This is a genomic window from Pseudomonas sp. 3296 (assembly GCF_031456615.1).
Taxonomy (GTDB): Bacteria; Pseudomonadota; Gammaproteobacteria; order Pseudomonadales; family Pseudomonadaceae; genus Aquipseudomonas; species Aquipseudomonas mucoides.
Genome location: NZ_JAVDUY010000002.1, coordinates 1 through 57443 on the forward strand (window position 1 = coordinate 1; position 57443 = coordinate 57443).

Consider the following 57443-nt stretch of genomic DNA (forward strand, 5'->3'; position numbering starts at 1 on the left):
AAAACTGCGTAACTCTTTGTTTACCAAGGAGTTTTCCGTTTCGACTGCGCCGGAAGTGGGGCGAATTATAGACATCCAGAATCTGCCGTCAAGCACTGTTTGCAGCTTTACTCGGATTTCAGCGTAATACGCGCAAATGACTTCTTACCGGCCTGGCAAACGTGCGTCGCGCCCAGTACGTATATAAAGGTGCGATCAACCACCTCACCATCTATACGTACACCGCCAGCATTTAACAGGTCACGCGCCACCGCCGAATTCTTCACCAGGCCTGCTTTATTAAGAACAGCCGCAATCGGCATATCTTCAGCAGCCGTCAATTCGATCTCAGGCAGATCATCCGGCAGCTCACCCTCCTTCATACGATTGCCTGCCCCACGGTGAGCGTTGGCCGCAGCCTCCTCGCCATGGAAACGCGCAACAATCTCTTCAGCCAGCCTGATCTTGATGTCACGCGGGTTCGCACCAGCCTCGACATCGGCACGGAATGCATTGATCTCTTCCATGGAGCGGAAGCTGAGCAATTCGAAGTAACGCCACATCAGCGCATCCGGAATGGAAACCAGCTTGCTGTACATGACACCCGGCGCTTCCTGGATACCGACGTAATTGCCCAGGGACTTGGACATCTTCTTCACGCCATCCAGGCCTTCGAGCAACGGCATGGTCAGAATGCACTGCGGCTCTTGACCGTACCCTCGCTGAAGCTCGCGTCCCATCAACAGGTTGAACTTCTGATCGGTACCGCCCAACTCGACATCTGCACGCAGCGCGACCGAGTCATAACCCTGAACCAGCGGATAGAGGAACTCATGAATGGCGATGGGCTGATTGGTGGTATAGCGCTTGTCGAAATCGTCGCGCTCGAGCATGCGCGCAACCGTGTACTGCGAAGTCAGGCGAATGAAGTCGGCCGGCCCCATCTGGTCCATCCAGGTGGAGTTGAACGCAACCTCGGTTTTAGCCGGATCAAGAATCTTGAAGACCTGGGTCTTGTAGGTCTCGGCATTCTCGAGGACCTGCTCACGAGTAAGCGGCGGACGAGTCGCACTCTTCCCGCTCGGATCACCAATCATTCCGGTGAAGTCACCGATAAGGAAGATCACCTGATGCCCCAGTTCCTGGAACTGACGCAGCTTATTAATAAGCACGGTGTGACCCAGGTGCAAATCCGGCGCAGTCGGATCGAAGCCAGCCTTAATACGTAGCGGTTGGCCACGTTTGAGCTTCTCGATCAGCTCGGACTCGACCAACAGTTCTTCCGCACCACGTTTAATCAGCGCTAGCTGCTCTTCAACCGACTTCATAACAGACCCGCAAGGCTCGAATTCAAAGGGGACCAACCATACAAGATCACGCGTCAAATACAAAGTTTGGCCGGCGCAATGACGCCAATCCGCCGGCAGAGTGTCCGCGGACTTGCTTCAGAGATGATTTGGTTATATTTTATACAGTTATTTCATCTTCATCATGTCATTCATCTTTTCCAATTCATCTTTTTTCAAAGTCAAAAAATCACTTATGACCAAAGAATCGTCTAAAGCGCCACCGCTTTACCCGAAGACCCACCTGCTCGCAGCAAGTGGCATCGCCGCTCTGCTGAGCTTGGCGCTTCTGGTATTCCCTTCCAGCGATGTTGAAGCCAAAAAGACCACCCTGAGTCTTGAACTGGAAAGCCCTGCTGATCAACTGTCACAAGAACAAGACGCTGCTGAGGCCGCTCAAGCCACAAATGAACCAGTGGCCTCCCCTTTCGCGCAGATCGAAAACGCCGCCGAAGAACCGCAGGAAACCGCTGAAGTCGCGCCTGTGGTCGAAGAAAAGAAAGCTCCAAACCACAGGGAAGTGATCGTCTCCAAAGGCGATACGCTCTCCACCCTGTTTGAGAAAGTTGGACTCCCGGCCGCTTCGGTGCATGAAATCCTCGCCAGCGACAAGCAAGCCAAGCAGTTCAGCCAGCTTAAACATGGGCAGAAGCTCGAATTCGAACTGAACCCTGAAGGCCAGCTGACCAACTTGCACAGCAAGATCAGCGACGTCGAAAGCATTACCCTGACCAAGAATGACAAGGGTTATACGTTCAACCGCATCACTGCCAAGCCCACCGTACGTTCCGCCTACGTTCATGGCGTCATCAACAGCTCGTTGTCGCAATCCGCCGCTCGCGCCGGACTGTCCCACAGCCTGACCATGGATATGGCCAGCGTGTTTGGCTACGACGTCGACTTCGCCCAGGATATTCGCCAGGGTGACGAGTTCGATGTTATCTACGAGCAAAAAGTCGTCAACGGCAAGCCTGTCGGCAACGGCCCGATCCTTTCCGCACGTTTCACCAACCGCGGCAAGACCTACACCGCCGTGCGTTACATCAACAAGCAAGGCAACAGCAGCTACTACACGGCCGACGGCAACAGCATGCGCAAAGCGTTCATCCGTACCCCGGTTGATTTCGCCCGCATCAGTTCGAAATTCTCCATGGGCCGCAAGCACCCGATCCTGAACAAAATTCGCGCCCACAAAGGCGTTGACTATGCAGCACCACGGGGCACGCCAATCAAGGCTGCCGGCGACGGTAAAGTATTGTTGGCCGGTCGCCGCGGCGGCTATGGCAACACCGTGATCATCCAGCACGGCGCCACCTACACCACGCTGTATGGCCACATGCAAGGCTTCGCCAAAGGCGTTAAGACTGGAGGCACGGTTAAACAGGGCCAGGTCATCGGCTTCATCGGCACCACCGGGCTCTCCACCGGCCCGCACTTGCACTATGAGTTCCAGGTCAACGGCGTTCACGTCGATCCACTGGGCCAGAAGTTGCCAATGGCCGATCCGATCGCCAAGGCTGAACGCTCGCGCTTCCTCGCGCAGAGCCAGCCGCTGATGGCGCGCATGGATCAAGAGAAGGCCACCCTGCTGGCTTCGAGCAAGCGCTAAGCCATGACGCTCTATATTGGTGTGATGTCCGGAACCAGTCTCGATGGCCTGGACATCGCGCTGGTTGAGCTCTCCCCGGCGATCAAACTGATCGCCACGCACTACATTCCCATGCCGGTGTCCCTGCGCACCGAGCTGCTTGGCTTGTGCGCCAGCGGCCCGGACGAGATTGCCCGCTCTGCCATCGCCCAACAACACTGGGTAAAACTGGCAGCCAAGGGTATCCACTCCCTGCTTGATCAAAAAAACCTGAAACCCGAAGACATTCGCGCAATTGGCAGCCACGGCCAGACCATTCGCCACGAACCGGCGCGCGGCTTTACCGTGCAGATCGGCAACCCTGCCCTGCTGACCGAACTGACCGGTATCACCGTGGTCAGTGACTTCCGCAGCCGCGATGTGGCCGCAGGCGGGCAAGGTGCTCCGCTGGTTCCGGCCTTCCACGAAGCCTTGTTTGATGAACGCGCAGGTCATCGCGCGGTGTTGAATGTGGGTGGATTCAGCAACCTCAGCCTGATTGAACCCGGTCAACCCGTTGCAGGTTTCGACTGCGGCCCGGGCAACGTTTTGCTGGATGCCTGGATTCATCAGCAGCGCGGCGAAAACTTCGATCGCGACGGCCAATGGGCTGCCAGCGGCAACGTCGAACCGGATTTGCTCAATCAATTGCTCAGCGATCCCTTCTTCGTGACCAAAGGCCCAAAAAGTACCGGCCGTGAAGTGTTCAACCTGCCTTGGTTGACGCAACATCTGTCGAAACTGCCGACCTACGCCGCCGAAGACGTGCAAGCCACCCTGCTCGAGCTCACCGCGCTGACCATCGTTGAGTCACTGCAACACGCCCAGCCGAACACTCAAGAACTGCTGGTCTGCGGCGGCGGTGCGCACAACGCCACGCTGATGGAGCGCTTGGCCGGCTTGCTGCCGAATACGAAAGTCAGCAGCACCGCCACTCACGGTGTAGACCCCGACTGGGTTGAAGCCATGGCTTTCGCCTGGCTGGCCCATTGCTGCCTCGAAGGCATCGCCGCCAACCGCCCAAGCGTCACCGGCGCCCGCGGCCAGCGCGTACTCGGTGCGATCTACCCCGCATAAACCCCAGACAGCAAAACGCCGCATAACCCGTAAGGTCCTGCGGCGTTTTACAGTGTGCTGAAGGTGCGATCAGATCGAGAATGAAGAACCGCAGCCACAGGTAGTGCTGGCGTTCGGGTTCTTGATCACGAAACGCGAACCTTCCAGACCTTCCTGATAATCCACCTCGGCGCCTGCCAGGTACTGGAAGCTCATCGGGTCCACGACCAGGCTCACGCCCTCGCGCTCGACGATGGTGTCGTCATCGGCCACTTCTTCATCGAAGGTGAAGCCGTACTGAAAACCTGAACAACCGCCGCCCGTAACGAATACGCGCAACTTCAAGCGATCATTCCCCTCTTCATCGACCAGGCTCTTCACCTTGTGCGCGGCACCGTGGGTGAATTGCAAAGCCGTGGGGGTGAAGGATTCGACGCTCATGCTGACTATCTCCCGGCGTTACGCCGCCATAATGCGTGATGACGCGCATTATCCGCTTCTCCTAGAAAATCGGTCAACTATTGTTACGGTATATCAATCAAGCAAACTGTCCGACCAGAATGCAAAAAGGCCCATTCAATGGGCCTTTTTGCTCTCCGCGATTGCGCCTTACGGCAGCATGCCGGCGTGGGACAAGCCGAAGCGCTCGTCCAGGCCGAACAGAATGTTCATGTTCTGCACCGCCTGACCCGACGCGCCTTTGACCAGGTTGTCGATCACAGACAGCACGACGACCAGGTCGCCATCTTGCGGACGATGCACGGCAATACGGCACACATTGGCCCCGCGCACGCTGCGGGTTTCCGGGTGGCTGCCGGCTGGCATTACATCGACGAACGGTTCATTGGCGTAGCGCTTTTCAAACAACGCTTGCAGATCGACCGAGCGATCCACAACGGTTGCGTAAAGCGTCGAGTGAATGCCGCGAATCATTGGCGTCAGGTGCGGAACGAAGGTCAGGCCGACGTCCTTGCCTGCTGCGCGACGCAGCCCTTGGCGGATTTCCGGCAAGTGACGGTGACCTTTCACCGAATAAGCCTTCATGCTTTCCGAGGTTTCGGAGTACAGCGATCCTACAGAGGCGCCACGACCCGCTCCGCTGACACCGGATTTGCAGTCAGCGATCAAGCGCGTGGTATCCGCCAGGCCCGCTTCGAGCAGTGGCAGGAAACCCAATTGCGTAGCGGTCGGGTAGCAACCTGGCACCGCGATCAGGCGAGCCTCCTTGATCTGTTCACGATTGACTTCCGGCAAACCGTAAACCGCCTCTTCCAGCAGTTCCGGAGCGCCGTGCGGCTGGCCGTACCACTTGGCCCACTCAACAGAGTCCTGCAGACGAAAGTCCGCTGACAGGTCGATGACCTTGGTCCCGGCTGCCAGCAGTTCGCCCGCCAACGCATGGGCAACGCCGTGTGGTGTGGCAAAAAACACTACGTCACAAGCACCCAATGTCTTGATGTCCGGAACGCTGAACGCCAGGCCGTCGTAATGGCCTCGCAGGTTCGGGTACATGTCGGCCACGGCCAGGCCAGCCTCGGATCGGGAAGTGATCACTACCACTTCAGCTTGCGGATGCTGTGCCAACAGACGCAGCAGTTCGACACCGGTGTAACCCGTGCCGCCGACGATACCGACCTTGACCATAAACCTGCCCTCAACGAACCCACTGGAAAGCCGTCGATAATAGGGTGCGTATCGCCCTGCGACAACCGGCAAGGTGACGTGCGGCCGCTCAAGCCTCTACTATCCGGGCTACCGTGAACCTGGGAATAACTAAAAATGCTCTATTTGTGGCTCAAAGCGTTTCATATCGTCAGCATGGTCTGCTGGTTTGCCGGCCTGTTCTACCTGCCGCGCCTGTTCGTTTATCACGCACAAAGTGAAGACTCGGTCAGCAAGGAACGCTTCAGCGTCATGGAGCGAAAGTTGTACCGAGGCATCATGGGCCCCGCGATGATAGCGACCCTGATCTTCGGCATTGCGCTGATCGCCCTCAATCCGAGCATCTTCAGTCAAGGCGCATGGATTCACGCCAAACTGACCCTGGTGGTGATCCTGATCGGCTACCACCACATGTGCGGTGCGCAGGTGAAGCGCTTTGCCCGTGGCGAAAACACCCGCAGCCATGTCTTTTATCGCTGGTTCAATGAAGTCCCGGTTCTGATATTGCTGGCTATCGTCATTCTGGTCGTCGTTCGGCCGTTCTAACTTCAATACGCACCACTTACCGGGGTACTTCCAATGTCGCTGCCCGCACTGCTCGAACAATATTTGCGTCTGCCGGTCGTGGCCGCGCCGATGTTCCTGATTTCCAACCCGCAACTGGTGCTCGCCTGCTGCCGCAATGGCGTGGTGGGCAGCTTCCCCGCGCTCAACCAGCGCGAGAGCAGCGGGTTCAAGGCCTGGCTGGAAGAGATCGAGGCAGGCCTGGCGACACTGGAGAACCCGGCCCCTTACGCGGTCAACCTGATCGTCCACAACAGCAACCCACGACTGCAAGCAGACCTGGCAATCTGCATCGAGCACAAAGTGCCGATTGTGATTACCAGCCTCGGCGCGGTGAAAGAAGTGGTCGACGCCGTGCACAGCTACGGTGGCCTGGTGTTCCACGACGTGACAACTCGCCGCCACGCGGAAAAAGCCGCGGAGGCCGGTGTGGATGGGTTGATCGCCGTGGCTGCGGGCGCCGGCGGCCACGCTGGCACCTGGAGTCCGTTCTCGCTAATTGCAGAAATTCGTCAGTTCTTCGACAAGACCCTGCTTCTGGCTGGCTGCCTGAACCATGGCCACGAGATTCTCGCAGCACAATTGCTCGGTGCGGATTTGGCCTACTTCGGTACACGATTTATCGGCACCACTGAAAGTCATGCGCCTGACGCATACAAAGAGATGTTGCTGACTTCCAGGGCGGCGGACATCGTCCATACTCCTGCGGTGTCCGGCATACCGGCGAGTTTCATGCGCCAAAGCCTGGAAGCCGCCGGTTTCGATATGGCGGCCTTGCAAAACAAGGGTGAGGTCAACTTCGGTTCCAAACTGAAACCGGTCAGCGACGAAGCCAAAGCCTGGAAAACCGTGTGGTCTGCGGGTCAGGGTGTTGGGGAAATCGATGATTTGCCGAGTGTCGATCAATTGGTCGCACGTCTGGACGCGGAATACCGAAAGGCACTGGATCTGGCGGCACAGCTGCCAAAACGCTGGCCGCGCTGAGAGGAAAATTTTGGCCAGCACAACCTGGCTGGCCTTACACTCTGTCGCTGTAACACTTTCTAACTTAAACACTCGCGACAAGGATGCCTCGCAATGAGCGAAAACCGTTTCAAGATCGTATTCGACGGCGCTCTGCTGCCTGGCGTCGACCTCACGACCGCCAAGCACAATCTCGCCGCGCTGTTCAAAAGCGAAGTCGCTGCGGTTGAACGGCTGTTCACCGGCAAGACCGTCACGCTCAAGCAGGATCTGTCGCACGCCGACGCACAAATCTACCTGCAGGCGCTGACGAAAACCGGCATCAATGCACGGATCGAAAGTGAATCGTCTATCGAGCTGAACCTGGCCGACGTGCACGAGCACGCTCCCGCCAGGCCCCAGCCTGTCTTCGCCGAACCATCCTCCCCCTACGCTCCGCCTCAGGCCAGCGTCGGCGAAAGCCTGCCAGCGTTCGCCACACTTAAGCCGTTCAGTGTCGAAGGTCGCATCGGGCGCTTGCGTTATCTGGCGTGGACGATGGCCCTGACCCTTGTCTTGCTCGGCGTCGGTTCGGTTCTGGCCATCCTGGCATTTGCCATCATCAGTGCCGATTCAACGGCAGGCTTGATCATCGGCGGCCTGGTCGCGTTCATTCTGTTCATCGCGATCGCGGTCGTCAGTATCCAGTTCAGTGTTCAACGCTTGCACGACATCGGCTGGTCCGGCTGGCTATGGCTGTTGAACCTCGTCCCGTTCGTAGGCAGTTTCTTCCCGCTGGTGATTATGGTCGTCCCTGGCACCAACATCGCCAATCGCTACGGCCCGCCACCTCCGCCCAATACCACTGCGGTCAAAGTGCTTTCTTCGTTGTGGGTTGTGTTTATCGCCATCGTCATCGTGGGAGCTCTGGCCGGCGGTTACAGTGCAATTCAGGAAGAGTATGAAAGCACCACGACAAGCAGCTACGACAGCGGTTCGGTGACAACTGAAGACGTTGAAGTCGAACCGGTCGAAGCAGCCGAACCCGCACCGGATTCTGCAGACGATGAAGCCGAAGAAGCCCCGGCACCTGTAGACTCTGCGAAAGAATAAACAGCGCTCCCCGCCCGTGACACCTGCGTCGCGGCGCGGAGCTGTTGCGATGGAGAACTGCATGACCCGTTACGCTCTGATCACTGGCGCTTCCAGCGGCATCGGCCTGGCGATGGCCGAAGCGCTGGCCCGCCGTGGCCGCAGCCTGATTCTGGTGGCCCGTCAGCGTGATCAGCTGGAAAGTATTGCGATTGAACTGACTCAACGTTTTGGCGTGGAAGTGCTGTTCCGTGCCTGCGACCTTGGCGAGCCGCTACGCCTGTCGGGCTTTCTGCTGGAGTTGGAGGAAGGTGACCGGCAGATTGATCTACTGGTCAACTGCGCCGGCATGGGCACCTGTGGTCCGTTTCTCGCTCAAGACTGGATGACCGAGCAGGACCTGATCGAAGTGAACATCCTGGCGCTCACCCGCCTCTGCCACGCCATCGGAAACTCCATGGCCTTGCAGGGTGGCGGGCAGATCCTCAATGTCGCCTCGGTCGCCGCGTTCCTTCCCGGCCCGTGGATGAGTACCTACTACGCGAGCAAGGCGTACGTGCTGCATTTTTCCGAGGGCTTGCGCGTCGAACTGAAGAAATGCGCGGTCAAGGTCTCGGTGCTGTGCCCCGGCCCGACGCGCACCGGTTTCTTCCGTACCGCACAATTGGACACTGGCAAACTGACCAACAGCAAAATGCTCATGAGTCCTGAAGAAGTGGCGCTCTATACCGTACGCGCCCTGGAGAAAAATCGCGCAATCATCATCCCCGGCCGACGCAACCGCTGGCGCGCCTTCCTGCCACGGCTCGGCTCGCGCTGGCTGAATCGGACAATCGCCGGCATGGTCAACAAGGTTTACTGCCCACGCTGAATGGTCCTTCGGTAAAACCATGGGTACACTCAGGCCAGCCAAAACAACGGAGAAAACAGCTGTGGATACTCTGTTCACCAAGATCATCAACCGGGAAATCCCGGCCAAGATCATTTACGAGGACGACCAGGTACTGGCCTTCCACGATATCGCCCCACAGGCACCGGTGCATTTTCTGGTGATCCCGAAAAAGCCTGTGCGCACCCTTAACGACCTCACCGAGGACGACAAAGCGCTGGCCGGGCATATTCTGTTCACCGCGCAGCGTCTGGCGCTGGAACTGGGTTGCGAAAAAGGTTTTCGCGTTGTCATGAACTGCAATGAAGAAGGTGGGCAGACTGTCTATCACATTCATATGCACGTGCTGGGTCAGCGCCAGATGCACTGGCCGCCGGGCTGATTGCCGGTTGTTCCGGGGGAGTGGCCAGCCACTCCCGCATGACCCAGCTCAAACCTTCCCCGGCCGATTGGGTTAAACTGGCCGCCGAGATTTTTCCCGGAGGTCAGCATGACTACCCAACGTCACTACTCGCCGATTGACCGTCTTCTGCTGCAAGCCGATGCCGCCATGCGCACCCTGCTGCCCTCCAGTGGCCAGCCTTACCGCCCGTCGCCGGCCATCGTCCAGCCCGATGCAAAATTGAGCGATGAGGACACCCGGCACGTTGCCGGGCTGATGCGCATCAACCATACCGGTGAAGTCTGCGCCCAGGCGTTGTATCAGGGGCAAGCCCTGACCGCCAAGCTCCCGCATGTACGCGCCGCCATGGAACATGCTGCCGAAGAAGAAATCGACCATCTGGTCTGGTGCGAGCAACGCATTCATCAGTTGGGCAGCCATACCAGCATTCTTAACCCGCTGTTCTACGGCATGTCCTTCGGGATTGGTGCAGTGGCCGGGTTGATCAGCGACAAAGTCAGCCTCGGTTTTGTTGCGGCTACTGAACATCAAGTGTGCAAGCACTTGAATGAACACCTGGAGCAATTGCCGGCGGAGGACGAAAAGTCCCGGGCGATTCTTGAGCAGATGCGTATTGATGAAGAACATCACGCTGAAAGTGCGCTGGATGCGGGCGGGTTCCGCTTTCCGGCACCGGTGAAGTTCGGGATGAGTTTGTTGGCCAAGGTGATGACCAAGAGTACTTATCGGATCTGACCGTAGGAGCATGGCTTGCCCGCGATGGCGATCTCTCGCGGGCAAGCCATGCTCCTGCAAAGGTTGCGACACAGACATAAAAAAGGCGACTGCCGTGACGGAGTCGCCTTTTTTGTGTTCGAAAAATCTTACGCCATGTTGCGTGCGTAGAAGATTTCGAGCATTTCGTGCTTCACACGCTCAGTCACCTGGGCACGTTGCTCAGAGGACAGGCTGCTGGTGGCATCGCCGAACAGGTAGTTATCCAGTTCGAAGTTCTTCAGCAGCATTTTGGTGTGGAACAGGTTTTCCTGGTACACGTTCACGTCGGTCATCTGGTACGCGTCGCGAGTGTCGTCGGACAGGTAGTTCTGGATCGAATTGATCTCGTGGTCGATGAAGTGCTTTTTGCCTTCAACGTCACGGGTGAAGCCGCGCACACGATAATCCACGGTCACGATGTCCGAATCGAACTGGTGAATCAGGAAGTTGAGTGCTTTCAACGGTGAGATGACACCACAGGTCGACACGTCAATGTCCACACGGAAAGTCGCAATACCGTCCACCGGATGGATTTCCGGGTAGGTGTGCACCGTGATGTGGCTCTTGTCGAGGTGGGCCAGGATAATTTCAGGCAGCGGGCCCGGGGACTCTTCGATCTGGCTGTCGGTCGGGGTTACCGGCTCTTCAGAGATCAGAATCGTGACGCTGGCGCCCTGTGGTTCGTAGTCCTGACTGGCAATGTTCAGGATGTTGGCACCAATGATATCGACAACTTCCGTGAGGATCTGCGTCAGGCGTTTCGCGTTGTACTCTTTATTGATGTACTCAACGTAAGCCTGTTGGTCTTGCGGGGTTTCCGCGTAGCAGATGTCATAGATGTTGAAGCTCAAGGTCTTTGTCAGGTTATTGAACCCGTGGAGCTTGAGTTTGCTTTTCACCGTTAAAAACTCTCTATGTATTGCGGCCCGGCCGCGTGATCAAGCATGCCCGTCAAATGCGAACAACGCACCTGCGTAGGACGGTTAACACCTCTTCGCGATGGCGATTTTGGTTGTCAGTTCGGGGGCGCGGCCTGTCGGTTGACGGACCACTACCCTGAAAAAAGTGGCGCATTATGCAGACGTCAGCTTGGGTTCGCCAGAGTCTGCACCGCTTTTATGATAGTTGAATGTCGGCTCAACCGAGTTCGATGATCTCGTAGTCGTGAGTAATCGCCACGCCAGCGGCGCCCAACATGATCGAGGCCGAGCAATACTTCTCCGCCGACAGTTCGATGGCGCGCTTGACCTGGGCTTCTTTCAGCCCGCGGCCCTTGACCACGAAGTGCATGTGAATCTTGGTGAAGACCTTCGGGTCCTCGCTCGCACGCTCGGCTTCAAGGAAGGCTTCGCAGCTTTCAACGGCCTGACGGGACTTCTTGAGGATGCTGACCACGTCGAAATTGCTGCAACCGCCGACACCCAGCAGGAGCATTTCCATCGGCCGGACACCCAGGTTGCGACCGCCGGCATCGGGCGGACCGTCCATGACCACGACATGACCGCTGCCGGATTCACCGAGGAACATGGCTTCGCCAGCCCATTGGATGCGTGCCTTCATCGCCAAGACTCCACTGTCTAAAAAAGGGACGCCAGCTTAGCACAGGGCCCCGGAATGACAGCGTTTCACCTTCCTAGGGCACAGGTGTCCAAGCCGTAGGTAAATTCTCAAATATTGCAGGAAGTGTCTGTTAAGCTGACGCCAATTCGCTGGCGCATAGCCAGCTTTGCCTCGACCCTAGTCAGCAGCTCATAAGAAAACCAAACACACACCGTGACGTCTTTTCGGGATACAACCATGGTTGCTATTACCCCAATACCCAAAATCAAAAACCTCGACAAGCTGTTGATGCATTGCCAGCGCCGTCGCTATGCGGCCAAGAGCAACATCATTTGCGCGGGTGATCGCTCGGAAACTCTGTTCTTCATCATCAAAGGCTCGGTCACGATCCTGATCGAGGATGACGACGGTCGTGAAATGATCATCGCCTACCTGAACGCCGGGGACTTTTTCGGTGAGTTGGGTCTGTTCGAACAGGCTGGCCTGGAACAGGCACGCAGTGCTTGGGTACGCGCGAAAATCGAATGCGAAGTCGCGGAAATCAGCTACGCGAAATTCCGCGAGCTGTCCCAGCAAGATCCAGACATTCTTTACGTCCTCAGCGGACAAATCGCACAGCGCCTGCGCAACACCACGCGCAAGGTCGGTGACCTGGCGTTCTTCGATGTGACCGGTCGCGTCGCTCGCTGCCTGCTGGAACTGTGCAAGCAGCCGGACGCAATGACCCACCCGGACGGCATGCAGATCAAAGTGACCCGTCAGGAAATAGGCCGGATTGTCGGTTGTTCGCGTGAGATGGTCGGCCGCGTGCTCAAGGATCTGGAAGAGCGCAACCTGGTGGACGTCAAAGGCAAAACGATGGTGGTCTTCGGTACGCGCTAAGCCTTGAACAGGTCTGCCAGCAATTGGCGATAAAGCGCATCGAGCCGCCCGAGCGCATCGGGCGCGGCGAACTTTTCATGCAGGGCGATGTGGCTTTCCGCGCGAACCCGCTGTTCCAGGCCGCAGGCTTCATTGAAACGATTGACCGCCGTAACCATCGATTTCCGCTCGTTATCCAGCAACAACGCACCATGCACCAATCCGACCGGACGCGTGCCGCCCTTGCTCTGGCGCCACCGCTGAGCAGTACCGACCATTTTCCGGCCATCAAGGTTGACGTTGAAACGGCCGTCACAGAACGCACCTTCGATTTCGCCGAGGGACGACACGCCGCCCAGCTCATCCAGCAACTGGCAAATCGGATCGCAGAGTCGGTGATAGGCGGTTTCGATGCGGTTTTGGTCACCTTCGCTGCGTGGCGGTGCGTAGACCAATGCGATATTGATGGTGGATGCCGATTGCGGCACGGGCTCACCGCCGGTTTCACGCAAGAGCACGGGCCAACCCGCAGCGGCCGAGACTTCGCAGGCTGCTTCGAAACCGGGTAGGCGATTCAGGCGGCGGGGCATGACCAGGGCGCGGTCATTGGGTTGCCACAACAGCAAGCCGAATTCCGAATCTCCGGTGCAGACCGCTGCCAACAGATCCTGCTCGGCCTGCAGGCCAGCTTCGACAGTCAAAGAGACGATTGAGGTCATAAGGCATTCCGTTGGACGTGAAGTCTGAGGTGCTATTTATGCCGCCATCGCCAGCGAGGTTCTCCTGTAGGAGCCGAACTTGCTCGCGATGGGGTCGACTCGGTCTAAGCGAAATCAGTCGAGTGTCGAACCACTCACCGCAGTACCGCGCTCCGGAAAGAACAGGCGCTGCAATTCGGTCCCCGGGCTTTCGGCACGCATGAACGCCTCACCGACCAGGAACGCATACACGTCGCTGATTTCCATCAACTCGACATCGGCACGATTGAGGATGCCGCTTTCGGTAATCACCAGGCGATCACGAGGGATGCGCGGCAGCAGATCGAGGGTGGTTTCCAGGCTGACGTCGAAGGTGTGCAGGTTGCGGTTGTTGATGCCGACCAGGGGAGTGTCGAGGGTTTTCAAGGCCCGCTCCAGCTCGTCGCCGTCGTGAACTTCCACCAGCACATCGAGGCCGACACCTTTTGCCACGGCAGCCAGCTCGGCCATTTTCACGTCATCCAGCGCGGAGACGATCAACAACACGCAATCGGCGCCCAACGCACGGGCTTCGACGATCTGGTAAGGATCGATCATGAAATCCTTGCGGATGACCGGCAGTTTGCACGCCGCCCGAGCCTGTTGCAGATACGCATCGGCACCCTGGAAGTAATCGATATCGGTCAGCACCGACAGACATGTCGCCCCGCCCTTCTCGTAGCTTTTGGCGATGTCGGCAGGAACGAAGTTCTCTCGGATCACGCCCTTGCTCGGCGAAGCTTTCTTGATTTCGGCAATCACCGCTGGCTGCTTGAGCTTGGCCTGCGCCAACAATGCCTGGGCAAAGCCACGGGGTGCATCGGCCGCCTTGGCCAGACTTTCCAGCTCGGCCAGGCTCACACGAGCGCTACGCTCGGCGACTTCCTGGACCTTGCGCGCCAGAATGTTTTCCAGAACCGTCGGTACACTCATCCCTCATTCTCCACTCGAAATACCGCGGTAAATGCACCCAACTCCTCGAGTTTCTCCCGAGCAAGACCGGTGTGCAGCGCGTCGTGCGCCAGGGCAACGCCCTCTTTCAAACTGGTGGCATGGTCAGCGGCGTACAACGCGGCACCGGCATTGAGCATAATCATTTCGGCGGCTTTCAGACCGCTTTCGGTTTTGCGTTTGCCCAAGGCATCGCGAATCAATTCCAGCGAGGCCGCCGGGCTTTCCACGGCCAAGCCATGTAGGCTCTGGCTCTTCATGCCCAGGTCTTCAGGCTCGACCCAATACTCGCTGATCTGGTCGTTCTTCAATTCCGCCACGAAGGTCGGCGCGGCCAGGCTGAATTCGTCCAGGCCATCTTTCGAATGCACCACCAGCACGTGCTTGCTGCCCAATCGTTGCAGGACTTCGGCCAGTGGCCGGCACAGCGCCTGGTTGAACACGCCCACCACCTGATGCTTCACACCGGCCGGATTCGTAAGCGGGCCGAGCATGTTGAACAGGGTACGCAGGCCAAGATCCTTGCGCGGACCGGCGGCGTACTTCATGGCGCTGTGGTGAGTCTGGGCGAACATGAAACCGATGCCGACGTTGTCAATGCAGCGCGCGACTTGAACCGGGGTCAGGTTCAGGTAGATCCCCGCCGCCTCCAGCAAATCGGCGCTGCCGCTTTTGCCCGACACCGCACGGTTACCGTGCTTGGCCACGGTGCAACCGGCCGCCGCAACCACGAAAGCAGAAGCGGTCGACACGTTGAAAATGTTGGCGCCGTCACCGCCGGTACCGACCACGTCGACGACGCTGTCGAGGGTCTTGAGTTCGACCTTGTCCGCCAGCTCGCGCATGACCGACACGGCGCCGACGATTTCGTCGATGCTCTCGCTCTTCATGCGCATGGCCATCATGAATGCGCCGATCTGCGCATCCGTGCATTGGCCGGTCATGATTTCGCGCATCACATCGCGCATTTCATCGGTGCTGAGGTCGAGGTGATCGACGATACGGCCCAGGGCTGTCTTGATATTCATGAAAGGTCCTTAGCGCGTGCCGCCGGTTTGTTTGAGGAAGTTAGCGAACAATTCGTGGCCCTGCTCGGTCAGGATTGATTCGGGGTGGAACTGCACGCCTTCGATGTTCAGGGTTTTGTGGCGCAGGCCCATGATCTCGTCGACCGAGCCGTCTTCAAGCTGGGTCCAGGCGGTCAGCTCCAGGCAGTCGGGCAAGGTTTCACGCTTGACGATGAGCGAATGGTAGCGAGTGACCGTCAATGGACGATTCAGGCCTTCAAATACGCCCTTGTCCTCGTGGAATACCGGGCTAGTCTTACCGTGCATCACTTGACGGGCGCGCACCACATCACCGCCAAAGGCCTGGCCGATGGACTGGTGGCCGAGGCAGACGCCAAGAATCGGCAGTTTGCCGGCGAAATGCTTGATCGCTTCAATCGAGATCCCGGCTTCGGTCGGGGTGCAAGGACCGGGGGACACCACGATGCGCTCTGGGTTGAGGGCTTCGATTTCAGCGATGGTCAGTTCATCGTTGCGCACGACTTTGACCTGGGAGCCGAGCTCACCGAGGTACTGCACAACGTTGTAGGTAAAGGAGTCGTAGTTATCGATCATCAGCAACATGGCGTTTTTGAACCTCTTGAATTCACTGACTTTAAAGACAGCCTTCGAATGATTGACCCGCAGAGCGCTGCGCTTTGTCAGGTGCCGGGGTAGCGCCAGCAAAGCGGCATTTCAAACGGGTAAAGAAGGCAAAGCGGTACAGGTCCGGCGGAACCGGCAAAAGAATTCAGGCGCGCCAACGCCAGCGGGCGTGTGCCTTGATGACTTGATCCAGGAGTTTACTGATGATCAACACGGGGAAGGTCTCATTCATACGTCTCGGCACAGTAACTTAGCTGGGCAGAGCGTGCAATATGGCCGGGGCTGCTGCTCGCGAAACTCTCAAAGGCTTCGCGACGGATGGCAAAAGGCCGGAAGTTTTTGGTACTGTCGTTTCGTTCTCCTAAAACAATAAATAAACGGACTTGCTCATGATCAAACAGACGTTGTTTGTACCGCTCGCAGGATGCTTGCTGGCAATGGCCTGCGCTCAAGCGTACGCCGCACCGAATCCTTACACCAATTTCGTCGTCTTCGGCGACAGCCTCAACGATGCCGGTACCTTTGCCGACACCGGCGGGCCTGCCGGAGCGACTCAGCGTTATACCAACCGGACGGGACCGGTTTATCTGGATGGCAGCGGCGAAGTCCGCTCGCTCAACTCCACGCAGATTCTCGGTGGCAAACTGGGGTACACGGCGGACCAGACTGCTTCGTCATCGTCGGCAGTGCGCGCCAGCAATGGCCAACCCGACGGCAACAACTGGGCCGTCGGCGGTTATCGCACCGATCAGATTCTCGATTCGATCACCAGCACGTCCGCCACCGGCGATCGCACCCGTTCCGGATACTTGCCATCGAACAACTTCCGGGCTGACCCGAACGCGCTGTATTACCTGTCGGGTGGCGGCAACGACTTCCTGCAAGGGCGCGTGACCAGCCTGCCCCAGGCTAGTGCCGCCGCCGACCGGCTGGCCGATAGCGTACAGACGCTGCAATCCGCTGGCGCAAAATACGTCATGGTCTGGCTGCTGCCCGATATCGGCTTCACACCGGCGTTCAACGGCTCCCCGCTGCAAGCATTCACCTCCCAGCTCAGCGCCCAGTTCAACACTGAATTGGTCAGTCGACTGCAGAACATCAATGCAGAAATCATCCCGCTCAACATTCCGGTGCTGCTCAAAGAGACGTTCGCCAACCCGGCGCAATTTGGCCTGGCCACCGACCAGAACCTGAGCGCCACCTGCTTCAGCGGCAGCGGCTGCACCGAGAACGCGCGATACGGCATCAACAGCGCCACACCCGACCCGACCAAGCTGATCTACAACGACTCGGTACACCCGACCGAAGCAGGACAACGCCTGATTGCCGATTATGCGTATTCGCTGTTGTCAGCGCCGTGGGAGCTGACACTGCTGCCGCAAATGGCCCAAGGTACCCTGCGCGCGCACCAGGATGAACTGCGTAACCAATGGCTGGCCGATTGGGAAAACTGGCAAGGCGTGGGTCAATGGCGTGCCATTGTTTCCGGCGGTGGCCAACATCAGGACTTTGATGGCCAGGACAGCGTCGTGAGCGCCGACGGCAATGGTGCCAACCTGAACATCGGCGGCAGCTATCGCCTCGACGAGGCCTGGCGCGTGGGTGTAGCGGCCGGTTTCTATAACCAGAAACTCGAAGCCGGAACCAACGATTCCGACTACAAGCTCAACACGTACCTGGGTACCGCATTCGCCCAATACCAACAAAATCGCATTTGGGCTGACATGGCGTTGACGGCCGGACACCTGGATTACGACAGCCTCAAGCGTAAATTCCAGCTGGGCGCCGGCGAACGCAGCGAAAAAGGCGACACCAGTGGCTTCGTCGAAGCCTTCAGCGCGCGCATCGGTTATGACATCGCGCAGCAAGCCAGCAGCCCTTGGCACCTGTCGCCGTTTGTCAGTGCCGACTTCTCCAAGGTCAAAGTCGATGGTTACTCAGAGGACGGCAATAATTCCACGGCGCTGACCTATGGCGATCAGGACAGTATTTCCCGCCGCCTGGGCATCGGTTTGCAGGGCAAATACCAGATCACCCCACAAACCCAGGTCTTCGGTGAAGTGGCTCACGAGCGTGAGTACAACGACGATACCCAGGACGTGGCGATCAACCTCAACACCTTGCCAAACAACCAGTTCACGCTGGAAGGCTACACCCCGCAAACCAACCTGAACCGGGTGAACCTGGGGGTGAGCCACAACCTCACCAAGGAACTGGCACTGCGCGCCAGCTACAACATTCGCAAGGATGATGACTTTACCCAGCAAGGGATTAATTTAGGGGTTGCGTTGGACTTCTAAATCGCGAGGCCATAAAAAACGCGGCGCCTTTGCAGGTGCCGCGTTTTTTTGTGTCCGCAAAATCCAATGCGGGAGCGGGCTTGCTCGCGAAGAGGCCATGTCAGCCGCCATCCACTTCGCTGACACGCGCGAGCAAGCTCGCTCCCACAGGGTTATCGGTGGGCTCAGGTGTCCGGTGTTTGTTCGGCCAGGGCCACGGCGCGGAACATTGCGCGGCGCTTGTTCAGGGTTTCTTCCCATTCCAGCGCCGGTACCGAGTCGGCCACGATGCCGCCACCGGCCTGCACGTGCAGTTCGCCGTTCTTGATCACCGCAGTGCGAATCGCAATCGCGGTGTCCATATTGCCGTTCCAGGCAAAGTAACCGACAGCGCCGCCGTAGACGCCACGTTTTACCGGTTCCAGTTCGTCGATGATTTCCATCGCACGAATCTTCGGTGCACCGGACAACGTGCCCGCAGGCAGGATCGCCCGCAGCGCGTCCATCGCCGTCAGCCCGGCCTTCAAATGCCCGGTGACGTTGGACACGATGTGCATCACGTTGGAATAACGCTCGATGACCATTTTCTCGGTGAGTTTCACCGAACCGATTTCCGAGACCCTACCGGTGTCGTTACGGCCCAGATCGATCAGCATCAAGTGCTCGGCGATTTCCTTGTCGTCGGACAGCAGGTCTTTTTCCAGCGCCAGATCGGCTTCTTCGTTGGCCCCACGTGGACGGGTGCCGGCAATCGGGCGCACGGTGATCAGGTTGTCTTCGACCCGCACCAGCACTTCCGGGGAACTGCCGACGACATGGAAGTCGCCGAAGTTGAAGAAGTACATATAAGGCGTCGGGTTGAAGCAGCGCAGCGCCCGGTACAGATCGATCGGCGCAGCCTTGAAGTCGATCGACATGCGCTGGGACGGTACGACTTGCATGCAGTCGCCGGCCAGGATGTATTCCTTGATGGTGTCGACGGCTTTTTCGTAATCGTCCTGGGTGAAGCTCGAACGGAACACCGGATCAGCCGACTGCTGTTTGCTGAAATCCAGGCCACGACGCGGCGTGATTGGCTGGCGAAGTTTTTCCAGCAGTTCTTCCAGACGTTCCAGGCCTTGTTCGAAAGCACCGGCCTGCGCCGGGTCAGCCAGCACAATCGCGTGCATCTTGCCGGCGAGGTTGTCGAACACCACCACCGCATCGGAAACCATCAGCAGAATGTCCGGCACGCCCAGTGGATCCGGGTTCGGGCATTTGCCCAGACGCTTCTCGACATAGCGCACGCAGTCATAACCGAAGTACCCCACCAGGCCGCCGTTGAAGCGCGGCAGACCGGCGATGGTCGGCACGTTGTAGCGGGCCTTGAAGGTTTCGACGAACGCCAGCGGGTCTTCCACGTCGTGGCTTTCGGTCTCGATGCCGTCGACGGTCACACTGACGTGATGGTCATGCACGCGCAGCACGGTGCGGCATGGCAGACCAATGATCGAATAACGGCCCCACTTCTCCCCGCCCTGAACCGATTCCAGCAGGTAGGAGTTCGGCTCGTCGGCCAGTTTCAGGTAGATCGACAGCGGCGTGTCGAAGTCAGCCAGGGTTTCGCAGGCAAGCGGGATGCGGTTGTAGCCGGCAGCGGCCAAACGCAGGAATTCTTCGCGGATCATGGGGTAGCCTCGTGGCTTGAGGGTCTAACAGTCAGGTATGCAAACGCGCCGGCAGGCCGGCCAGGAACAAGTCAGGCGCGCCAACGCCAGCGGGCCAGGGCCTTGATGACTTTCATCCAGAGTTTGCGAGTGACCACCACGATGGCGTTTCCAGCAGGGGGTTGAACAGCGTCGGGCAACGTTATCTCAGCGGCCGGATCCAGGCAACCGGGAATTAGCTTGCGCAGATCGTCGATCACCAGCGCCGGCGACTCTTCGGCAATCGGCCGGCCATGGTTGTAGCCATAACTGAGCCCCACACACTTGACCCCAGCCGCTTTCGCCGCCAGCACATCGCTGCGCGAATCGCCGACGAACAAGGATTGCGAGGCCGGGATGTTGGCCATTTTCATCACGAAAAACAGCGCGGCCGGGTCAGGTTTCTTCTGCGGCAAGGTATCGCCGCCGATGATCCATTTGAAGTAGCGGCCGATTTTCATCTGATCCAGCAGCGGCGCGACGAAGCGTTCCGGCTTGTTGGTGATCAGCGCCATTTCCACGCCTTGTTTATTCAGCCACTTGAGGGTGTCACGCACACCGGGGTAAACCACGGTCAGCTCATGGTTCGCGCCATAGGCCTGCATGAAAATCTCCAGCGCATGTTCAGCCTCGACGTCGTCGACCGCCGAGTGTTCGATGCCACCCGCCAGCGCACGACGCACCAATACCGGCGCGCCGTTACCGACCCATTCCCGTACCGACTCGAGGCCGGCGGGTTTGCGGCCCAGCTTGAGCAGCATGTGATCCACAGCCGCTGCGAGGTCCGGGACCGAATCGATCAACGTGCCATCCAGATCGAACATCACCAGCCGCGGCAGACGCCCCGGGAACAGCTGCTCAAAACCACTCATGGGCGAGCCAGCGCCAGTTCGGCACGCATCTTCTCAATCACTTCCTGGTAGTTCGGCGCGTTGAAAATCGCCGAGCCTGCGACGAAGGTGTCCGCGCCCGCCGCAGCGATTTCACGAATGTTGTTCACGTTCACACCGCCGTCGATTTCCAGGCGGATGTCACGCCCGGACGCATCGATCAGAGCCCGCGCCTGGCGCAGCTTGTCGAGGGTGCCGGGGATGAATTTCTGCCCGCCGAAGCCCGGGTTGACGCTCATCAACAAGATCATGTCGACCTTGTCCATCACGTATTCGAGCACGCTCAGCGGGGTCGCCGGGTTGAACACCAGGCCCGACTTGCAACCGCCCTCGCGGATCAGTTGCAGGGAACGGTCGACGTGCTGTGAGGCTTCCGGGTGGAAGGTTATGTAGGTCGCGCCGGCTTCAATGAAGTCACCGACGATGCGGTCCACCGGGCTGACCATCAGGTGCGCGTCGATCGGCGCGGTCACGCCGTACTTGCGCAGTGCCGCGCATACCATCGGGCCGATGGTCAGGTTCGGCACGTAGTGATTGTCCATGACATCGAAGTGCACGAAGTCGGCACCGGCGGCCAGGACGTTGTCCACTTCTTCACCCAGGCGGGCGAAGTCGGCGGAGAGAATCGACGGAGCAATGACGAAGGGCTGCATGACGCACCTTTTTTGAGCAGAATCACGATGGCGCGCATTGTATACCTCATAGTTTGGCGCGCGCACTGTGACCACGATGATTGGGGCTGCCTTCGATCAATTTGCGCGGGCAGGCTCTAATACGCCGCCCGGTAGATCTTCTCGATATCGACGGCGCTCAATTTGCGAGGATTGTTGCGCATCAGGCGCTCGATCCCCGCCGCTTCTGCGGCCATGGCCGGGATGGCATCTTCGGGAACACCGAAACTGCGCAAGCCCAGCGGGATTTCTACCGCTGCACACAGAGCGGTCATCGCCTCCACGGCTTTGTCCGCCGCTTCGTTGGCGCTCAAATGAGCGGTCTTCACCCCCATGGCCTCGGCAATATCCTGCATGCGCTCGACGCAGGCCATCTTGTTCCAGGTCATCACATAGGGCAGCAACAAGGCGTTGCTGACACCATGTGCAATGTTGAAACGTCCGCCCAGTGGATACGCCAACGCATGCACCGCGCCGACCCCGGCATTGCCGAACGCCATGCCCGCCATCAGGCTGGCGGTGGCCATGTCTTCGCGGGCTTGCAGGTTGGACGGATTGGCATAGGCCTTGGGCAGCGCCTTGGCAATCAGCTTGATGGCGCCAATGGCCAGGGCGTCGGTAATCGGCGAAGCGTTGACGGACAGGTAGGATTCGATGGCGTGCACCAGCGCGTCGACGCCACTGGCGGCGGTGACACTGCGCGGACAGGTCAGTGTCATTTGCGGACTGACCAGCGCCACGTCTGGCAATAGATAGTCGCTGACGATGCCTTTTTTCAGCTGCGCGACCTTATCGGAAAGGATCGCCACGTTGGTGACTTCCGAACCGGTGCCAGCCGTGGTCGGGATCGCGATCAGCGGCGGTCCCTTGCGCGGTACCTGATCGATGCCGAACAGATCTTCCAGCGCACCGTGGTAACCGGCATACGCCGCCACGCTCTTGGCGATGTCGATGGCACTGCCGCCGCCCAGACCGATCAAGCCGTCATGCCCGCCGTCGCGGTATACCCGCATGCAGTCTTCGACGATGGCAATTTCCGGGTCTGGCAACACCCGGTCGAATATCTCGTAGGACCGGTCCCCCAGCTGTGCCAGCGCCAGTTCAACCGTACCGGACTTGACCAGCGCGGCATCGGTGACGATCAGCGGGTTGTCGACATCCAGACGGGTCAGTTCAGCGGCGAGCTGCTCGATGGCCCCTGCGCCGGTGATCAGTTTATGAGCGATTTTGAAAGAGGAAAGACTCATCGTGCGCAGCCTCTTATAGATAGGGGAGCTGGGCACAATAGTAGCTGGGGATTGGGGTTTGTCTGCTATTCAGGCAATGAATGACCAACGACCCCGAAAACACCTTGAATTCCAGTGGGAGCGAGCAGGCTCGCTCCCACAGTTGACCGGTGTGAAATCTTAAACCTGGGCGGTGCGCAGTTTTTCGCTGCGTCCGCGCAGCCATTCCAGGGTTAGCAGCAGGATCACCGAGAAGGCGATCAGCAATGTCGCGGCGGCGGCGATGGTCGGGCTGAGGTTTTCGCGGATCCCGCTGAACATCTGCCGTGGCAAGGTCGCTTGCTCGGGACCGGCGAGGAACAGCGTCACCACCACTTCATCGAACGACGTCGCGAAGGCAAACAGCGCCCCGGAAATCACGCCCGGCGCAATCAGCGGCAACGTCACCCGGCGAAACGCGGTCAGTGGCGAAGCCCCCAGGCTCGCCGCAGCGCGCACCAGGTTATGGTTAAACCCTTGCAAGGTCGCCGACACCGTGATGATCACAAACGGCACACCCAGCACCGCGTGCACCACGATCAGCGAGAAGAAGCTGTTGCCCAACCCCAACGGGGCAAAGAACAGGTAACTCGCCACACCGATAATCACCACCGGCACCACCATCGGCGAAATCACCAGTGCCATGACCAGCGCCTTGCCGGGAAAATCACCGCGGGTCAGGCCAATCGCCGCCAGCGTCCCGAAGACCATCGCCAGCACCGTCGCCGCCGGGGCGACAATGATGCTGTTCTTCAGGGCACGCATCCATTCGGCCGAGGCGAAGAAGTCCTGGTACCAGTGCAGCGAGAACCCTTGCAGCGGGTACACGAGGAAACTGCCCGAGTTGAACGACAGCGGAATGATCACCAGCACCGGCAGAATCAGGAACAACAGGATCAAGCCGCAGAGAATCCGCAAGCTGTAGAACCACACCCGCTCAACGGGCGACATATAAGGACTCAGCATTTCGTTCTCCCCTTAGCTCAGGCGCAGGCGACTGGCGCCCACCAACCAGCTGTAAATCAGATAAAGCACCACGGTCGCCAGCAACAGCAGCCCACCGAGTGCGGTCGCCATGCCCCAGTTGATGCTGGTGTTGGTGTAGAAGGCGACGAAGTAGCTGACCATCTGATCGTTCGGGCTGCCCAGCAACGCCGGGGTGATGTAGTAGCCGATGGCGAGGATGAACACCAACAGGCAACCCGCGCCGACACCGGCATAGGTCTGCGGGAAGTACACCCGCCAAAAGCTCGCGAACGGGTGGCAGCCGAGGGAAATCGCAGCGCGCATGTACGTCGGCGAGATGCCTTTCATGACGCTGTAGATCGGCAGGATCATGAACGGCAGCAGGATGTGCACCATGGAGATGTAGACGCCGGTGCGGTTGAACACCAGTTCCAGTGGTTTATCGATGATGCCCATGGCCATCAGGCCGCTGTTGATCAGCCCGCCCGATTGCAGCAACACGATCCACGCGGCGACGCGTACCAGGATCGAGGTCCAGAACGGCAGCAGGACCAGAATCATCAACAGGTTGCTTTGACGCGATGGCAGGTTCGCCAGCAGGTAGGCCAATGGATACGCGAGCAGCAGGCAGATCACCGTAATGATCAGGCCCATCCAGAAGGTCCGGGCGAAGATGTCGAGGTAGATCGCCTGGTCAGGTGTGGCCGGGGCGATTTCACCGAGGTCATCGATACGATGATCGACCGCCGCCAGCAGGTAGAAAGGCGTGATGCTGCTGACGTTGCGGCGCACGGCTTGCCAGTAGGCCGGGTCGCCCCAGCGTTCGTCGAGACCTTCCAGTGCTTCTTTATAAGAGGCCGGCTCGGTGGCGAACGGCAAGGCGCGGGCGGTTTTGGTCAGCAGGCTGCGGTAGCCGGCCAGTTCCATGTTCAGGCGCTTGGACAAATCGCCCAGGGTTTGATTCTTGCGGGCTTCGGCGAGGTCTTCGCTGGCCGCTTTGTAAACCGGCTCAGCGGGCAGGCCTCGGCCGTCCCAGCTGGCAATGGCCGAGACAGTGCGCGGCATGCCGCCGACCACTTCCGGGTTACCCACGCTTTTGTAGAGCAGCGCCACGATCGGCACCAGGAACACCAGCAACAGAAACAGCACCAGCGGCGCGATCAAGGCCTGGGCTTTCCAGCGGTTGACCCGCTCGGCGTGCCTGAGTCGCTGCTTCAAAGTGGGATCAGTGCCCGCGTTCAGGGGAATGGCGGTAGCCATGGCGTACTCCGGAAATCTTTGATCGTTACAGAGGCGGTAAACACCGCCTCGAACTTTTAGTACTGATCGTTCCCACGCTCTGCGTGGGAACGCATCCAGTGACGCTCTGCGTCACAGGGACGCGGAGCGTCCCGGGCGGCATTCCCACGCAGAGCGTGGGAACGATCATCCGGCGAACCGTCGTCCTGTGCGACTCGCTTACTTCGCAGCCCAGGAATTGAAGCGCTGTTCCAGTTGCTCCCCGTTGTCAGCCCAGAAGCTGACGTCGATCTGCACCTGGTTGGCGATGTTTTCCGGGGTGGTCGGCATGTCTTTCAGGACATCCTTGGACAACAACGGTACGGCTTGGGTGTTGGCCGGACCGTAAGCGATGTTTTCCGAGTAGGTCTTCTGCTGCTGCGGCATCACCGAGAAAGCGATGAACTTCTTCGCCGCTTCAGCGCGTGTCTTGTCCAGACCTTTTGGAATCGCCCAGGCGTCGAAGTCGTAGATGCCGCCGTTCCACACCACTTTCAGATTGCTTTCTTTCTGCACGGCAGCGATCCGGCCGTTGTAGGCCGAGCTCATGACCACGTCACCGGAAGCGAGGTACTGCGGAGGTTGTGCACCGGCTTCCCACCACTGGATGCTTGGCTTCAACTCATCAAGTTTCTTGAACGCGCGGTCCTGACCGTCTTTGCCGGCCAGTACTTTGTAGACGTCTTTCGGCGCAACGCCGTCGGCCATCAGAGCGAATTCCAAGGTGTACTTAGCGCCTTTACGCAGGCCACGCTTGCCCGGGAATTTCTTGGTGTCCCAGAAATCCACCCAGCTGGTTGGCGCGGAAGCCAGTTTGTCGGCGTTGTAGGCCAGCACGGTCGACCACACGAAGAAACCCACGCCGCACGGCTGGATAGCGCCTTTGACGTAGTCTTCGGTTTTGCCGAACAGCTTCGGATCCAGCTGCTCGAACATGTCTTCGTCGCAACCACGGGACAGTTCTGGCGACTCAACTTCTACCAGGTCCCAGGACACGCTCTTGGTGTCGACCATGGCTTTGACCTTGGCCATTTCGCCGTTGTACTCGCCCGCCACGATCTTGCCGTTGCCTGCCGCTTCCCACGGTGCGTAGAAGGCTTTGACCTGCGCCGCCTTATTCGCCCCGCCAAAGGACACCACAGTCAGGTCCGGACCCGCCGCCATCGCGTGTGCCGCACCGATCATGCCCATGACCAGGGCGGTGAATTTCAGGGATCTCAACATTTATTGTTCTCTCCACGTGCAGGGTTGGTGTTGGTATTGCGGGGGCGTTAGTGCGCCTCTAGAAGTGGGTCGAGCGCGCGAACGTGTTCGACCTGCCAGCCAAGCGGTACCACGTCGCCGACAGCCAGCGCGGGATCGAGCTCGGCAATCGGTTGTTTCACGAAGAAGTCGGTCTTGCCGCAGACTTCCAGGCGAACCCGGACGTGATCGCCCAGATAGATGAATTCGGCCACCCTCCCTGAGAAGCGGTTGACGCATGACTCGCTGGAACCGTTGAGGCTGATGCGCTCGGGACGAATCGACAGCGTGACCGGCTCACCGGTCCTGCCGACGTTGACCGCCAGTGCTTCAACTTTTTCACCGCGACTCAGTTCAACGATGCAGCGATCACCGGTCTGGCTGTGCAGACGGCCGTTGAGGCGGTTGTTCTCACCGATGAAGTTGGCGACAAAGGTGTTTTTCGGTTCTTCGTAAAGGGTACGCGGCGGTGCGATCTGCTGGATCTCGCCCTGGTGGAACACCGCTACACGGTCGGACATGGTCAGGGCTTCGCCCTGGTCGTGGGTCACGTAGACCACGGTCACGCCGAGGCGCTGATGCAGGTGCTTGATCTCCATCTGCATGTGTTCGCGCAGTTGTTTATCGAGTGCGCCGAGAGGTTCGTCCATCAGCACCAGTTGCGGCTCGAACACCAGCGCCCGGGCCAGCGCCACACGCTGTTGTTGACCGCCGGACAGTTGTGCCGGGTAACGCTGAGCAAAGGCGTCGAGCTGAACCATGCTCAGGACCTTTTTGACCTTGTCACTGACATCGCTCTTGTTCAGGCCGCGCACGGTCAACGGGAACGCGAGGTTCTCGGCGACGGTCATGTGCGGGAACAACGCGTAGTTCTGGAACACCATGCCGATGTCACGCTTGTGCGGCGGCACGTTGTTGATGGAACGCCCGGCCAGCAGGATTTCGCCTGCAGTCGGTGTTTCGAAACCGGCAAGCATCATCAGGCTGGTGGTCTTGCCGGAACCGGACGGCCCGAGCAAGGTGAGGAATTCGCCTTTGCGAATGTCCAGGTTGAGGTCTTTGACGATCAGGTTCTCGCCGTCGTAGCTTTTCTGCACTCCACGAAAGCTGACCAGAATGTCATTGGCCCCTGCGCTTGAATCGACCTGGCTCATACCCACACCTTTGTTGTTGATGACTGCTGTGGACTAAGCCTAGTGGACCCTGCTGACCACGCAAATCGGGGCGCAGGAGAGAATCGCCTCAGCCATATGGAAGGTTTGGGGTAGGGATTGCCCTACAAGGATGGCGGGAATGGACAGGTGCAACGGTGATTTGCAGCTACGAGCCGCAAAAATGGGCAAAAGCGGGTTTTCAGGATGTCGCAAATGGATATGACGAAGAACCCCTGTGGGAGTGAGGTGTTCTTTAGAGGAGTTTGTGTTCCATCGCGTACTTCACCAGTTCCGCCAGGGACGTAATGTTGAGCTTCTGCATCAGCCGCGCCTTGTGGGTGCTGATGGTTTTGCTGCTCAGGGCCAGTTGCTGGGCGATGTCATTGACGTTGACGCCCTGGGCCAGGCGTTCGAACACCGAAAACTCGCGTTCCGACAGCAATGAATGCAACGGCCGCGAATCGGTCAGGCCGACTTCGAACACCATGCGGTCGGCGAGGTCCGGGTCGATGTAGCGCCCGCCCGCCGCCACTTTACGGATCGCGGTCAACAGCAGCGCCGGATCACTGTCTTTGGTCGCATAACCCGCAGCACCGACCTTCAATGCCCGCGCGGCCATTTGCGCTTCGTCGTGCATCGACAACACGAGGATGGCGGGCGGATTGTTCAGCGCACGAATCCGCGGAATCGCCTCCAGGCCATTCACGCCTGGCATGGAGATGTCGAGCAATACCACCTCGCACGGCACGTGCCGCAAGGTTTCGAGCAACTGCTCGCCATTACTCGCCTCCCCCACCACCAGCAAATCCTTGGCCAGGCCGATCAACTGCTTGATGCCTTCACGGACGATGGTGTGGTCTTCGGCTACCAGTACACGGATCACGTTCTTCTCCATTCTTTTTATTTCAGAGCCAATATGTATCGCGAGCAAGCTAAAACACCACAAAAACCATCAGACTGCATCCAGCGGCACCCGCACACTCAGGGTCGTACCCTCCCCTGGCTCGCTCTCAAGCGACAACCGCCCACCCATGATCAACACCCGCTCACGCATGCCCACCACCCCGAAGGAGGTTGGCCTGCCCGTCGCGGGAACGAATCCTACGCCATCATCACTGACGGTCAGGCACAACTCGTCGCCTTCCAGCGCCAGAGACAGTTCGACAGTATGCGCCTGGGCATGGCGCATGACATTGGTCAGGGCTTCCTGAAGGATCCGGAACAAGCCAATCGCCTTGGCATCGCTAAGCACCGGCAGATTCTCCGGCACCTGCACCAGACACGGAATCTGCGTGCGCGCCTCGAAACGCCGGGCCTGCCACTCGATGGCGGAAGCGATGCCGGCATCGAGAATCGGTGGTCGCAGCGCCGTGGCCACGTCGCGCACCAACTGGAATAGCTGGGCGATCAAGCGCTTCATGCTGTTCAAGCGTTCGTGCAGGCCCGGGTCGAGTTGCGCATAGGCCAATTCACACATGGACGTTTCCAGTTTGAGCACGGTCAGCATCTGACCCAGCTCGTCATGGACTTCCCTGGCGATACGCGCCTTTTCCTCTTCCCGCACGCTTTCCAGGTGAGCCGACAATTCGCGCAACTGTTCGCGGGAGCTGGCCAGTTCCAGCTCAATGCGCTTGCTCTCGCTGATATCCCAGACGATCCCGTCCCAGACGTAAGCGCCATCTTCGAGCTTACGGGTGATGGCCTTGATCTCGGCCCAACGTTGTTCGCCCGAACGGGTCAGAATCCGTCCTTGCCACGACCAGTCGCTGTCGGTGTCCAGCGCATGGTCTTGCGTCTGGTGATAGCTGGCCTTGTCGTCCGGATGCACCAGGCTGCGCAGGCCTTTGTCACGGTGGGCCAGAGTGGCCGGCGAGTACCCCACCAGGGTTTCACTGCCTTCACTGATGTAGGCAAAGTCGATCTGCCCTGTCACCGGCGCACGTTCCAGGCGGAACACCAGCCCTGGAACGTTGGCCGCGATCCCCTGCAACCGCGCCTCGCTTTCCTGTAATGCGGCCAATGCACGACGGCGTTCAGTCACGTCATTGAGGTAGACGACCAGGTATTCGCCATCACGAAAGCGCATGAAGCTTAACGAAACATCCGTAGGCAGCACGCTGCCATCGGCGCGCACGCAGTTGGTTTCGAAACTTTGCGGCCCATCCTCGCTGGCCCGTGCGCGTTTCCACAAGTTCAGCCAGCGGTCCATGTGCAGGCCGGGTTCGAAGTCGATCAGCGGCCGATCGATGATCTCGCCTGCGGCGTAGCCGAGCATGTTTTCGGCAGCTCGGTTGGCGTAGCGCACATGGCTGTCCCAGTTGACCCAGAGAATACCGACGGTGCTCTGATCGATGGAAAACTGGGTCAGGCGCAACGCCTCTTCGCTGGCCTCGCGCAAGGCAATGTCTTCGCGCGCGGCCAACAAGCGCGCCTCCAGACTGTGTTGTTGGCGCCGCTGCCAGAACACGATGGCCATGCTGCTCAGCAACATGACGGCGAACAGCAGGCAAAGGTTTTGCCAGAAGCCCGGAGACTCGGTCAGTCGCGGGTACTTGGGTTGTAGCCATTGGTTGTGCAGTTGTTCCAGATCCTTGGCCGGGATCGCTCGCAGCGCACTTTCGACAATGCCGGCCAGCTCCGGCCAATCCCGGCGAGTAGCCACGCGCAGCAATTGTGGCAGGCCGATGTCGCCCACCACGACCAGGCCGGCGAACTCCGGTTCGGCGGACAAACGCCCCAGTTGCGCCTCGTCGACCACGGCGTAAACCGCCTGTTGACTGAGCAACAATTGCAGCGCCTGACGCTCGATGGGCACGCCTTGCAGGTTCAGATGGGGGTAATTGCTGCGCAGATAATCGGCGGTCGCGCTGGGCATGCGGACCGCGACGCGGGTCTGGCTGTCGAGCTTCTCCAGCTCCACGACACCGGTGCCTTTCTCGTCACTGACCACCAGTTGCGGAACCCGCATGTACGGATCGGTAAATTGCCACAGGCGCAAACCGGCCGGGGTTTGCGTCAGGCCTACGGCGATGTCGATTTCACCTTCGCGCGCGGCGTCTTCCAGTTGCGCGACATCCGGAAAATTGCGCCAGCTGAGCTCAACCTTGAGCGCACTGGCCAACCATTTCATCAGCTCGACGTTGACCCCGGACAAGCGCTGCAAGCGCCGATCGTATTGAGCATATGGCGCTTGCAACACCACGCCGACGCGCAATTCGTCATGGGCTGCCAGCCATTGTTGTTGCTGGGGTGACAACGGCGCGACGTGCCCCGGTGGCACGGACGCCGCCCACCCCATCAAGGGAAACCATAAACAGCCGATAACCCACAGGCAGCGAAAACGCATCATCGAAGTCTCACACACTGACAAACACTGACTAACCCATTAGGCTGCCGGAATCACTTCTGGCCTGGAATATCCGATGCCCCCTGTCTACCGCCTGGCACTGCCAGCATTGTGCCTGTCGCTGATCCTGCCTTGTGCCTTTTCTGTCGAGGCCGCCGACCCGGCACCTGCCGCTACAGAAAACCCCGCAGAAGAAAAACCGGTTGAACGCCAGCCACTGCCTGAGCGTAGTCAGGAAGAAGCGACAGCACTTGAGCGAAAAATCCCTGCTCAGGAACAGCAACAGCTGCAAGCCGGCACTGACACTTTTCTCACCTTGTGGAAGCCGGCCAACACCGCCGAACCCAAGGGCGCGGTGATTATCATCCCGGGCGCTGGTGAAACTGTTGACTGGCCGCAAGCAATCGGTCCTTTGCGCCGTCAATTGCCAGACGCCCAATGGAGCAGCCTGAGTATCACCTTGCCGGACCTGCAAAGCGACGCCATTGCACCACGCATCGTCGAAGTCGCACCGGCGCCCAAAGCGCCGGAGACCACCAGCAAGGACTCCACTACCGCAGCGCCCATCGAGCAGGCCGCCGGTGGTGAAGCGGAAGTGGCTGACAAGGCCGTCGCCGAAACAACCGAAGAACAGGCCAAGGCCGACGCCGATCGCATCTTCGCGCGCATCGACGCCGCCATCGCTTATGCCGAGCAGCAAAGTGCTCGCAGCATTGTCGTGCTGGGCCATGGCACTGGCGCTTACTGGGCAGCGCGTTACCTGAGCGAGAGACAGCCCTCGCAAGTGGAAAGGTTTGTGATGGTCGCGGCCCAGACACCGGTGACAGCAAAGCCTGAACTGGCCGAGCTGACGCCAACTTTAAAGCTGCCGACTGCGGACCTTTTCTATGTGGATAAGCCGATGGATCGCAAAGCGGCGCTGGAACGCCTGCAGGCCAGCAAACGGCTGAAGGCGTCGGCGTTCAGTCAGGTGTCGCTCAAGGCATTGCCGGGGAATGCCAAGGCTGAGCAGGAGCAACTGGTGCGTCGGGTGCGCGGCTGGTTGAATCCGCAGAATGTGGCGGACTGATAGACCGTGGTGCCCTCATCGCGGGCAAGCCACGCGCCCACAGGATTTGAGTCGCACGCAACTTTTACTATCGACATAAAACCTGTGGGAGTGTGGCTTGCCCGCGATGAGGGCATAACTGGCGACAGATCTCTTTCCTGCTACCGAAAATCCCGCCGCTCACGAATCAACGTATAAGCCGCATGCAATTCACGCGTCTTGTCCGTTGCCTCACGTACCTGCAACGCCGTCGCCCCGCTGCCGGCGATCTTGTCCGGGTGATGTCGACTCAGAAGGCGTCGATAAGCGCGTTTGATCTGCGCTGGCTCGCTGGTTGCAGACACCCCCAACAGCCGCAACGCATCCTGATAGGTGATCGCGCTGCTGACTTGCGGCCGCTTGTGCTGCTCATAATCGGCGGCCAGCGCCTGAACCTGGTGCGGCGTCCAGCCCAGCCACTTGCCCCACTGGGCAATCAGCTCGCGCTCATGACTGCCGGCACGACCATCGGCCCAGACCATCCGCCAACAGGCGCGCAATACACCTTCCGCCGCATGCGGCTGAGCACTCAAGCGCCGCAGATAGCCACGTAACCGGTCATTGCCGGACTTGCCGCGATTGAACGCGGCAATGGCACGACGCTGCGCCGAATCCGTCATCTCCAGAGCACGCATTTCCTGGCGGGCCTGCTGAATATGGCCATCCACTACTCGCCCGTCACTCTTGGCCAAGCGCCCCAACAACACGAATAGCAGCTCGTCATTGCGCAGCATCGGACGACCGCCGAGCTTTTCAAGCAAGTGCCCAACGCTTTGCAGGTGCAAGCGCCGATCCAGCGCCTGCCCCAACAAGGCGCCGAGCATGGCCCCCGGAATGCTGGCGATGGCAAAGCCTGCTCCGGCTCCGATCAGAGTCCCTGGCCACAGCATCTCAGCGGCTCGCTTCTATCAGGGTTTCAACGTCGGCCAGGCGTTGGTGCGTACCGACATCCACCCATTGACCTTTCAGGCGTTCACCCGTCACTTGCCCATCGGCCATGGCCTTGCGCAACAGCGGTGCAAGCTTGAAGGCTCCGTCCGAACAACCGTCGAACAGGTGCGGATGCAGCACTGCGATGCCGCTGTACGTCAGGGTCGTCGCCTCCGGCCGGCCGTCGTACACGTGCCCGTCGAGCAACGTGAAATCGCCCGTCGGGTGATGGGCCGGGTTATCCGCCAGCACCAGGTGAGCCAGCCCGTTGATGGGTTGATGCAGCACGCTGAAGTCGTAGTCGGTCCAGATGTCACCATTGACCACCACAAAGGCCTCGTCCCCCAGCAACGGCAATGCGCGGAAAATCCCGCCGCCGGTTTCCAGGGGCTCGCCTTCCGGCGAGTACTGAATGCTGACGCCATAGCGCGAACCGTCGCCCAGATAATCTTCGATCTGTTGACCGAGCCAGGCGTGGTTGATCACGATCTCGGTGAACCCGGCCGCCGCGAGGGCGCGCAGGTGGTACTCGATCAATGGCACGCCGCCGGCGCGAACCAGCGGTTTAGGGGTGGTCAGGGTCAACGGGCGCATGCGCTCGCCCTTGCCGGCCGCCAGAATCATTGCCTTCATGCATTCGCTCCGGCACGCAGACTCAGCAGCAACACATCCAGCTCGGCCAGTTCAGGACGGCGGGCGATCACGGCATCTATATAGGCAAAGAAGCGCGGCACGTCGGCGAGGTAGCGCGGCTTGCCGTCGCGATGGCAGATGCGGGCGAAGATGCCGATGACTTTCAGATGACGCTGCACGCCCATCAGGTCGCTGGCTCGCAGGAACTCTTCGAAGTCCGGCTGAACCGGAATATCGAGGGCGCCGGCTTGCTGCCAGTAAGTTTCGAGCCAGCCACGCACACGCTCTTCAGGCCAGCTGAGGAAGGCGTCCTTGAACAGGCAGGTCACGTCGTAGGTCACAGGACCGTACACCGCGTCCTGGAAATCCAGTACGCCCGGATTCGGTTCGCTGAGCATCAGGTTGCGTGGCATGTAGTCGCGATGCACCAAGACTTTGGGCTGGGCCAGGGCGCTGTCGATCAACAGATCGGTGACGTTTTGCCAGAGCATTTTCTGCGCCGCATCGAACTCGATACCCAACGCGTGCTTCACGTACCAGTCCGGGAACAGTTCCAGTTCGCGACGCAACAGTGCGACGTCATAACTTGGTAACGGCGCAACCATCGGCAACTGCTGAAAAGCCAGCAGTGCTTGCAGGGCATCGTTGAACAAATCGTCGGCATTTTCGCTGTCGATCACGTCGAGATAAGTCTTGTTGCCCAGGTCATTGAGCAAAAGAAAACCGCGCTCGAGGTCTTCGGCATAAATTTTCGGCACATTTATTCCGGATTTCGCCAGCAAAAAAGCAATATCCACGAAGGGTTTGCAGTTTTCCTGGGGCGGTGGCGCGTCCATCACAATGAAACTTTTGCCCTCGCCTTCCCAGCGGAAATAGCGCCGAAAACTCGCGTCGCTACTGGCCGCAGTCAACGTGGCCGGGGGTACGGCGCCCCAGCCTTGTGCTGCAAAGAGAATCGCCAACTGCTCATCGAGCCAAACTTTCAGGTGTTGCAAACGTACATCTTGGTCAGGCATTGCAAGGGTCTCCGACGGCGCTAGCCGTCAAGCGGGTCATGCTTTATTATCCAGCATCTTTTTCAGACCATCGAGAGGCGTGCGGCCCACACCGCGGGCAGATGGCACGCAGGAAGCCCGGACTAATAAGATGGCATTGAAATCCCCCGCGTTTCGTAAAAAATTTCCGTTGTTGGTTACCGGCAGTCTGCTGGCCCTGCAACCCCTAGCCACTTCATTCGTGGTCGCCGCGGAACAGTATGACTGCTCAGTCTCTGCTTCGGGTGCCTGGAACTGTGCGCCAAAATCGCCAGCGGCGGCATTGCCACCGCGCCCTGTCCATGAGGGCAGCGCCGTCTCCGCCACTGGCGAAGCGGCAGCCGAGAGCGGTTCCAGCGAAAGCACCGAAGCCAAGCCTGCACTCGTTACCGAGTCCAAGGGCCGCGGCATGAAGTCGCGTAGTGCAGACTACAGTCACCTCGACTGGGTTCCACGCGAGAACCTCACTGCCGCGCAACTGGCCGAAACCGGTCCTTATTGCTCTGGTTCCTATATCGAACCGATTCGTCCTGGCATGAATGACAAGACGAATAAAAGTGACGCACCGACCTTTATCGGCGCCAAGGCCTCGCGCTACAACACCGAAGATCAGATCGGCACACTGGCCGGTGACGTCGTATTGCGTCAGGGCAGCATGCAGGTCGAGTCCGACGAGGCCAGCCTGTATCAGGCCGAAAGCCGCGCCGAACTCACTGGCGACGTACGCATCCGCGACAACGGCGCACTGATCGTCGGCGACCACGCCGACGTGCAGCTCGACACCGGTGAAGCCAAGGTCGACAACGCCGAATACGTGATGCACAAATCCCGTATCCGCGGTAACGCGCTGTACGCCAAGCGTGCCGAAAACGCAATCATCCGCCTCAAGGATGGTACGTACACCACGTGCGAACCGAACAGCAACGCCTGGCAGCTCAAGGGTAACAACATCACCCTGAACCCGGCGACCGGCTTCGGCACCGCGACCAATGTGACATTGCGGGTCAAGGACATTCCTGTCCTGTACACGCCGTACATCTATTTCCCGATCGACGACCGTCGCCAGTCGGGTTTCCTGCCTCCTACCATCGGCACCGGCAGCGATACCGGCTTCATGCTGGTCACCCCGTATTACTTCAACCTGGCACCGAACTACGATGCCACGTTGTACCCGCGTTACATGGAAAAGCATGGCTTGTTGATGGAAGGCGAATTCCGCTACCTGACCAAGTCCAGCGAAGGTCAGTTCGGTGGGGCGTACCTCAATGATGAGGACACCCAACGCGACAAGCAGTCCGACTTCCAGAAAGAACGCTACATGTATAACTGGCAGCACAGGGGTGGGCTGGATTCACGCGTCTCCACCCAAGTCGACTACACCAAGATCAGTGATCCTTATTATTTCCAGGATCTGCAGACTGACCAGATTGGTATTAAAAGTAGTGATTACGTGAACCAGCAAGGTTCCGTCAGCTACCGTGGCGATAACTACACCGCTAGAATCAATGCACAGGCCTACCAGCTGGCAAGCGTTGCCATTCTCACACCGTATGATCGTTTGCCGCAGATCACCTTCAACGGCGCGCTGCCGGATCATCCCGGCGGTCTGGATTTCACCTACGACACCGAAATCGTGCGGTTCGATCGAGACCTGCAAAACGGCACGTACACCGATGAAGACGGCAACGTGTCCCCACGTCTGGACAACAACGTTCAAGGTCTTGCACGTGCCAACGGCGATCGCCTCAACCTGGCACCAGCCGTCAGCCTGCCGCTGGACTGGACTTATGGTTTCGTGAAGCCGAAGCTCAAGTACCAATACACCCAGTACCAACTGGACCTGGATAGCATCGGCAAGAGCCAGATCGTGGCTCAGGATCAAGCCGCCGCTGCAGCCGGGACTAAAAACTTCAACGGCAATTTCGGCAGCAACCAGAACCGTGGCGTGCCGATTGCCAGCATTGACAGTGGCCTGTACTTCGATCGCAACACTCAGTGGTTCGGCAAGAACTATCGCCAGACACTTGAGCCGCGCCTGTACTACCTCTATGTACCAGAGGAAGACCAGACAGACATTCCTGTGTTCGACACCAGTGAATACACCTTCAACTATGCGTCGCTGTTCCGAGACAACCGTTTCTCTGGCTCCGACCGTGTTGGCGACGAGAACAAACTGTCGCTTGGCATCACCAACCGCTGGATCGAAGACGATGGCTTTGAACGTCAACGTATCAGCGTAGGTCAGGCCTTGTTCTTCAAGGACCGCGAAGTCCAGTTGCCCGGTATCAATCCAAAAACCCGCGAAGATGCGCAAACCAGCAATTCGCCCTATGCACTGGATTACGAATATCGCTGGAACCGCGACTGGCGCACCACCGCCGACTTCAACTGGGACCCGAACAGCCGCAGCACTCGCTCGGGTAGCGCGATGTTCCACTACCAGCCTGAAGACAACCCGAACAAGGTCATCAACGCCGGCTATCGCTATCGTAACGACCAGGTGATCTACAACCAGAACACCGGTCAATGGCAGTTTGGCGGTGACTATGGCACCCCAGGCTCGCCTGACTTCGTGAAGGACTACTACAAGATCGAACAGCATGACTTCTCGGTGATCTGGCCAGTCGTGCCTCAATGGAACGTTATCAGCCGCTGGCAGTATGACTACAACCGCGACCGTACTCTGGAAGCGTTCGGTGGTTTCGAGTACGACAACTGCTGCTGGAAATTGCGCCTGATCAACCGTTACTGGGTTTCCTATGACGAGTTCAGTCAACAAGCTCCACAAAACGAAAAAGGCGACCACGGCGTCTTCCTACAAATCGTTCTGAAAGGTCTCGGCGGCCTCACCGGCGCCAAAGTAGAGAGCTTCCTCGACAAAGGCATTCAAGGTTATCGTGAACGTGAAGACCAAGCTTTCTGATTGTCTGCGCCCGCTGCTGCTGGGCGCGCTGTTCCTGGGTACCGCGGCTAATGCCGCCGTACAGTCCATCGATAAAGTGGTGGCCATCGTCGACAACGACGTGGTCATGCAGAGCCAACTGGACCAACGCGTCCATGAAGTTCAGGCAACCATTGCCAAGCGTGGCTCCGCCGTGCCGCCAGCCAGCGTGCTGGAGCAGCAGGTGCTTGAGCGCCTGATCGTCGAAAACCTGCAATTGCAGATTGGCGAACGTTCGGGCATCCGCATTACCGATGAAGAACTGAACCAGGCGGTGGGCACCATTGCCCAGCGTAACAACATGTCGGTGGATCAATTCCGCGCCGCGCTGGCTCACGACGGTCTGTCTTACGACGACGCCCGTGAACAGATTCGCCGTGAAATGGTCATCAGCCGTGTGCGTCAACGCCGTGTGGCCGAGCGCATCCAGGTGTCGGAACAGGAAGTGAAGAACTTCCTCGCCTCTGACCTTGGCAAGATGCAATTGTCCGAAGAGTTCCGTCTGGCGAACATCCTGATTCCTACGCCGGAAAGCGCCAACTCCGACGCGATCCAGAATGCTGCCAAACAGGCCGACGCGGTTTACCAACAGCTTAAGCAAGGCGCTGATTTCGGTCAGTTGGCCATTGCCAAGTCTGCCAGCGAAACTGCACTCGAAGGCGGCGACATGGGCTGGCGTAAAGCCGCTCAACTGCCACCTCCTTTCGATCGCATGCTGAGCACCATGACGGTTGGCGAAGTTACCCAGCCAATGCGCACACCGGGTGGCTTCATCATCCTGAAAATCCTCGACAAGCGTGGCGGTGCAACCCAGACGCGAGATGAAGTGCACGTGCGCCACATCCTGGTCAAACCAAGCCCGATCCGCGACGAAGAGAAAACCAAGGCCCTGGCCCAGTCGCTCTACACCCGTATCGAATCCGGTGAAGACTTCAGCGAGCTGGCGAAAAGCTACTCCGAAGATCCGGGTTCTGCCCTAAACGGCGGCGACCTGAACTGGATCGACCCGAACGCATTGGTGCCTGAGTTCCGCGAAGTGATGGCCAAGACCCCGCAAGGTCAGCTGTCCAAGCCATTCAAGACCCAATACGGCTGGCATGTTCTGGAAGTGCTGGGCCGCCGCGCCACCGACAGCACCGCCCAGGCTCGCGAGCAACAGGCGATGACCGTACTGCGTAACCGCAAATACGACGAAGAGCTGCAAACCTGGCTGCGTCAGATCCGTGACGAAGCGTACGTAGAAATCAAACTTCCTGGTGCAAGCCAGGCAGCGCAGTGAAACCCAAGCGTTTCGCGCTGACTCCCGGCGAACCGGCCGGCATAGGTCCCGACCTGTGCCTGCTGCTCGCCTCGCACGCCCAGCCACATCCCCTGATTGCCATTACCAGCCGCGACCTGCTCCTTGAGCGGGCCGCGCAGCTGGGTGTGGTTGTCGATCTGCTGCCGGTAACGCCGGACAGCTGGCCGGATGTGCCTGCGCCTGAGAACAGCTTGTATGTCTGGGACACACCGCTCAATACGCCGGTCATCGCCGGCCAGCTGGACAAGGCCAATGCCGCTTTCGTCCTGGAAACCCTGACCCGTGCCGGCCAGGGCTGCCTGGACGGGCACTTCGCCGGAATGATCACCGCCCCTGTGCACAAGGGTGTGATCAACGAATCAGGGATCGCCTTTTCCGGCCACACCGAATTCCTCGCTGACCTGACCCATACAGCCCAAGTGGTGATGATGCTGGCCACGCGTGGATTGCGGGTAGCGCTGGTCACCACGCACCTGCCCCTTCGCGAGATTGCCGATGCGATCACACCGGAGCGCCTGGAGCGGGTCACACGAATTCTGTACGCCGACCTGCAAGAAAAATTTGGCATCGCCCAGCCACGCATCCTGGTCTGCGGGCTTAACCCGCACGCCGGTGAAGGCGGACACCTGGGCCATGAAGAAATCGACATCATCGAACCTACATTAGAGCGCCTGCGCGGTGAAGGCATGGACCTTCGTGGCCCCCTGCCCGCCGACACTCTGTTTACCCCCAAATATCTGGAGCACTGCGACGCAGTGCTGGCGATGTACCACGACCAGGGCCTGCCTGTGCTGAAATACAAAGGCTTCGGCGCGGCAGTCAATGTGACCCTCGGCTTGCCGATCATCCGCACCTCGGTCGACCACGGCACCGCCCTGGACCTGGCCGGGAGCGGAAAAATCGACACCGGCAGCCTGCAAGTCGCCCTGGAAACCGCCTACCAGATGGCCGAGACCCGTTTATGACCGAGCATTACCAACACAAGGCGCGCAAACGCTTTGGCCAGAACTTCCTGCACGATGCAGGTGTTATCGACCGAATCCTGCGCTCCATCCATGCCAAGGCCGAAGACCGCGTGCTGGAAATCGGCCCGGGCCAGGGTGCCCTGACTCAAGGCCTGCTCAATAGCGGCGCGCAACTGGACGTGGTGGAGCTGGACAAGGACCTGGTCCCGATCCTCAATCAGCAGTTCGCCAGTCGAAGCAACTTCAGCCTGCATCAGGGCGACGCGCTGAAGTTCGACTTCACCAGCCTGAATGCTGCGCCGGGCAGCCTGCGTGTGGTCGGCAACCTGCCGTACAACATCTCTACACCGCTGATTTTTCACCTGCTGCACAACGCCAGCCTGATCCGCGACATGCACTTCATGCTGCAAAAAGAAGTGGTCGAGCGCATGGCGGCGGGTCCTGGCGGTGGTGATTGGGGCCGCCTGTCGATCATGGTTCAGTACCACTGCCGGGTCGAGCATCTGTTCAACGTCGGTCCGGGCGCGTTCAATCCGCCGCCAAAGGTTGATTCGGCCATCGTGCGACTGGTGCCTCACGCGGTACTGCCGCATCCGGCCAAAGACCATAAGCTGTTGGAGCGCGTCGTTCGCGAAGCCTTCAACCAGCGCCGCAAGACCCTGCGCAATACCCTCAAGTTGCTGCTGAGCAATGCCGAGATCGAAGCGGCCGGCGTCGATGGCAGCCTGCGTCCCGAGCAGCTCGACCTGGCCGCCTTCGTGCGCCTGGCCGACAAGCTCAGCGAACAAGTCCTGAACCCGCCCGCCGCCGACTGACAGGTAACGAGCGTTATCGGGTAGGACGCCAGACGCGATGTCTGGTTTACTACCCGGTACTTGGCCTAGACTGAACTCCATCAGTTACGCCCCGCGTCCCGCTTCGTTTTTAAGGCCTCTTGCATGTCCGATCCTCGTTATCAGGTCGACGTCAGCGTCGTCACCCGCTATCTGGCAGAACAATCGCAACCCGAGCAAAACCGCTTTGCCTTCGCGTACACCATTACCGTGCACAACAATGGCGAGCTACCGGCCAAACTGTTGTCGCGGCACTGGATCATCACCGACGGTGACGGGCATGTCGAGGAGGTCAAGGGTGCGGGCGTCGTAGGCTTGCAGCCGCTGATCCAGGTCGGCGAAAACCACACCTACAGCAGCGGCACGGTCATGACCACCAAGGTCGGCACCATGGAAGGCACCTATCAGATGATTGCCGACGACGGTAAGCATTTCGACGCCATCATCGCTCCATTCCGCCTGGCGGTGCCCGGAGCCTTGCACTAATGGCAACGTACGCCGTTGGTGACTTGCAGGGCTGCCTCGAGCCCCTGCAATGCCTGCTTGAGCAAGTGGCTTTCGATCCGGCCAAGGATCGTCTTTGGCTGGTGGGCGACCTGGTCAACCGCGGTCCGCAGTCGCTGGCAACCTTGCGCTTTCTCTATGGCATTCGTGAATCGCTGGTGTGCGTATTGGGTAACCATGACCTGCACCTGCTGGCCGCCGGACGCAACATCGAACGCCTGAAGAAATCCGACACCCTGCGCGAGATCCTCGAAGCGCCCGATTGTGCGGATCTGCTGGAGTGGCTGCGCCAGCAAAAGCTCATGCACTACGACGAACAGCGCGATATCGCACTGGTGCACGCCGGCATTCCACCGCAGTGGTCAGTGCGCAAAGCCTTGAAGTGCGCCGCCGAAGTTGAAGAAGCCCTGCGCGATGACAACCTCATCGCCCCGTACCTGGACGGCATGTACGGCAACGATCCGGTGAAATGGGATAACGACCTCAAGGGCGTGACCCGCCTGCGCGTCATCACCAACTACTTTACCCGCATGCGATTCTGCACCAGCGAGGGTAAACTCGACCTCAAGAGCAAGGAAGGCGTTGGCACAGCACTACCGGGCTACAAGCCTTGGTTCACGTACAAGGAGCGCAAGACCAAGGGTCAGAAGATCATCTTCGGCCATTGGGCGGCGCTTGAGGGCCAATGCGACGAACCGGGAATCTTCGCACTCGACACCGGTTGTGTCTGGGGCGGAGCCATGACCCTGATGAACGTCGACACCCTCGAGCGTCTGCAGTGCCAATGCAACGATCAGGGCCACAGTGAACCCGCCGCCGCCCCACCCCTTACCGAACAAACCCCAGCCAGCGCCCCGCGCTAGGCTGCGCTATCAGCCGAGCCACAGGAGCCCGCCATGAGCGAATTCAAACGTATCCCCCCGGAACAGGCCCAGGCCCTGCGCGAACAAGGCGCAGTGGTGGTCGATGTTCGCGACCCAGCAACCTTTGCCGCATTGCACATCGCCGGCTCGAAGCATCTGGATAACCACTCCATCTCGGACTTCATCCGTGCTGCCGACCTCGACGCACCGACAGTGGTGGTCTGCTACCACGGCAATTCCAGTCAGAGCGCCGCTGCGTACCTCATTAGCCAGGGCTTTTCCGACGTCTACAGCATGGATGGCGGCTTTGAGCTGTGGCGTACGACTTACCCTGCGGAAACCGCCCAAGGCACCTCCGAATAATTTTTTTGTAACCTGCGAGCCCCCGCCCCCCGTGGGCTCGCGCGGTGGCAGACGAACGGTCTGCCACACATAATTACGTATCTCGCCTTTACCTCCCGAATTAGCAACTATCCTTAAGCGCAGGCCATCCAAAACAGGGGAGAGCCGGTACACCGGCGCGCGGGTCATCGGGAGTAGCTTTCGGAGTAGTCAGCTCCGTTAGAGTTCTGGGGGGTAAACAGCGACCGCCTGTTCGGTTGCTGCCAGCATCGACTGAGTGATCCGGCGTCGGCTCCACGTATCGAGCGAGGTGACGTCATGAGTATCTTTAGCCACTTCCAACAACGCTTCGAGTCCACACGCCAGGAAGAACTCTCGCTGCAAGAGTATCTTGAGCTGTGCAAACAGGACCGCAGCGCCTACGCCTCCGCCGCCGAGCGTCTATTGCTGGCCATCGGAGAACCGGAGCTGCTCGACACCTCGACCAACTCGAGGCTGTCGCGAATCTTTTCCAACAAGGTGATCCGCCGCTATCCGGCCTTTGAAGACTTCCACGGGATGGAAGAATGCATTGACCAGATCGTGTCGTATTTCCGCCATGCCGCTCAGGGCCTGGAAGAGAAGAAACAAATCCTCTATCTGCTCGGCCCCGTCGGTGGCGGTAAATCGTCCCTGGCCGAGAAGCTGAAACAACTGATCGAAAAAGTGCCCTTCTACGCCATCAAGGGTTCGCCGGTATTCGAGTCGCCCCTGGGTCTGTTCAACGCCACCGAAGATGGCGCGATCCTCGAAGAAGACTTCGGCATTCCGCGGCGCTACCTCAACACCATCATGTCGCCATGGGCCACCAAGCGCCTGGCCGAGTTCGGCGGCGACATCAGCCAGTTCCGCGTGGTGAAACTCTATCCGTCGATCCTCAATCAGATCGCCGTGGCCAAAACCGAGCCGGGAGACGAGAACAACCAGGACATCTCGGCACTGGTGGGCAAGGTCGATATCCGCAAACTGGAGGAATACCCACAGAACGACGCCGACGCTTATAGCTACTCGGGCGCGCTGTGCCGGGCCAACCAGGGCCTGATGGAATTCGTCGAAATGTTCAAGGCGCCGATCAAGGTGCTGCACCCATTGCTGACGGCCACCCAGGAAGGCAACTACAACAGTACCGAAGGCCTCGGCGCGATTCCGTTTACCGGGATCCTGCTGGCCCACTCCAACGAATCGGAATGGCACACCTTCCGTAACAACAAGAACAACGAAGCGTTCATCGACCGGATCTACATCGTCAAAGTGCCGTACTGCCTGCGGGTCAGCGACGAGGTGAAGATCTACGACAAACTGCTGTTCAACAGCTCCCTGGCCAAGGCCCATTGCGCGCCCGATACCTTGAAGATGCTCGCCCAGTTCACCGTGCTTTCTCGCCTCAAGGAGCCGGAAAACTCGAACATCTACTCGAAAATGCGCGTGTATGACGGTGAAAACCTCAAGGACACTGATCCGAAGGCCAAGTCGATACAGGAATACCGCGACAACGCCGGTGTCGACGAAGGCATGAACGGTCTGTCGACCCGCTTCGCGTTCAAGATCCTGTCGAAGGTCTTCAACTTCGATCCGCACGAAATCGCCGCCAACCCGGTGCACTTGCTGTACGTGCTGGAGCAACAGATCGAACAGGAACAGTTCCAGGCCGAAACCCGCGAACGCTACCTGCGCTTCCTCAAGGAATACCTGGCACCGCGCTACATCGAGTTTATCGGCAAGGAGATCCAGACCGCCTACCTCGAGTCGTACAGCGAATACGGCCAGAACATCTTCGATCGCTACGTGCTGTACGCCGACTTCTGGATCCAGGACCAGGAATACCGCGACCCGGAAACCGGCGAAATCCTCAACCGCGTGGCCCTGAACGAAGAACTGGAGAAAATCGAAAAACCGGCCGGCATCAGCAATCCGAAGGATTTCCGCAACGAAATCGTCAACTTCGTCCTGCGCGCCCGGGCCAACAACAACGGCAAGAACCCGACCTGGCTCAGCTACGAAAAACTGCGGGTGGTCATCGAGAAGAAAATGTTCTCCAACACCGAGGACCTGCTGCCGGTCATCAGCTTCAACGCCAAGGCCAGCAAAGAGGACCAGCAGAAGCACAACGACTTCGTCACACGGATGGTCGAGCGCGGCTACACCGACAAACAGGTACGGCTTCTTTCCGAATGGTACCTACGGGTCCGGAAATCGCAATGACGCAGCGGCAAGCCATAAGCTACAAGCGGCAAGAAAAAGCGTGTAAGCCCTGATATCCGGGCAGCTTCTACTTGCAGCTTGTAGCTCACAACTTGAAGCTGCCCGGAGGGCCCTATGAGCTATGTGATCGACCGACGTCTCAATGGCAAGAACAAGAGCACGGTTAACCGTCAGCGGTTTCTGCGACGTTACCGTGATCACATCAAAAAGGCTGTCGAAGAGGCGGTCAGCCGGCGCTCCATTACCGATATGGAACACGGCGAACAGATCAGCATTCCCGGCCGCGATATCGACGAGCCGGTGCTTCACCACGGGCGTGGCGGCAAGCAAACAGTCGTGCACCCCGGCAACAAGGAATTCACCAGCGGCGAGCACATAGCCCGCCCGCCCGGAGGGGGCGGCGGCAGAGGCCCCGGCAAGGCAGGTAACTCGGGCGAAGGGATGGACGAGTTCGTCTTCCAGATCACCCAAGAGGAATTCCTCGAATTCATGTTCGAGGACCTCGAGCTGCCGAACCTGGTCAAACGCAACCTGACCGGCACCGACACTTTCAAAACGGTACGCGCTGGGATCAGCAACGAAGGCAACCCGTCGCGCATCAACATTATTCGCACCTTGCGCTCGGCCCATGCACGGCGAATTGCCCTGTCCGGCAGCAGCCGCGCCAAATTGCGTGAAGCCAAAGAGGAACTGCTGCGACTCAAGCAGGAAGAACCAGACAATTTCGGCGATATTCAGAAAATAGAAGCCGAAATCGAAAAACTCAGCGCGCGGATTCATCGCGTTCCGTTTCTTGATACGTTCGACCTCAAGTACAACCTTCTGATCAAGCAGCCCAACCCGAGCTCCAAGGCCGTGATGTTCTGCCTGATGGACGTGTCCGGCTCCATGACGCAGGCGACCAAGGACATCGCCAAGCGCTTCTTCATCCTGCTGTACCTGTTTCTCAAGCGTAACTACGACAAGATCGACGTCGTGTTCATCCGCCACCACACCAGCGCCCGGGAAGTGGATGAAGAAGAGTTCTTCTATTCGCGCGAAACCGGCGGCACCATTGTCTCCAGTGCCTTGAAACTGATGCAGGAGATCATGGCCGAGCGCTATCCGAGCAACGAGTGGAACATCTATGCCGCCCAGGCATCCGACGGCGATAACTGGAACGACGATTCCCCGATCTGCCGCGACATTCTGATCAACCAGATCATGCCGTTCGTGCAGTACTACACTTACGTTGAGATCACCCCGCGCGAACATCAGGCCCTGTGGTTCGAGTACGAGCGCATCGCCGAAGCCTTCTCTGACACTTTTGCCCAGCAGCAACTGGTCTCGGCCGGGGATATCTACCCGGTCTTCCGTGAACTCTTCCAGCGCAGGTTAGTGACATGACCGCCAAAGAGCAGAAGCGCCAACCCATTTCCACCGGCTCCGAATGGACGTTCGAGCTGATCCAGGCCTATGACAAGGAAATCAGTCGCCTGGCGGCTCGGTATGCCCTCGATACTTACCCTAACCAGATCGAAGTGATCACCGCCGAGCAGATGATGGACGCCTACGCCTCCGTCGGCATGCCGCTGGGCTATCACCATTGGTCCTATGGCAAACACTTCCTCAGCACCGAAAAATCCTACAGCCGTGGGCAAATGGGGCTGGCCTACGAGATCGTGATCAACTCCGACCCGTGCATCGCCTACCTGATGGAAGAAAACACCATCTGCATGCAGGCACTGGTCGTGGCGCATGCCTGCTACGGGCACAACAGCTTTTTCAAAGGCAATTACCTGTTCCGCACCTGGACTGACGCCAGTTCGATCATCGATTACCTGGTGTTCGCCAAGCAGTACATCATGCAGTGCGAAGAACGCCACGGCATCGACGCCGTGGAAGACTTGCTCGACTCCTGCCATGCACTGATGAACTACGGCGTCGACCGCTACAAACGCCCTTACCCGATTTCCGCCGAAGAAGAACGGCGTCGGCAAAAGGATCGGGAAGAGCATCTGCAGAAACAGATCAACGATCTGTGGCGCACTATTCCCAAAGGCGCGGACAAGTACAGCGACAAGGACAATGCGCGCTTCCCCGCCGAACCTCAGGAAAACATCCTGTACTTCATCGAAAAACACGCACCACTGCTGGAGCCGTGGCAACGGGAAATCGTGCGCATTGTTCGCAAGATCGCGCAGTACTTTTATCCACAGCGTCAGACCCAGGTGATGAACGAAGGCTGGGCCACGTTCTGGCACTACACGCTGATGAACGACCTGTACGACGAAGGCCTGGTCACCGACGGTTTCATGATGGAGTTTCTGACATCCCACACCAGCGTGGTGTTTCAGCCCGGCTTCGACAGCCCTTATTACAGCGGAATCAACCCTTACACCCTGGGGTTCGCCATGTACCGGGATATCCGGCGCATGTGCGAGAACCCCACCGACGAAGATCGCCACTGGTTCCCTGAAATTGCCGGCACCGACTGGCTGTCGACCATCAAGTTCGCCATGAGCAGCTTCAAGGATGAGAGTTTTATCCTGCAGTACCTGTCACCGAAAGTGATCCGCGACCTGAAGTTGTTCAGCATTCTGGATGACGACCAAAAGGATGACCTGCTCGTACCCGCGATCCACGATGAAGAAGGCTACCGCATCATCCGTGAAACCCTGGCGGCGCAGTACAACCTGGGCAATCGCGAGCCCAACGTGCAGATTTACAGCATCGACCGGCGTGGCGACCGCTCCCTGACCCTGCGTCACCAGCAACACGACCGCAAGCCGCTGGGCGAATCCACTGAGGAGGTGCTCAAGCACCTGCACCGGTTGTGGGGCTTCGATATTCACCTGGAAACCCTGCAAGGGGATCAGGTGATGAAAACCCATCATGTCCCACCCAGAAGCGAGCACAGCGAAGGGGATTACGGGCGACTGGACCTGGCCGTCATTCATCTTTGAGCCTGTTTGAACCTCCGCAAGTTCGACGCAACGGTTATTCTGTCGAGCTAACGGAGGTTTTTTATGCAGATTTATAAAGTCGGTGGCGCAGTACGTGACCGCCTGCTCGGCAAACCTGTCACCGATATCGATTGGGTGGTGGTGGGCGCCACTACGGAAGAAATGCTCGCCAGGGGTTTCCGCCCGGTGGGAGCGGACTTTCCGGTGTTTCTACATCCGAAAAGCGGCGAGGAATACGCCCTCGCCCGCACCGAACGCAAAAGCGGGCGCGGTTATGGCGGCTTCACTTTTCACGCCAGCCCCGAAGTCACCCTTGAAGAAGACCTGATTCGCCGCGACCTGACGATCAATGCCATGGCCGAAGACGATCAGCAGAACCTGACTGACCCCTACCATGGCCAACGCGATCTTGAAGCTCGCTTGCTCCGTCACGTATCCCCCGCGTTCGCCGAAGATCCGCTCCGTGTACTGCGCGTTGCCCGCTTTGCTGCCCGCTATGCGGCGCTGGGTTTTACCGTCGCGCCAGAAACCCTGGCGTTGATGCGCCAGCTCAGCGAATCCGGCGAACTGCAAGCCCTGACCGCTGAACGCAGCTGGAAAGAAATCTCCCGGGCATTGATGGAAGATCAGCCGCAGGTGTTCATTGAAGTGCTACGCGAGTGCGGCGCACTGAAGGTGCTGATGCCTGAAGTCGACGCGCTGTTCGGTGTTCCGCAGCCGGAAACTCACCATCCGGAAATCGACACGGGTGTGCATACGTTGAGCGTGCTCGAGCAATCGGCGCAGCACAAACAACCGCTGACCGTGCGGTGGGCCTGCCTGCTGCACGACCTCGGCAAAGGACTGACGCCTGAAGAAGAATGGCCACGCCATATTGCTCACGAACACACGGGCCTGAAGTTGATAAAAGCGGTCAACGAACGCTTCAAGGCGCCGAAAGACTGTCAGGAACTGGCGTTACTGGTCGGCCAATATCACACCCATGGTCATCGTGCGCTGGAGCTGAAACCTTCGACTTTGTTGGAGTTGCTGCAAAGCGTTGACGTTTACCGTCGGCCGCAGCGGTTTGAAGAATTCATCAGCGCGTGCGAGATGGACGCGCGCGGGCGCAAAGGACTGGAACAGAGACGTTATCCACAGGCGGATTATTTGCGCGGGGCGGCGACAGCAGCGAGGAGCGTGGCGGTTCAGCCGTTGCTGGAGAAAGGATTCAAGGGGCCGGAGCTGGGTGAGGCGATCAAGCGTGAACGGCTTAAAGCGCTGAAAGCCTACAAGGAAGCGGCGTCTGCCTGAAAAGCATCGCGGGCAAGCCCGGCTCCCACAGGATTGAGGTGATCCCTGTAGGAGCCGAGTTTGCTCGTGATGGCGTCATCCGCCCCACAACAAATTCGAAGGGGTCAGCTGTTCACCGCGCCATTCAAAAGCCACCGGCGCCAACACCTGATCAATCTGCGCCTCACTCCACAAGGTCGCAAAGCTTTTGCCTACGCCCGGATGCACACGATCCGGCGCAATCAGCGATAACGGCCACAACACAAAAGCGTTCTTCAGAATCTCTGCCCGCGGCAGGATCAATCCATCGAAATTGCCCACCAGATCACCAAACAACAGGACGTCGATGTCCAGCGGCAAGCCCTTGCGGTCCGGCGCATAACGACCATTGTCCGCCTCGATGAACTTCAATCGGCGGTCCAGTTCCATCAGCGGCAGATCGGTATACGCCGACACCACGAAGTTGAAGAACGGCCCGCTCTTGATGCCCACTGGCTGGCTTTCGAAGACCGCCGAGCAGCGGATATCCACCAAAAACGCCGCCAAGGCGTCCAGCCCCGCCTGCAAATGGGTTTCACGCTCGATATTGCTACCGAGCCCGAGGTACACCTGAGTCAGCGACATCCGCGCTCGATCTCCACGCCCACACCGCCCTTGGCAGCCGGGACAGCGCCAGGCTTGGTCAGCTTGAGACGCACCCAGGTGATCTTGAATTCACTCATCAGCACTTCGACCAGACGCTCGGCGAAGGTCTCGACCAGTTGATACTGCGCCTGCTCGGCAAACGCCTGGATGCGCGACGAAACGCTCGCGTAATCGAGCGCCAGGGTCAGGTCATCACCGGCGGCGGCTGGGCGATTGTCCCAGGCGAAGCTCAGATCAAGACGCAGGCACTGTCGGATGCCCCGCTCCCAGTCGTAGGCACCAATCACGGTGTCGACTTCAAGGCCCTCGATAAACACTCTGTCCAAGCACTTTTCTCCGCTGCACGACAAGGGCGCAATGCGCCGTTAGAATCAGGGCGTCCTCGCCCGGAATAGTTAGCATGTTTTGGTTATTGGCGATCCTCGCCTACCTGCTCGGCTCGCTGTCCTTCGCCATTTTGCTCAGCCGCCTGACCGGGAATCCCGATCCGCGAATGGGTGGCTCGGGCAATGCCGGCGCCACCAACATGTTGCGCCTGGCTGGCAAAAAACTCGCCATCCTGACCTTGCTCGGCGACCTCTGCAAAGGCTTGCTGCCCGTACTGATCGCCGGCCTTGCGGGCCTTTCGCTGCAAGAACAGGCCTGGATCGGCATCTGCGCCGTCATCGGCCATCTGTTTCCAGTGTACTTCCGCTTTCGCGGCGGCAAAGGTGTCGCCACCGCTGCCGGCATGCTGCTGGGGCTTTACCCGCCTGCGGCACTGCTGGCGGTCTGCGCCTGGCTGCTGACGTTCTACCTGAGCCGCACCAGCTCACTCGCTGCATTGATTGCCACACCGCTGACCCTGCCGTTGCTTGCTTGGCAGGAACCGGCGGCCTTGCTGCCCATGAGCGTGCTCACCGGGCTGATTGTCTGGCGTCATCGCGGCAATCTACGCGACCTGTTTGCCGGGCGCGAACGGCATTTTTAAATACCGGACGTGATCGCGGCTCATCACAGTGCCGACAATTGCTCCATCGGCCAACGTGCCTGAACGCTAATGGCCAGGCTTTCATGCTGGCCGGCCTGCAAGCGCTGGCATCCGGCAAACGCGATCATCGCACCATTGTCGGTGCAGAACTCCGGACGTGCGTAAAACACATCGCCCTTCATGTCACCGAGCATTTTTTCCAGCGAGGTACGCAGTGCCTTGTTGGCGCTGACGCCCCCTGCGATGACCAGGCGCTTCATGCCCGCTTGCTTGAGGGCTCGCTTGCACTTGATGGTCAAAGTCTCCACCACGGCCTGCTGGAACGCCAGAGAGATGTCGCAACGGGCTTGCTCGCTGTCGTCCCCGGCACTGACGCTTTGCTGCCAAGTGTTCAACGCGAAGGTTTTCAAGCCGCTGAAGCTGAACGCCAGGCCCGGGCGATCACACATCGGGCGCGGAAACGTGAACCGCCCCGCAACGCCTTGCTCGGCAAGGCGTGCGATTTCCGGGCCGCCCGGGTAATTGAGCCCCATCATCTTCGCGGTCTTGTCGAAAGCCTCACCGGCGGCATCGTCCAGTGTCTCGCCCAATAGCGTGTACTGGCCGATTCCGTCGACCTGAACCAGCTGCGTATGGCCGCCGGACACCAACAAAGCGACGAACGGGAATTCTGGCGGCTGCGTCTCCAGCATCGGCGCCAGCAAGTGGCCTTCCATGTGGTGCACGCCCAAGGCCGGAATACCCCAGGCAAAGGCCAGCGCCTGGGCACAGGAAGCGCCCACCAGCAACGCACCGACCAGGCCAGGACCCGCGGTGTAAGCGATGGCGTCGATCTCGGTCGGCACGCAGTCAGCTTCGGCCAACACCTGACGAATCAAGGGCAGCATGCGTTTGACGTGGTCGCGCGAGGCCAGCTCCGGCACCACGCCGCCATAGGCTCGGTGCAGGTCGATCTGGCTGAACAGTGCGTCGGCCAATAGCCCGCGTTCACTGTCATATAATGCGACACCGGTTTCGTCGCAGGAGGTTTCTAATCCCAGTACTAGCATGGGTTTGCGCCTTATTTAGGCTGAATTCGAAGGCGCGCATAATAGTCGCCACGTGATGCCCCGACCAGCGGTTTTCGATCAGAGGCTTTGCATTCCAAGCGATGAGGGGTTAACATCCGCAACCCTTAAAAACCGACGTCTTCAAGTGCTCTTTTGCCGCGAGGATGTTGACCCCGGTAATGAATGAAGGTAGCTCTGGATGCCAGCCGTCAAAGTAAAAGAGAACGAACCCTTCGACGTAGCTCTGCGTCGTTTCAAGCGCTCCTGCGAAAAAGCCGGTGTACTGGCTGAAGTTCGTAGCCGCGAATTTTACGAGAAGCCAACTTCTGAGCGTAAGCGCAAAGCAGCAGCCGCTGTTAAGCGTCACGCGAAGAAAGTTCAGCGCGAACAGCGCCGCGCCGTTCGTCTGTACTAATACACAGACGATCGTAGCAAGCTTCTGCCAAGCCCGGCTCCAAGCCGGGCTAATGGCATTTGCGTAAAACGCTTGATGCTTCACCGTCGAAGCCGCAGACGCGACCGAGACAAATCTGTTTCACAGCGTCAGACCTGGCTCTTTTGCCAGCGGTGCACGTCTTTTCTGACGAGCCTTCCAAGGCTACTGACGAGCACACCCACTGATTCCTCTCACGACGATCAGCCCAAGGCACCTGCTTGCGTGCCCGCTTATTGAGCTATCCGAGGCCATCGACAAGCCGCAGCGGACTCAGCGCAACACTTTCAAACAGTCGATTACTGATTGGTATTAACGTCAGTGGATTTTCGGCAGATACACTCCCCGATAGCGATTACGCAGACGACACCGGTCGAGCCGCATCTTTTGCGCGCCTCAAGCAACGACCCGCGTTCGGCCGCCCTTCGTTATAGGTTCCTTTCAGCGCAGATGACGAGAACGCCATGGCCGGGCTAATTCCCCAGAGCTTCATTGACGACCTTCTGAACCGCACCGACATCGTCGACGTGGTCAGCTCGCGCCTGCAAATGAAAAAGGCCGGCAAGAACTACACCGCTTGCTGCCCGTTCCACAAAGAGAAAACCCCGTCTTTCAGCGTCAGTCCTGACAAACAGTTCTATTACTGCTTCGGTTGCGGCGCTGGCGGAAACGCCCTCGGCTTCATGATGGACCACGACAACCTGGATTTCGTCCAGGCTGTTGAGGAACTGGCCAAAGCCGCCGGCATGGAAATCCCCCGCGAAGAAAGTGGCCGGCCGCACAAACCGCGACAACCAACCGATTCGCCGCTGTATCCGCTGCTCACCGCCGCTGCCGATTTTTACCGTCAGGCACTGAAAAGCCATCCCTCACGCAAAGCTGCAGTGGATTACCTGAAGGGCCGCGGACTGACGGGAGAGATCGCTCGCGACTTCGGCCTCGGCTTTGCTCCGCCAGGCTGGGACAACCTGTTCAAACACTTGAGCAGCGATACCCTGCAACAAAAAGCCATGGTCGACGCCGGCCTGCTGATCGAGAACGCCGAAACCGGCAAACGCTATGATCGCTTTCGCGATCGCGTGATGTTCCCGATTCGCGACAGCCGCGGGCGCATCATCGCTTTCGGTGGGCGAGTTCTGGGCGACGACAAGCCGAAATACCTGAACTCGCCGGAAACTCCGGTATTCCATAAAGGCCAGGAACTCTACGGCCTTTATGAAGCACGCAAGAACAACCGCAACCTCGACGAAATCATCGTCGTCGAAGGTTATATGGACGTCATCGCCCTCGCCCAGCAAGGCCTGCGCAATGCCGTGGCGACACTGGGCACCGCCACCAGCGAAGAGCATTTGAAGCGACTGTTTCGCGTCGTGCCTAACGTGCTGTTCTGTTTTGACGGCGACCAGGCTGGCCGCAATGCTGCCTGGCGAGCACTGGAAGCGACACTGCCCTGCCTGCAGGACGGGCGGCGCGCGCGCTTCCTGTTCCTGCCGGAAGGCGAAGACCCGGATACACTGATCCGCTCCGAAGGCACGGATGCTTTCCGTGCACGGATCAACCAGCACGCCCAGCCATTGGCGGATTACTTCTTTCAGCAACTGACCGAAGAATCGGACCCGCGCTCGCTGGAGGGCAAGGCCCACATGGCCACCCTTGCCGCGCCGCTGATCGACAAAGTCCCGGGCGCCAACCTGCGTATTTTGATGCGTCAGCGCCTGACCGAAATTACCGGTCTCAGCGGCGAAGCGGTGAGCCAACTGGTGCAAAGCGCCCCTCAGGATGCGCCACCGGCATACGATCCGGGCATGGATTACGACGCCATGCCGGACTACAGCGACTACCATCAGCCGCAGTCACAAGACATGTATGTGCCGCAGCAGGAGTGGACACCGAAAAAACCCGGCGCCGGCGGCAAGAAATGGGAAAAGAAACCGTGGGACAAGAACGGCAAGCGCGCAGATCGTGACCAACCGAGCACCCCGCGCACACCGATTGCTGTCGAAGCGCCCACGCTGATCGCGCTGCGCACCCTCATTCATCATCCTGACCTGGCTGGCCGGGTAGAAACCGCCAACCATTTTGCCAATGAGAGCAATACCTACGCACAACTGCTCGTGGCCCTGATCGAGGCGGTGCAAAAAAATCCTAAGCTAAACTCAATTCAGCTAATGGCACGCTGGCACGGGACCGAACAGGGACGATTACTCAAAGCGCTGGCAGAAAAGGAATGGCTGATTGCAGGTGATAACCTTGAACAACAGTTTTTAGACACCATTACTAGGTTATCGGCCGCTCAACACACGGATAGCCTGGAAGTACTTATCAGGAAAGCCAGACAGCCGGGATTGACCCCGGAGGAAGCAAATCAGATCGCAAATCAGATGCGCGACCTATTAAAACGCAATATGGCTGTATCAAACCCGACCTCAACTGGCGCGTGAGGTCATAGCTCAGGTATAATCCTCGGCTTGTTTTTTGCCCGCCAAGACCTTCAGTGGATAGGGTGTTATGTCCGGAAAAGCGCAACAGCAGTCTCGTATCAAAGAGTTGATCACACTTGGTCGTGAGCAGGGTTACCTGACTTACGCGGAGGTCAACGACCACCTGCCGGAGGATATTTCAGATCCGGAACAGGTGGAAGACATCATCCGCATGATCAATGACATGGGGATCAACGTATTCGAGGTTGCGCCAGATAAGGATTCCCTTATGCTGGCCGACGCCGATACCGACGAAGCCGCGGCCGAAGAGGCAGCAGCAGCGTTGGCAGCGGTCGAGACCGACATTGGTCGCACCACCGACCCAGTGCGCATGTACATGCGTGAAATGGGTACGGTAGAGCTCCTCACACGTGAAGGCGAAATCGAAATCGCCAAACGTATTGAAGAGGGCATCCGTGAAGTGATGGGCGCAATTGCGCACTTCCCTGGCACGGTTGATCATATTCTCTCCGAGTACACTCGCGTCACCACCGAAGGTGGCCGCCTGTCCGACGTCCTGAGCGGTTATATCGACCCGGACGACGGCATTGCGCCGCCTGCTGCAGAAGTGCCACCGCCGATCGATCCGAAAGCCGTGAAAGCGGATGACGACACCGACGACGATGACGCCGAAGCAACGGATGACGAAGAAGAAGCCGAAAGCGGTCCGGATCCGGTCATCGCAGCCCAGCGTTTTGGCGCTGTCTCCGATCAGATGGAAATCACCCGCAAGGCGCTGAAAAAGCACGGTCGTGGCAATAAGCTGGCAATCGCCGAGCTGTTGATCCTGGCTGAGCTGTTCATGCCGATCAAACTGGTTCCGAAGCAATTCGAAGGCCTGGTCGAGCGTGTTCGCAGTGCCCTGGATCGCCTGCGTCAGCAAGAGCGCGCGATCATGCAACTTTGCGTTCGTGATGCCCGCATGCCGCGTGCCGACTTCCTGCGCCAGTTCCCGGGCAATGAAGTTGACGAAAGCTGGACCGATGCACTGGCCAAAGGCAAAAGCAAATACGCTGAAGCCATTGGTCGCCTGCAGCCGGACATCGTTCGTTGCCAGCAGAAGCTGACCGCGCTGGAAACCGAAACCGGTTTGACGATCGCCGAGATCAAGGACATCAACCGTCGCATGTCGATCGGTGAGGCCAAGGCCCGCCGCGCGAAGAAAGAGATGGTTGAAGCGAACTTGCGCCTGGTGATCTCCATCGCCAAGAAGTACACCAACCGTGGCCTGCAATTCCTCGATCTGATCCAGGAAGGCAACATCGGTTTGATGAAAGCGGTAGACAAGTTCGAATACCGCCGCGGCTACAAATTCTCGACTTATGCCACCTGGTGGATCCGTCAGGCGATCACTCGCTCGATCGCCGACCAGGCCCGCACCATCCGTATTCCGGTGCACATGATCGAGACGATCAACAAGCTCAACCGTATTTCCCGGCAGATGTTGCAGGAAATGGGTCGCGAACCGACCCCGGAAGAGCTGGGCGAACGCATGGAAATGCCTGAGGACAAGATCCGCAAGGTATTGAAGATCGCTAAAGAGCCGATCTCCATGGAAACCCCGATCGGTGATGACGAAGACTCCCATCTGGGTGACTTCATCGAAGACTCGACCATGCAGTCGCCAATCGATGTCGCCACTGTTGAGAGCCTTAAAGAAGCGACTCGCGAAGTCCTGTCCGGACTCACTGCCCGTGAAGCCAAGGTTCTGCGCATGCGCTTCGGTATCGACATGAATACCGACCACACCCTTGAGGAGGTTGGTAAGCAGTTCGACGTGACCCGTGAACGGATTCGTCAGATCGAAGCCAAGGCACTGCGCAAGCTGCGCCACCCGACGAGAAGCGAGCATTTGCGCTCCTTCCTCGACGAGTAATAACAGAACCCCCGGCCCTGGCCGGGGGTTTTGCTTTATGCAGATTAAATCCCTCGCACCTCCCCCCCGCCGCCTAGCCCGTCTACACTCGAAGCATTCCCCCGAGCCATAACGAGACCGTTATGCCCAGACTGCCGACCGTGCTTTTTTTGCTGTCGCTGATGACCTGGACCGCAACGGCTGGCGCGCTGACTCTGACTGACGACGAACGTAGCTGGCTGACCGCACACCCGGATTTGCGCCTGGGTGTGGACGCGTCGTGGCCGCCTTTTGAGTTCCGCGATGAACAGGGCCGCTATCAGGGCCTGACGGCGGACTACATCAATGTGATCCGCCAACGACTGGCCATCAATCTCACGCCCATCGAACCGGTCAGCTGGACAGTCGTGCTGGAACAGGCCAAGCAAGGCAAACTGGATATTTTACCGGGCATCATGTCGACCCCGGAGCGCCAGTCGTACCTGTCGTTTACTCGCCCCTATCTGGACTTCCCCATTGTCATCCTGGCCCATGTCGGCGGTGCGCAACCGCACAAACTCGAAGACCTTTACGGGCTGAAGATCGCCGTGGTGGAAAACTATGCGCCCCATGAGCTGTTGCGCACCCACCACCCTGACCTGAATCTGGTGCCGATGCCCAATGTGAGCTCGGCGTTGCAAGCATTGGCCACCGATGAAGTGGACGCTGTGGTGGGTGATCTCGCGTCCAGCGTCTGGAGCCTTCGCCAGCTCAAACTCGAAGGGCTGTATGTCAGCGGTGAAACCCCCTACCGCTATCAACTGGCAATGGCCGTGCCTCCTGGCAACAAGGTGCTGGTCGGCATTCTGGACAAAGTGCTGGCGGACATGAGCCCGAGTGAAATCAGCGCCATCCAGGAACACTGGGTGGGCAACGTTCTGGATCATCGAACCTTCTGGTCGGATTTGCTGGTCTACGGCTTGCCGGGGCTGCTGTTTCTGACGGTCATGCTGGCCGTGGTCATCCGGATCAACCGCCGACTGAGCTCTGAAATTGCGCGCCGGGTCGACCTCGAACAGGAACTGCGCAGCAGCGAATACCACTATCGCGGGCTGGTAGAGAGTTTGTCGGCCATCGCCTGGGAAGCACGGATCAGTGATTTCACCTACAGCTACGTCTCACCCCATGCCGAAGAGCTCCTCGGTTATCCCCTGTCTCACTGGCTGATTCCGGGCTTCTGGCGCAACATCATCCACCCCGCAGACCTGACCCGGGCGCAGACTTTCTGC

52 protein-coding genes (1 of these 52 running past the window's edge) are annotated in these 57443 nt (G+C 58.9%); 27 read left to right on the top strand and 25 right to left on the bottom strand.

Annotated features, from left to right (window positions below; translation table 11 throughout):
* Positions 1-107 precede the first annotated feature (107 nt).
* On the bottom strand, positions 108-1307 hold the full coding sequence (gene tyrS / locus J2X66_RS04535) for a tyrosine--tRNA ligase (protein ID WP_310261466.1): 1200 nt from the start codon (positions 1305-1307) through the stop codon (positions 108-110).
* Between the two features lie 214 nt (positions 1308-1521).
* On the opposite strand from tyrS, the gene J2X66_RS04540 reads away from it, so the two are divergent.
* Together J2X66_RS04540 and J2X66_RS04545 are read left to right on the top strand one after the other, a co-directional pair.
* A complete protein-coding gene (locus J2X66_RS04540) occupies positions 1522-2934 on the top strand; it encodes a peptidoglycan DD-metalloendopeptidase family protein (protein WP_310261470.1) in 1413 nt (470 codons plus the stop codon).
* 3 nt (positions 2935-2937) lie between these two features.
* Positions 2938-4029 (top strand): anhydro-N-acetylmuramic acid kinase, encoded by a 1092-nt coding sequence (locus tag J2X66_RS04545; protein ID WP_310261474.1) that lies wholly within the window; start codon positions 2938-2940, stop codon positions 4027-4029.
* 69 nt (positions 4030-4098) lie between these two features.
* Here the strand turns inward: J2X66_RS04545 and erpA are convergent, their stop codons facing one another.
* Together erpA and argC are read right to left on the bottom strand one after the other, a co-directional pair.
* Positions 4099-4449 (bottom strand): iron-sulfur cluster insertion protein ErpA, encoded by a 351-nt coding sequence (erpA, locus tag J2X66_RS04550; protein ID WP_007947969.1) that lies wholly within the window; start codon positions 4447-4449, stop codon positions 4099-4101.
* A gap of 168 nt (positions 4450-4617) precedes the next feature.
* A complete protein-coding gene (argC, locus tag J2X66_RS04555) occupies positions 4618-5652 on the bottom strand; it encodes an N-acetyl-gamma-glutamyl-phosphate reductase (protein WP_027926758.1) in 1035 nt (344 codons plus the stop codon).
* A gap of 135 nt (positions 5653-5787) precedes the next feature.
* Here argC and hemJ point away from each other — a divergent pair, with 135 nt between their 5' ends.
* The 6 genes from hemJ to coq7 all read left to right on the top strand — a co-directional run bounded on the left by hemJ (position 5788) and on the right by coq7 (position 10295).
* Positions 5788-6216 (top strand): protoporphyrinogen oxidase HemJ, encoded by a 429-nt coding sequence (hemJ, locus tag J2X66_RS04560; protein WP_310261478.1) that lies wholly within the window; start codon positions 5788-5790, stop codon positions 6214-6216.
* Positions 6217-6249: 33 nt separating this feature from the next.
* On the top strand, positions 6250-7218 hold the full coding sequence (locus J2X66_RS04565; protein ID WP_310261482.1) for a nitronate monooxygenase family protein: 969 nt from the start codon (positions 6250-6252) through the stop codon (positions 7216-7218).
* Positions 7219-7311: 93 nt separating this feature from the next.
* The gene (locus J2X66_RS04570) at positions 7312-8289 is read left to right on the top strand and encodes a DUF805 domain-containing protein (RefSeq protein WP_310261485.1); all 978 of its coding nucleotides are present in this window, start codon (positions 7312-7314) and stop codon (positions 8287-8289) included.
* A gap of 61 nt (positions 8290-8350) precedes the next feature.
* Positions 8351-9139 (top strand): SDR family oxidoreductase, encoded by a 789-nt coding sequence (locus J2X66_RS04575; protein ID WP_027926754.1) that lies wholly within the window; start codon positions 8351-8353, stop codon positions 9137-9139.
* A 61-nt stretch (positions 9140-9200) separates the two neighbouring features.
* Positions 9201-9539, top strand: a complete 339-nt coding sequence (locus tag J2X66_RS04580) for a histidine triad nucleotide-binding protein (protein WP_008027110.1) — start codon at positions 9201-9203, stop codon at positions 9537-9539.
* Between the two features lie 108 nt (positions 9540-9647).
* The gene (gene coq7, locus J2X66_RS04585; RefSeq protein WP_310261489.1) at positions 9648-10295 is read left to right on the top strand and encodes a 2-polyprenyl-3-methyl-6-methoxy-1,4-benzoquinone monooxygenase; all 648 of its coding nucleotides are present in this window, start codon (positions 9648-9650) and stop codon (positions 10293-10295) included.
* Positions 10296-10423: 128 nt separating this feature from the next.
* Here the strand turns inward: coq7 and speD are convergent, their stop codons facing one another.
* Complete coding sequence (gene speD / locus J2X66_RS04590; RefSeq protein WP_123433112.1) at positions 10424-11215, bottom strand: adenosylmethionine decarboxylase; 792 nt, start codon at positions 11213-11215, stop codon at positions 10424-10426.
* Positions 11216-11453: 238 nt separating this feature from the next.
* On the bottom strand, positions 11454-11876 hold the full coding sequence (locus J2X66_RS04595) for an OsmC family protein (protein ID WP_092277352.1): 423 nt from the start codon (positions 11874-11876) through the stop codon (positions 11454-11456).
* A gap of 237 nt (positions 11877-12113) precedes the next feature.
* Here J2X66_RS04595 and crp point away from each other — a divergent pair, with 237 nt between their 5' ends.
* Positions 12114-12758: a cAMP-activated global transcriptional regulator CRP gene (gene crp / locus J2X66_RS04600; protein ID WP_027926750.1), complete on the top strand. Its 645-nt coding sequence runs from the start codon at positions 12114-12116 to the stop codon at positions 12756-12758.
* Here the strand turns inward: crp and J2X66_RS04605 are convergent.
* From J2X66_RS04605 to J2X66_RS04620, 4 genes are all read right to left on the bottom strand, one after another.
* Positions 12755-13456, bottom strand: a complete 702-nt coding sequence (locus J2X66_RS04605) for a lipoyl protein ligase domain-containing protein (RefSeq protein WP_310261498.1) — start codon at positions 13454-13456, stop codon at positions 12755-12757. The genes crp and J2X66_RS04605 overlap by 4 nt on opposite strands.
* A gap of 114 nt (positions 13457-13570) precedes the next feature.
* Positions 13571-14407 carry an indole-3-glycerol phosphate synthase TrpC gene (trpC, locus tag J2X66_RS04610; RefSeq protein ID WP_310261501.1) on the bottom strand — a complete coding sequence of 279 codons (837 nt, stop codon included), beginning with the start codon at positions 14405-14407 and terminating at the stop codon, positions 13571-13573.
* Entirely contained in the window at positions 14404-15453 is a 1050-nt protein-coding gene (trpD, locus tag J2X66_RS04615; protein ID WP_027926747.1) for an anthranilate phosphoribosyltransferase, read from the bottom strand. Before trpD ends, trpC begins: the two co-directional genes overlap by 4 nt.
* Positions 15454-15462: 9 nt before the next feature.
* Positions 15463-16056: an aminodeoxychorismate/anthranilate synthase component II gene (locus J2X66_RS04620; protein ID WP_007906885.1), complete on the bottom strand. Its 594-nt coding sequence runs from the start codon at positions 16054-16056 to the stop codon at positions 15463-15465.
* A gap of 410 nt (positions 16057-16466) precedes the next feature.
* On the opposite strand from J2X66_RS04620, the gene estP reads away from it, so the two are divergent.
* Positions 16467-18377, top strand: a complete 1911-nt coding sequence (estP, locus tag J2X66_RS04625) for an esterase EstP (RefSeq protein WP_310261508.1) — start codon at positions 16467-16469, stop codon at positions 18375-18377.
* Positions 18378-18541: 164 nt separating this feature from the next.
* Here estP and trpE read toward each other — a convergent pair whose 3' ends face one another.
* The 10 genes from trpE to J2X66_RS04675 all read right to left on the bottom strand — a co-directional run bounded on the left by trpE (position 18542) and on the right by J2X66_RS04675 (position 30856).
* Positions 18542-20023: an anthranilate synthase component I gene (gene trpE, locus J2X66_RS04630; protein WP_310261511.1), complete on the bottom strand. Its 1482-nt coding sequence runs from the start codon at positions 20021-20023 to the stop codon at positions 18542-18544.
* 71 nt (positions 20024-20094) lie between these two features.
* Positions 20095-20913, bottom strand: coding sequence for a phosphoglycolate phosphatase (locus tag J2X66_RS04635; protein WP_310261513.1), 819 nt, complete (start codon positions 20911-20913; stop codon positions 20095-20097).
* Positions 20910-21584: a ribulose-phosphate 3-epimerase gene (gene rpe, locus J2X66_RS04640; protein WP_027926743.1), complete on the bottom strand. Its 675-nt coding sequence runs from the start codon at positions 21582-21584 to the stop codon at positions 20910-20912. Before rpe ends, J2X66_RS04635 begins: the two co-directional genes overlap by 4 nt.
* A 116-nt stretch (positions 21585-21700) precedes the next feature.
* Entirely contained in the window at positions 21701-22849 is a 1149-nt protein-coding gene (locus tag J2X66_RS04645; RefSeq protein ID WP_310261517.1) for an iron-containing alcohol dehydrogenase, read from the bottom strand.
* Between the two features lie 159 nt (positions 22850-23008).
* Positions 23009-23833, bottom strand: coding sequence for an ABC transporter permease (locus J2X66_RS04650; RefSeq protein ID WP_027926741.1), 825 nt, complete (start codon positions 23831-23833; stop codon positions 23009-23011).
* A gap of 12 nt (positions 23834-23845) precedes the next feature.
* Entirely contained in the window at positions 23846-25093 is a 1248-nt protein-coding gene (locus tag J2X66_RS04655) for an ABC transporter permease (protein WP_310261520.1), read from the bottom strand.
* Between the two features lie 198 nt (positions 25094-25291).
* Entirely contained in the window at positions 25292-26335 is a 1044-nt protein-coding gene (locus J2X66_RS04660) for an ABC transporter substrate-binding protein (RefSeq protein ID WP_310261523.1), read from the bottom strand.
* Between the two features lie 47 nt (positions 26336-26382).
* Positions 26383-27507, bottom strand: coding sequence for an ABC transporter ATP-binding protein (locus J2X66_RS04665; RefSeq protein WP_310261526.1), 1125 nt, complete (start codon positions 27505-27507; stop codon positions 26383-26385).
* A gap of 253 nt (positions 27508-27760) precedes the next feature.
* Entirely contained in the window at positions 27761-28402 is a 642-nt protein-coding gene (locus J2X66_RS04670; RefSeq protein ID WP_172825925.1) for a response regulator transcription factor, read from the bottom strand.
* Positions 28403-28459: 57 nt separating this feature from the next.
* Complete coding sequence (locus J2X66_RS04675) at positions 28460-30856, bottom strand: PAS domain S-box protein (RefSeq protein WP_310261530.1); 2397 nt, start codon at positions 30854-30856, stop codon at positions 28460-28462.
* Positions 30857-30929: 73 nt separating this feature from the next.
* Here J2X66_RS04675 and J2X66_RS04680 point away from each other — a divergent pair, with 73 nt between their 5' ends.
* Positions 30930-31922: an alpha/beta hydrolase family protein gene (locus J2X66_RS04680; protein WP_310261533.1), complete on the top strand. Its 993-nt coding sequence runs from the start codon at positions 30930-30932 to the stop codon at positions 31920-31922.
* 140 nt (positions 31923-32062) lie between these two features.
* On the opposite strand, the gene J2X66_RS04685 is transcribed toward J2X66_RS04680, so the two are convergent.
* The 3 genes from J2X66_RS04685 to J2X66_RS04695 are packed head-to-tail and all read right to left on the bottom strand — an operon-like array spanning position 32063 to position 34519.
* A complete protein-coding gene (locus J2X66_RS04685; RefSeq protein ID WP_027926734.1) occupies positions 32063-32830 on the bottom strand; it encodes a TerB family tellurite resistance protein in 768 nt (255 codons plus the stop codon).
* 1 nt (position 32831) lies between these two features.
* Entirely contained in the window at positions 32832-33503 is a 672-nt protein-coding gene (gene murU / locus J2X66_RS04690; protein ID WP_310261536.1) for an N-acetylmuramate alpha-1-phosphate uridylyltransferase MurU, read from the bottom strand.
* Positions 33500-34519 carry a phosphotransferase gene (locus J2X66_RS04695; protein WP_310261538.1) on the bottom strand — a complete coding sequence of 340 codons (1020 nt, stop codon included), beginning with the start codon at positions 34517-34519 and terminating at the stop codon, positions 33500-33502. The genes murU and J2X66_RS04695 overlap by 4 nt, the downstream gene beginning before the upstream one ends.
* A gap of 130 nt (positions 34520-34649) precedes the next feature.
* Here J2X66_RS04695 and J2X66_RS04700 point away from each other — a divergent pair, with 130 nt between their 5' ends.
* From J2X66_RS04700 to J2X66_RS04750, 11 genes are all read left to right on the top strand, one after another.
* Positions 34650-37460, top strand: coding sequence for an LPS-assembly protein LptD (locus tag J2X66_RS04700; RefSeq protein ID WP_310261541.1), 2811 nt, complete (start codon positions 34650-34652; stop codon positions 37458-37460).
* The gene (surA, locus tag J2X66_RS04705; protein ID WP_310261544.1) at positions 37435-38757 is read left to right on the top strand and encodes a peptidylprolyl isomerase SurA; all 1323 of its coding nucleotides are present in this window, start codon (positions 37435-37437) and stop codon (positions 38755-38757) included. The genes J2X66_RS04700 and surA overlap by 26 nt, the downstream gene beginning before the upstream one ends.
* Complete coding sequence (pdxA, locus tag J2X66_RS04710) at positions 38754-39743, top strand: 4-hydroxythreonine-4-phosphate dehydrogenase PdxA (RefSeq protein WP_310261547.1); 990 nt, start codon at positions 38754-38756, stop codon at positions 39741-39743. The genes surA and pdxA overlap by 4 nt, the downstream gene beginning before the upstream one ends.
* Positions 39740-40558 (top strand): 16S rRNA (adenine(1518)-N(6)/adenine(1519)-N(6))-dimethyltransferase RsmA, encoded by an 819-nt coding sequence (gene rsmA / locus J2X66_RS04715; protein ID WP_223514911.1) that lies wholly within the window; start codon positions 39740-39742, stop codon positions 40556-40558. Before pdxA ends, rsmA begins: the two co-directional genes overlap by 4 nt.
* 123 nt (positions 40559-40681) lie before the next feature.
* Entirely contained in the window at positions 40682-41062 is a 381-nt protein-coding gene (gene apaG / locus J2X66_RS04720; RefSeq protein ID WP_310261551.1) for a Co2+/Mg2+ efflux protein ApaG, read from the top strand.
* A complete protein-coding gene (locus J2X66_RS04725) occupies positions 41062-41943 on the top strand; it encodes a symmetrical bis(5'-nucleosyl)-tetraphosphatase (RefSeq protein ID WP_310261554.1) in 882 nt (293 codons plus the stop codon). Before apaG ends, J2X66_RS04725 begins: the two co-directional genes overlap by 1 nt.
* A 33-nt stretch (positions 41944-41976) precedes the next feature.
* On the top strand, positions 41977-42306 hold the full coding sequence (gene glpE / locus J2X66_RS04730) for a thiosulfate sulfurtransferase GlpE (RefSeq protein WP_310261557.1): 330 nt from the start codon (positions 41977-41979) through the stop codon (positions 42304-42306).
* 297 nt (positions 42307-42603) lie between these two features.
* Entirely contained in the window at positions 42604-44526 is a 1923-nt protein-coding gene (locus J2X66_RS04735; protein ID WP_010467160.1) for a PrkA family serine protein kinase, read from the top strand.
* Between the two features lie 114 nt (positions 44527-44640).
* Positions 44641-45912, top strand: coding sequence for a YeaH/YhbH family protein (locus J2X66_RS04740; protein ID WP_007947798.1), 1272 nt, complete (start codon positions 44641-44643; stop codon positions 45910-45912).
* Positions 45909-47471: a SpoVR family protein gene (locus J2X66_RS04745; RefSeq protein WP_310261560.1), complete on the top strand. Its 1563-nt coding sequence runs from the start codon at positions 45909-45911 to the stop codon at positions 47469-47471. The genes J2X66_RS04740 and J2X66_RS04745 overlap by 4 nt, the downstream gene beginning before the upstream one ends.
* Positions 47472-47534: 63 nt before the next feature.
* Positions 47535-48764, top strand: coding sequence for a multifunctional CCA addition/repair protein (locus J2X66_RS04750; protein WP_310261563.1), 1230 nt, complete (start codon positions 47535-47537; stop codon positions 48762-48764).
* Between the two features lie 75 nt (positions 48765-48839).
* Here the strand turns inward: J2X66_RS04750 and folK are convergent, their stop codons facing one another.
* Both folK and folB read right to left on the bottom strand, forming a co-directional pair.
* Positions 48840-49367, bottom strand: coding sequence for a 2-amino-4-hydroxy-6-hydroxymethyldihydropteridine diphosphokinase (folK, locus tag J2X66_RS04755; RefSeq protein ID WP_310261566.1), 528 nt, complete (start codon positions 49365-49367; stop codon positions 48840-48842).
* On the bottom strand, positions 49358-49714 hold the full coding sequence (folB, locus tag J2X66_RS04760) for a dihydroneopterin aldolase (RefSeq protein WP_027926721.1): 357 nt from the start codon (positions 49712-49714) through the stop codon (positions 49358-49360). The genes folK and folB overlap by 10 nt, the downstream gene beginning before the upstream one ends.
* A gap of 74 nt (positions 49715-49788) precedes the next feature.
* On the opposite strand from folB, the gene plsY reads away from it, so the two are divergent.
* Positions 49789-50358 carry a glycerol-3-phosphate 1-O-acyltransferase PlsY gene (gene plsY, locus J2X66_RS04765; RefSeq protein WP_310261569.1) on the top strand — a complete coding sequence of 190 codons (570 nt, stop codon included), beginning with the start codon at positions 49789-49791 and terminating at the stop codon, positions 50356-50358.
* A 23-nt stretch (positions 50359-50381) separates the two neighbouring features.
* Here plsY and tsaD read toward each other — a convergent pair whose 3' ends face one another.
* A complete protein-coding gene (gene tsaD / locus J2X66_RS04770) occupies positions 50382-51407 on the bottom strand; it encodes a tRNA (adenosine(37)-N6)-threonylcarbamoyltransferase complex transferase subunit TsaD (protein ID WP_027926719.1) in 1026 nt (341 codons plus the stop codon).
* A gap of 199 nt (positions 51408-51606) precedes the next feature.
* On the opposite strand from tsaD, the gene rpsU reads away from it, so the two are divergent.
* The 4 genes from rpsU to J2X66_RS04790 form a co-directional block, all read left to right on the top strand.
* A complete protein-coding gene (rpsU, locus tag J2X66_RS04775) occupies positions 51607-51822 on the top strand; it encodes a 30S ribosomal protein S21 (protein WP_002551877.1) in 216 nt (71 codons plus the stop codon).
* A gap of 482 nt (positions 51823-52304) precedes the next feature.
* Positions 52305-54281: a DNA primase gene (dnaG, locus tag J2X66_RS04780; RefSeq protein WP_310261574.1), complete on the top strand. Its 1977-nt coding sequence runs from the start codon at positions 52305-52307 to the stop codon at positions 54279-54281.
* A gap of 67 nt (positions 54282-54348) precedes the next feature.
* The gene (gene rpoD / locus J2X66_RS04785) at positions 54349-56196 is read left to right on the top strand and encodes an RNA polymerase sigma factor RpoD (RefSeq protein WP_123433084.1); all 1848 of its coding nucleotides are present in this window, start codon (positions 54349-54351) and stop codon (positions 56194-56196) included.
* Between the two features lie 122 nt (positions 56197-56318).
* Positions 56319-57443, top strand: partial view of an EAL domain-containing protein gene (locus J2X66_RS04790; RefSeq protein ID WP_310261577.1) — the 5' portion only. 2622 nt of this gene lie beyond the right edge of the window; the window shows 1125 of its 3747 coding nt (coding positions 1-1125); its start codon is at positions 56319-56321; its stop codon lies beyond the right edge, outside the window.

Excerpts from the sequence above, each read along its gene's own strand:
- glpE (WP_310261557.1), top strand. The coding sequence starts at position 41,977 with ATGAGCGAATTCAAACGTATCCCCCCGGAACAGGCCCAGGCCCTGCGC.
- J2X66_RS04750 (WP_310261563.1), top strand. The coding sequence starts at position 47,535 with ATGCAGATTTATAAAGTCGGTGGCGCAGTACGTGACCGCCTGCTCGGC.
- J2X66_RS04540 (WP_310261470.1), top strand. The coding sequence starts at position 1,522 with ATGACCAAAGAATCGTCTAAAGCGCCACCGCTTTACCCGAAGACCCAC.
- J2X66_RS04660 (WP_310261523.1), bottom strand. The coding sequence starts at position 26,335 with ATGTTGAGATCCCTGAAATTCACCGCCCTGGTCATGGGCATGATCGGT.
- argC (WP_027926758.1), bottom strand. The coding sequence starts at position 5,652 with ATGGTCAAGGTCGGTATCGTCGGCGGCACGGGTTACACCGGTGTCGAA.
- trpD (WP_027926747.1), bottom strand. The coding sequence starts at position 15,453 with ATGAATATCAAGACAGCCCTGGGCCGTATCGTCGATCACCTCGACCTC.
- J2X66_RS04675 (WP_310261530.1), bottom strand. The coding sequence starts at position 30,856 with ATGATGCGTTTTCGCTGCCTGTGGGTTATCGGCTGTTTATGGTTTCCC.
- J2X66_RS04635 (WP_310261513.1), bottom strand. The coding sequence starts at position 20,913 with ATGAGTGGTTTTGAGCAGCTGTTCCCGGGGCGTCTGCCGCGGCTGGTG.
- J2X66_RS04685 (WP_027926734.1), bottom strand. The coding sequence starts at position 32,830 with ATGCTGTGGCCAGGGACTCTGATCGGAGCCGGAGCAGGCTTTGCCATC.
- J2X66_RS04740 (WP_007947798.1), top strand. The coding sequence starts at position 44,641 with ATGAGCTATGTGATCGACCGACGTCTCAATGGCAAGAACAAGAGCACG.
- murU (WP_310261536.1), bottom strand. The coding sequence starts at position 33,503 with ATGAAGGCAATGATTCTGGCGGCCGGCAAGGGCGAGCGCATGCGCCCG.
- J2X66_RS04670 (WP_172825925.1), bottom strand. The coding sequence starts at position 28,402 with ATGGAGAAGAACGTGATCCGTGTACTGGTAGCCGAAGACCACACCATC.
- coq7 (WP_310261489.1), top strand. The coding sequence starts at position 9,648 with ATGACTACCCAACGTCACTACTCGCCGATTGACCGTCTTCTGCTGCAA.
- trpC (WP_310261501.1), bottom strand. The coding sequence starts at position 14,407 with ATGAGTGTACCGACGGTTCTGGAAAACATTCTGGCGCGCAAGGTCCAG.
- rpe (WP_027926743.1), bottom strand. The coding sequence starts at position 21,584 with ATGCAGCCCTTCGTCATTGCTCCGTCGATTCTCTCCGCCGACTTCGCC.
- J2X66_RS04695 (WP_310261538.1), bottom strand. The coding sequence starts at position 34,519 with ATGCCTGACCAAGATGTACGTTTGCAACACCTGAAAGTTTGGCTCGAT.
- rpsU (WP_002551877.1), top strand. The coding sequence starts at position 51,607 with ATGCCAGCCGTCAAAGTAAAAGAGAACGAACCCTTCGACGTAGCTCTG.
- J2X66_RS04565 (WP_310261482.1), top strand. The coding sequence starts at position 6,250 with ATGTCGCTGCCCGCACTGCTCGAACAATATTTGCGTCTGCCGGTCGTG.
- rsmA (WP_223514911.1), top strand. The coding sequence starts at position 39,740 with ATGACCGAGCATTACCAACACAAGGCGCGCAAACGCTTTGGCCAGAAC.
- crp (WP_027926750.1), top strand. The coding sequence starts at position 12,114 with ATGGTTGCTATTACCCCAATACCCAAAATCAAAAACCTCGACAAGCTG.
- J2X66_RS04570 (WP_310261485.1), top strand. The coding sequence starts at position 7,312 with ATGAGCGAAAACCGTTTCAAGATCGTATTCGACGGCGCTCTGCTGCCT.
- J2X66_RS04725 (WP_310261554.1), top strand. The coding sequence starts at position 41,062 with ATGGCAACGTACGCCGTTGGTGACTTGCAGGGCTGCCTCGAGCCCCTG.
- J2X66_RS04665 (WP_310261526.1), bottom strand. The coding sequence starts at position 27,507 with ATGAGCCAGGTCGATTCAAGCGCAGGGGCCAATGACATTCTGGTCAGC.
- J2X66_RS04545 (WP_310261474.1), top strand. The coding sequence starts at position 2,938 with ATGACGCTCTATATTGGTGTGATGTCCGGAACCAGTCTCGATGGCCTG.
- dnaG (WP_310261574.1), top strand. The coding sequence starts at position 52,305 with ATGGCCGGGCTAATTCCCCAGAGCTTCATTGACGACCTTCTGAACCGC.
- plsY (WP_310261569.1), top strand. The coding sequence starts at position 49,789 with ATGTTTTGGTTATTGGCGATCCTCGCCTACCTGCTCGGCTCGCTGTCC.
- apaG (WP_310261551.1), top strand. The coding sequence starts at position 40,682 with ATGTCCGATCCTCGTTATCAGGTCGACGTCAGCGTCGTCACCCGCTAT.
- J2X66_RS04575 (WP_027926754.1), top strand. The coding sequence starts at position 8,351 with ATGACCCGTTACGCTCTGATCACTGGCGCTTCCAGCGGCATCGGCCTG.
- J2X66_RS04700 (WP_310261541.1), top strand. The coding sequence starts at position 34,650 with ATGGCATTGAAATCCCCCGCGTTTCGTAAAAAATTTCCGTTGTTGGTT.
- J2X66_RS04655 (WP_310261520.1), bottom strand. The coding sequence starts at position 25,093 with ATGGCTACCGCCATTCCCCTGAACGCGGGCACTGATCCCACTTTGAAG.
- J2X66_RS04650 (WP_027926741.1), bottom strand. The coding sequence starts at position 23,833 with ATGCTGAGTCCTTATATGTCGCCCGTTGAGCGGGTGTGGTTCTACAGC.
- J2X66_RS04595 (WP_092277352.1), bottom strand. The coding sequence starts at position 11,876 with ATGAAGGCACGCATCCAATGGGCTGGCGAAGCCATGTTCCTCGGTGAA.
- J2X66_RS04745 (WP_310261560.1), top strand. The coding sequence starts at position 45,909 with ATGACCGCCAAAGAGCAGAAGCGCCAACCCATTTCCACCGGCTCCGAA.
- hemJ (WP_310261478.1), top strand. The coding sequence starts at position 5,788 with ATGCTCTATTTGTGGCTCAAAGCGTTTCATATCGTCAGCATGGTCTGC.
- rpoD (WP_123433084.1), top strand. The coding sequence starts at position 54,349 with ATGTCCGGAAAAGCGCAACAGCAGTCTCGTATCAAAGAGTTGATCACA.
- J2X66_RS04620 (WP_007906885.1), bottom strand. The coding sequence starts at position 16,056 with ATGTTGCTGATGATCGATAACTACGACTCCTTTACCTACAACGTTGTG.
- J2X66_RS04735 (WP_010467160.1), top strand. The coding sequence starts at position 42,604 with ATGAGTATCTTTAGCCACTTCCAACAACGCTTCGAGTCCACACGCCAG.
- folK (WP_310261566.1), bottom strand. The coding sequence starts at position 49,367 with ATGTCGCTGACTCAGGTGTACCTCGGGCTCGGTAGCAATATCGAGCGT.
- J2X66_RS04605 (WP_310261498.1), bottom strand. The coding sequence starts at position 13,456 with ATGACCTCAATCGTCTCTTTGACTGTCGAAGCTGGCCTGCAGGCCGAG.
- erpA (WP_007947969.1), bottom strand. The coding sequence starts at position 4,449 with ATGAGCGTCGAATCCTTCACCCCCACGGCTTTGCAATTCACCCACGGT.
- trpE (WP_310261511.1), bottom strand. The coding sequence starts at position 20,023 with ATGATCCGCGAAGAATTCCTGCGTTTGGCCGCTGCCGGCTACAACCGC.
- J2X66_RS04680 (WP_310261533.1), top strand. The coding sequence starts at position 30,930 with ATGCCCCCTGTCTACCGCCTGGCACTGCCAGCATTGTGCCTGTCGCTG.
- tyrS (WP_310261466.1), bottom strand. The coding sequence starts at position 1,307 with ATGAAGTCGGTTGAAGAGCAGCTAGCGCTGATTAAACGTGGTGCGGAA.
- tsaD (WP_027926719.1), bottom strand. The coding sequence starts at position 51,407 with ATGCTAGTACTGGGATTAGAAACCTCCTGCGACGAAACCGGTGTCGCA.
- J2X66_RS04645 (WP_310261517.1), bottom strand. The coding sequence starts at position 22,849 with ATGAGTCTTTCCTCTTTCAAAATCGCTCATAAACTGATCACCGGCGCA.
- estP (WP_310261508.1), top strand. The coding sequence starts at position 16,467 with ATGATCAAACAGACGTTGTTTGTACCGCTCGCAGGATGCTTGCTGGCA.